49 protein-coding genes (2 of these 49 cut by a window edge) are annotated in these 57671 nt (G+C 73.6%); 14 read left to right on the forward strand and 35 right to left on the reverse strand.

Translation table 11 applies throughout. From position 1 onward, the window contains the following. Together FIC82_RS15120 and sigE are read right to left on the reverse strand one after the other, a co-directional pair. Nucleotides 1-26: the 5' end (the start) of a zf-HC2 domain-containing protein gene (locus tag FIC82_RS15120; protein ID WP_168731950.1), read on the reverse strand. Its footprint begins 931 nt before the window's first position; 26 of the gene's 957 nt are visible here — the first part of the coding sequence; it begins with the start codon at nt 24-26; its stop codon lies off the left edge, out of view. Continuing rightward, the gene (gene sigE, locus FIC82_RS15125; protein WP_154799055.1) at nt 23-649 is read right to left on the reverse strand and encodes an RNA polymerase sigma factor SigE; all 627 of its coding nucleotides are present in this window, start codon (nt 647-649) and stop codon (nt 23-25) included. Before sigE ends, FIC82_RS15120 begins: the two co-directional genes overlap by 4 nt. 196 nt (nt 650-845) lie before the next feature. Here sigE and FIC82_RS15130 point away from each other — a divergent pair, with 196 nt between their 5' ends. Then, on the forward strand, nt 846-1499 hold the full coding sequence (locus tag FIC82_RS15130; protein WP_168732310.1) for an O-methyltransferase: 654 nt from the start codon (nt 846-848) through the stop codon (nt 1497-1499). Between the two features lie 58 nt (nt 1500-1557). Here the strand turns inward: FIC82_RS15130 and FIC82_RS15135 are convergent, their stop codons facing one another. The 6 genes from FIC82_RS15135 to dapE all read right to left on the reverse strand — a co-directional run bounded on the left by FIC82_RS15135 (nt 1558) and on the right by dapE (nt 7657). Continuing rightward, complete coding sequence (locus FIC82_RS15135; protein ID WP_154799056.1) at nt 1558-3180, reverse strand: leucyl aminopeptidase family protein; 1623 nt, start codon at nt 3178-3180, stop codon at nt 1558-1560. Further along, a complete protein-coding gene (locus FIC82_RS15140) occupies nt 3181-3348 on the reverse strand; it encodes a DUF3117 domain-containing protein (protein ID WP_064506638.1) in 168 nt (55 codons plus the stop codon). A gap of 120 nt (nt 3349-3468) precedes the next feature. Continuing rightward, on the reverse strand, nt 3469-4686 hold the full coding sequence (locus tag FIC82_RS15145) for a hypothetical protein (protein ID WP_154799057.1): 1218 nt from the start codon (nt 4684-4686) through the stop codon (nt 3469-3471). Further along, a complete protein-coding gene (gene folP / locus FIC82_RS15150) occupies nt 4683-5669 on the reverse strand; it encodes a dihydropteroate synthase (protein WP_154799058.1) in 987 nt (328 codons plus the stop codon). The genes FIC82_RS15145 and folP overlap by 4 nt, the downstream gene beginning before the upstream one ends. Before the next feature lie 13 nt (nt 5670-5682). Continuing rightward, the gene (locus FIC82_RS15155) at nt 5683-6519 is read right to left on the reverse strand and encodes an LOG family protein (protein WP_154799059.1); all 837 of its coding nucleotides are present in this window, start codon (nt 6517-6519) and stop codon (nt 5683-5685) included. 10 nt (nt 6520-6529) lie between these two features. Then, on the reverse strand, nt 6530-7657 hold the full coding sequence (gene dapE / locus FIC82_RS15160; protein ID WP_253691210.1) for a succinyl-diaminopimelate desuccinylase: 1128 nt from the start codon (nt 7655-7657) through the stop codon (nt 6530-6532). Between the two features lie 36 nt (nt 7658-7693). On the opposite strand from dapE, the gene dapD reads away from it, so the two are divergent. Together dapD and FIC82_RS15170 are read left to right on the forward strand one after the other, a co-directional pair. Then, nucleotides 7694-8686: a 2,3,4,5-tetrahydropyridine-2,6-dicarboxylate N-succinyltransferase gene (gene dapD, locus FIC82_RS15165; protein ID WP_154799060.1), complete on the forward strand. Its 993-nt coding sequence runs from the start codon at nt 7694-7696 to the stop codon at nt 8684-8686. A 29-nt stretch (nt 8687-8715) separates the two neighbouring features. Beyond that, nucleotides 8716-9693 (forward strand): hypothetical protein, encoded by a 978-nt coding sequence (locus tag FIC82_RS15170; RefSeq protein ID WP_216609913.1) that lies wholly within the window; start codon nt 8716-8718, stop codon nt 9691-9693. Between the two features lie 401 nt (nt 9694-10094). On the opposite strand, the gene FIC82_RS15175 is transcribed toward FIC82_RS15170, so the two are convergent. From FIC82_RS15175 to fdxA, 3 genes are all read right to left on the reverse strand, one after another. Continuing rightward, entirely contained in the window at nt 10095-11393 is a 1299-nt protein-coding gene (locus tag FIC82_RS15175) for a citrate synthase (RefSeq protein WP_154799061.1), read from the reverse strand. 127 nt (nt 11394-11520) lie between these two features. Continuing rightward, entirely contained in the window at nt 11521-12657 is a 1137-nt protein-coding gene (gene dapC / locus FIC82_RS15180) for a succinyldiaminopimelate transaminase (RefSeq protein WP_168731951.1), read from the reverse strand. A 16-nt stretch (nt 12658-12673) separates the two neighbouring features. Further along, nucleotides 12674-12991, reverse strand: coding sequence for a ferredoxin (gene fdxA / locus FIC82_RS15185; protein ID WP_024841122.1), 318 nt, complete (start codon nt 12989-12991; stop codon nt 12674-12676). Nucleotides 12992-13146: 155 nt separating this feature from the next. On the opposite strand from fdxA, the gene FIC82_RS15190 reads away from it, so the two are divergent. Continuing rightward, nucleotides 13147-13440, forward strand: a complete 294-nt coding sequence (locus FIC82_RS15190) for a putative acetyltransferase (RefSeq protein WP_168731952.1) — start codon at nt 13147-13149, stop codon at nt 13438-13440. A gap of 22 nt (nt 13441-13462) precedes the next feature. Here the strand turns inward: FIC82_RS15190 and FIC82_RS15195 are convergent, their stop codons facing one another. The 9 genes from FIC82_RS15195 to FIC82_RS15235 all read right to left on the reverse strand — a co-directional run bounded on the left by FIC82_RS15195 (nt 13463) and on the right by FIC82_RS15235 (nt 27008). Further along, complete coding sequence (locus FIC82_RS15195) at nt 13463-14458, reverse strand: prephenate dehydrogenase (RefSeq protein ID WP_253691211.1); 996 nt, start codon at nt 14456-14458, stop codon at nt 13463-13465. Beyond that, nucleotides 14455-15414, reverse strand: a complete 960-nt coding sequence (locus FIC82_RS15200; protein WP_253691212.1) for a prephenate dehydratase — start codon at nt 15412-15414, stop codon at nt 14455-14457. Before FIC82_RS15200 ends, FIC82_RS15195 begins: the two co-directional genes overlap by 4 nt. Beyond that, entirely contained in the window at nt 15411-16328 is a 918-nt protein-coding gene (locus FIC82_RS15205; RefSeq protein ID WP_154799062.1) for a hypothetical protein, read from the reverse strand. The genes FIC82_RS15200 and FIC82_RS15205 overlap by 4 nt, the downstream gene beginning before the upstream one ends. Nucleotides 16329-16361: 33 nt before the next feature. After that, nucleotides 16362-19418 (reverse strand): VanW family protein, encoded by a 3057-nt coding sequence (locus FIC82_RS15210; RefSeq protein ID WP_253691213.1) that lies wholly within the window; start codon nt 19416-19418, stop codon nt 16362-16364. A 76-nt stretch (nt 19419-19494) separates the two neighbouring features. After that, nucleotides 19495-19944, reverse strand: coding sequence for a hypothetical protein (locus FIC82_RS15215; RefSeq protein ID WP_216609914.1), 450 nt, complete (start codon nt 19942-19944; stop codon nt 19495-19497). A gap of 10 nt (nt 19945-19954) precedes the next feature. Continuing rightward, entirely contained in the window at nt 19955-20989 is a 1035-nt protein-coding gene (locus FIC82_RS15220; protein WP_253691214.1) for a PIG-L family deacetylase, read from the reverse strand. Between the two features lie 13 nt (nt 20990-21002). Then, nucleotides 21003-22913, reverse strand: a complete 1911-nt coding sequence (gene typA, locus FIC82_RS15225; RefSeq protein ID WP_154799063.1) for a translational GTPase TypA — start codon at nt 22911-22913, stop codon at nt 21003-21005. A 275-nt stretch (nt 22914-23188) separates the two neighbouring features. Continuing rightward, nucleotides 23189-25060: a BCCT family transporter gene (locus tag FIC82_RS15230; protein ID WP_154799064.1), complete on the reverse strand. Its 1872-nt coding sequence runs from the start codon at nt 25058-25060 to the stop codon at nt 23189-23191. 115 nt (nt 25061-25175) lie between these two features. Continuing rightward, a complete protein-coding gene (locus FIC82_RS15235; protein WP_168731953.1) occupies nt 25176-27008 on the reverse strand; it encodes an ABC transporter ATP-binding protein in 1833 nt (610 codons plus the stop codon). Between the two features lie 65 nt (nt 27009-27073). Here FIC82_RS15235 and FIC82_RS15240 point away from each other — a divergent pair, with 65 nt between their 5' ends. Next, nucleotides 27074-27652: a PH domain-containing protein gene (locus FIC82_RS15240; RefSeq protein WP_154799066.1), complete on the forward strand. Its 579-nt coding sequence runs from the start codon at nt 27074-27076 to the stop codon at nt 27650-27652. Between the two features lie 71 nt (nt 27653-27723). On the opposite strand, the gene FIC82_RS15245 is transcribed toward FIC82_RS15240, so the two are convergent. The 6 genes from FIC82_RS15245 to FIC82_RS15270 all read right to left on the reverse strand — a co-directional run bounded on the left by FIC82_RS15245 (nt 27724) and on the right by FIC82_RS15270 (nt 36289). Further along, nucleotides 27724-28764, reverse strand: coding sequence for an ABC transporter permease (locus FIC82_RS15245; RefSeq protein WP_154799067.1), 1041 nt, complete (start codon nt 28762-28764; stop codon nt 27724-27726). Next, entirely contained in the window at nt 28761-30290 is a 1530-nt protein-coding gene (locus FIC82_RS15250) for an ABC transporter permease (protein ID WP_154799068.1), read from the reverse strand. The genes FIC82_RS15245 and FIC82_RS15250 overlap by 4 nt, the downstream gene beginning before the upstream one ends. A 245-nt stretch (nt 30291-30535) precedes the next feature. After that, complete coding sequence (locus FIC82_RS15255) at nt 30536-32389, reverse strand: ABC transporter family substrate-binding protein (protein ID WP_154799069.1); 1854 nt, start codon at nt 32387-32389, stop codon at nt 30536-30538. Nucleotides 32390-32714: 325 nt separating this feature from the next. After that, nucleotides 32715-33800, reverse strand: coding sequence for a redox-regulated ATPase YchF (ychF, locus tag FIC82_RS15260; protein WP_168731954.1), 1086 nt, complete (start codon nt 33798-33800; stop codon nt 32715-32717). Nucleotides 33801-33851: 51 nt separating this feature from the next. Next, nucleotides 33852-35402, reverse strand: coding sequence for a hypothetical protein (locus FIC82_RS15265; RefSeq protein ID WP_154800379.1), 1551 nt, complete (start codon nt 35400-35402; stop codon nt 33852-33854). Nucleotides 35403-35419: 17 nt separating this feature from the next. Beyond that, complete coding sequence (locus FIC82_RS15270) at nt 35420-36289, reverse strand: ABC transporter ATP-binding protein (RefSeq protein WP_154799070.1); 870 nt, start codon at nt 36287-36289, stop codon at nt 35420-35422. 131 nt (nt 36290-36420) lie between these two features. Here FIC82_RS15270 and FIC82_RS15275 point away from each other — a divergent pair, with 131 nt between their 5' ends. Further along, nucleotides 36421-37932 carry a DNA recombination protein RmuC gene (locus FIC82_RS15275; protein ID WP_154799071.1) on the forward strand — a complete coding sequence of 504 codons (1512 nt, stop codon included), beginning with the start codon at nt 36421-36423 and terminating at the stop codon, nt 37930-37932. 57 nt (nt 37933-37989) lie between these two features. Here FIC82_RS15275 and FIC82_RS15280 read toward each other — a convergent pair whose 3' ends face one another. Then, complete coding sequence (locus FIC82_RS15280) at nt 37990-39021, reverse strand: 4-hydroxy-3-methylbut-2-enyl diphosphate reductase (RefSeq protein WP_168732313.1); 1032 nt, start codon at nt 39019-39021, stop codon at nt 37990-37992. A 297-nt stretch (nt 39022-39318) separates the two neighbouring features. Here FIC82_RS15280 and FIC82_RS15285 point away from each other — a divergent pair, with 297 nt between their 5' ends. The 4 genes from FIC82_RS15285 to FIC82_RS15300 all read left to right on the forward strand — a co-directional run bounded on the left by FIC82_RS15285 (nt 39319) and on the right by FIC82_RS15300 (nt 43543). Next, on the forward strand, nt 39319-40812 hold the full coding sequence (locus tag FIC82_RS15285; RefSeq protein ID WP_154799072.1) for a polysaccharide deacetylase family protein: 1494 nt from the start codon (nt 39319-39321) through the stop codon (nt 40810-40812). 58 nt (nt 40813-40870) lie between these two features. Continuing rightward, the gene (gene xseA, locus FIC82_RS15290) at nt 40871-42214 is read left to right on the forward strand and encodes an exodeoxyribonuclease VII large subunit (protein WP_168731956.1); all 1344 of its coding nucleotides are present in this window, start codon (nt 40871-40873) and stop codon (nt 42212-42214) included. 64 nt (nt 42215-42278) lie between these two features. Continuing rightward, nucleotides 42279-42581 (forward strand): exodeoxyribonuclease VII small subunit, encoded by a 303-nt coding sequence (locus FIC82_RS15295; RefSeq protein WP_154800382.1) that lies wholly within the window; start codon nt 42279-42281, stop codon nt 42579-42581. After that, on the forward strand, nt 42578-43543 hold the full coding sequence (locus FIC82_RS15300; protein WP_154799073.1) for a carbohydrate kinase family protein: 966 nt from the start codon (nt 42578-42580) through the stop codon (nt 43541-43543). Before FIC82_RS15295 ends, FIC82_RS15300 begins: the two co-directional genes overlap by 4 nt. Before the next feature lie 59 nt (nt 43544-43602). Here the strand turns inward: FIC82_RS15300 and FIC82_RS15305 are convergent, their stop codons facing one another. The 4 genes from FIC82_RS15305 to FIC82_RS15320 form a co-directional block, all read right to left on the reverse strand. Further along, complete coding sequence (locus FIC82_RS15305) at nt 43603-44856, reverse strand: ABC transporter ATP-binding protein (RefSeq protein WP_154799074.1); 1254 nt, start codon at nt 44854-44856, stop codon at nt 43603-43605. Nucleotides 44857-44974: 118 nt separating this feature from the next. Then, nucleotides 44975-45826 (reverse strand): carbohydrate ABC transporter permease, encoded by an 852-nt coding sequence (locus FIC82_RS15310; RefSeq protein ID WP_154799075.1) that lies wholly within the window; start codon nt 45824-45826, stop codon nt 44975-44977. Next, on the reverse strand, nt 45826-46893 hold the full coding sequence (locus tag FIC82_RS15315; protein WP_168731957.1) for a carbohydrate ABC transporter permease: 1068 nt from the start codon (nt 46891-46893) through the stop codon (nt 45826-45828). Before FIC82_RS15315 ends, FIC82_RS15310 begins: the two co-directional genes overlap by 1 nt. Beyond that, entirely contained in the window at nt 46890-48182 is a 1293-nt protein-coding gene (locus FIC82_RS15320; RefSeq protein WP_253691215.1) for a sugar ABC transporter substrate-binding protein, read from the reverse strand. The genes FIC82_RS15315 and FIC82_RS15320 overlap by 4 nt, the downstream gene beginning before the upstream one ends. A gap of 128 nt (nt 48183-48310) precedes the next feature. Here FIC82_RS15320 and FIC82_RS15325 point away from each other — a divergent pair, with 128 nt between their 5' ends. Further along, nucleotides 48311-48988 carry a carbonic anhydrase gene (locus tag FIC82_RS15325; RefSeq protein ID WP_154799077.1) on the forward strand — a complete coding sequence of 226 codons (678 nt, stop codon included), beginning with the start codon at nt 48311-48313 and terminating at the stop codon, nt 48986-48988. Between the two features lie 99 nt (nt 48989-49087). Further along, entirely contained in the window at nt 49088-50533 is a 1446-nt protein-coding gene (locus FIC82_RS15330) for a class II fumarate hydratase (RefSeq protein WP_154799078.1), read from the forward strand. A gap of 170 nt (nt 50534-50703) precedes the next feature. Here FIC82_RS15330 and FIC82_RS15335 read toward each other — a convergent pair whose 3' ends face one another. The 3 genes from FIC82_RS15335 to FIC82_RS15345 form a co-directional block, all read right to left on the reverse strand. Continuing rightward, complete coding sequence (locus tag FIC82_RS15335) at nt 50704-52080, reverse strand: PhoH family protein (RefSeq protein ID WP_171445711.1); 1377 nt, start codon at nt 52078-52080, stop codon at nt 50704-50706. Between the two features lie 267 nt (nt 52081-52347). Then, nucleotides 52348-53994, reverse strand: a complete 1647-nt coding sequence (locus FIC82_RS15340; protein ID WP_168731959.1) for an MDR family MFS transporter — start codon at nt 53992-53994, stop codon at nt 52348-52350. Continuing rightward, a complete protein-coding gene (locus tag FIC82_RS15345; RefSeq protein ID WP_168731960.1) occupies nt 53991-54632 on the reverse strand; it encodes a PadR family transcriptional regulator in 642 nt (213 codons plus the stop codon). The genes FIC82_RS15340 and FIC82_RS15345 overlap by 4 nt, the downstream gene beginning before the upstream one ends. Before the next feature lie 190 nt (nt 54633-54822). On the opposite strand from FIC82_RS15345, the gene FIC82_RS15350 reads away from it, so the two are divergent. Both FIC82_RS15350 and FIC82_RS15355 read left to right on the forward strand, forming a co-directional pair. Further along, a complete protein-coding gene (locus FIC82_RS15350) occupies nt 54823-56292 on the forward strand; it encodes an amidase (protein WP_154799081.1) in 1470 nt (489 codons plus the stop codon). Then, complete coding sequence (locus FIC82_RS15355; RefSeq protein WP_154799082.1) at nt 56289-56843, forward strand: DUF1697 domain-containing protein; 555 nt, start codon at nt 56289-56291, stop codon at nt 56841-56843. The genes FIC82_RS15350 and FIC82_RS15355 overlap by 4 nt, the downstream gene beginning before the upstream one ends. Before the next feature lie 434 nt (nt 56844-57277). Here the strand turns inward: FIC82_RS15355 and FIC82_RS15360 are convergent, their stop codons facing one another. Beyond that, nucleotides 57278-57671 carry the 3' portion of a YqeB family protein gene (locus FIC82_RS15360; protein WP_154799083.1) on the reverse strand. It continues 359 nt past the right edge of the window, so 394 of the gene's 753 nt are visible here — the last part of the coding sequence; its start codon lies beyond the right edge, outside the window; the stop codon is at nt 57278-57280.

Below are 57671 nucleotides of genomic sequence, written 5' to 3' on the forward strand. Positions count from 1 at the left end.
GAGAGGCGGGAACCGAGATGCGTCACGCCGCCCCCCGGGCGCCCACGGGGGTCGGCGTGTCGTCCGAGGCCGGGCGGTCAGCGGGGTCGCGGTGCGGGAGGGCGGCGCGCAGCTGCGACCGCGCGCGGTGGATCCGGGAGCGGACCGTGCCGAGCTTGATGCCCAGGGTCACGGCGATCTCCTCGTACGAGAGCCCCTCGATGTCGCACAGGACGACGGCGGCCCGGTACTCGGGCGAGAGGGCGTCGAGGGCGCGCTGCACGTCGTGGTCGAGGTTCGCGTGCTCGAACCCTCGCTCGGGCTGGGCGTCGGCACGGGCGGGGTACTGCCCGTCGTCGTCGCCCATCGCCTCCATGCGGATGCGCTGCTTGCGTCGGACCTGGTCGAGGAAGAGGTTCGTCGTGATCCGGTGCAGCCACCCCTCGAACGTCCCGGGCGTGTAGCTCGACAGGGAGCGGAACACGCGGACGAACGTCTCCTGGGTGAGGTCCTCGGCGTCCTGCCTGTTGCCCGTGAGGCGGTAGGCGAGCCGGTACACGCGGGCCGAGTGCTCGCGGACGATCGCGTCCCACGACGGCGGCACCCACGCCGCACCCTCCTGCGTCCCGTGCGTGCTGGTCCCTCGTCCTGCGTCGTCCACGTCGTCCATCGTCCCAGAAGAACGCCCGGCCCCCGCCCGGTGTTCCCCTGCCCGCGCGGGACGTCCGCGCGACGTCCACGCCCCGTGCACACACGCCGAGCGCGGGAACGAGCCGGTGCGGGAGGGTGCGGGTACGATCCGAGACAGCGCGCGCCGGGGACCGTACCCCGAGCGCCGTCGGACGAGAGACCACACGGAGGTACTCATCACCAGCGACGTCGGCACCCAGCGCAGCGCGAAGGCAGCGAGCTGGGTGTACAGCGAGGAGTTCGTCCCGGAGGACGAGGTCCTCCTGCGTGCGCGGGACCGCGCCGCCGAGCTCGGCTGCCCGACGGTGCTCCCCGGGGTGGGGGCAGTCCTGCAGGTGCTCGCGGCGTCCCTCTCCGCCCGGGCGGTCGTCGAGATCGGGACCGGCACGGGCGTCGCCTCGCTCTGGCTCCTGCGCGGCATGCCGTCCGACGGCGTGCTGACGACCATCGACGTCGAGGTCGAGCACCAGCGCGCGGCGAAGGAGGCGTTCACCGAGGCGGGCGTCGCCGCGGCCAGGACGCGCACGATCCCGGGCCGGGCGAGCGAGGTGCTCCCCCGGCTCACCGACGGCGCGTACGACCTCGTGCTGGTGGGCGCGGACAAGCACAGCTATCCCGAGTACGTCGAGCAGGGGCTCCGGCTGCTGCGCCCGGGCGGCGTGCTCGCCGTCGACGGCGCGCTGTCGCACGACCGGGTCGCCGACCCGGCGCGACGGGACGAGGTCACGACGATCGTCCGGGAGGTGGGCCGCTCGCTGCGGTCCGACGAGCGCGTGCTGCCCGCGCTGGTCCCGAGCGGGGACGGGCTCCTCCTCGCGGTGCGTCGCTGACGTCCTGCCCTCGCGCCGACGGTCCGGACGTCGCCGTTCCCGGCCCGCGAGAGACGGGTCAGAGCCGGTCGAGCGCCTCGATCAGGAGCCGTGCGCCGTAGCCGGTCGCCCCGGCGACGACCTCGTGCCGGTCGGCCGTCGCTCGCGCCGGGCCTGCCACGTCCAGGTGCGCCCAGGGCACGTCGCCGACGAACTCCCGCAGGAACAGCGCGGCCGTGATCGACCCGCCGCCCGGGTTCTCGACGGGGACGTGGCGGAGGTCGGCGACGTCGGAGCGCAGCGCGCCCACGTAGTCCTCGACGAGCGGCATGCGCCACACCCGCTCGCCGGTGGCCAGCGCGGCGTCCTCCAGGACCCTGGCGACGGCCTCGTCGGTGGCGAACAGCGCCGCGTGCCCGCGGCCCAGCCCGACGCTCGCGGCCCCGGTCAGCGTCGCGACGTCGACGAGCACGTCGGGTGCGAGCTCGGCCACCGCGTAGGCGATCGCGTCCGCGAGGACGAGCCGACCCTCGGCGTCCGTGTTGGCGACCTCCACCGTCCGGCCGGACCAGGTCCGCAGCACGTCTCCGGGGCGGTACGACGCGGCGCCGACGTGGTTCTCGGCGAGCGGGAGCACCGCGGTGACCCGGCGGGCAGAGCGCGACGCGGCCGCGCCGAGGACCGCCGCGAGGGCGACCGCGGCGCCCGCCATGTCGGTCTTCATCGGCACCATGGCCTCGCGCGGCTTGATGGAGAGACCGCCCGTGTCGTACGTGATGCCCTTGCCCACGACGACGACGTGCCTCGCGTCGGTACCCTCGGGCGGGACCACGCCGTGCTCGGCCGGGTCGTACGTGATGGTCACGAGGCGGGGCGGTCGTGCCGAGCCCGTGCCGACCGCCAGGAGTGCGCCGAATCCCTCGGCGGCGAGCTCCGCAGGGCCGCGCACCGTGCTGTCCAGCCCGGCCGCGTCGGCGAGGTCGACCGCGCGGTCGGCGAACCACGCGGGGTCCTTGACGTCGGACGGCGTGTTCGCGAGGTCGCGGACCAGCCAGGTCGCGCCCGCGGCGCGCTGCGCCGCCGCGATCGGCGCCGCCACGTCGGGCCGGCCCTCCGGTGCGAGCAGGACCAGCTGCTCGGCGACGGTGTCGCCGGACCGTTCACGGTCCCCCCGCCGGGACTGGTCGTACGCGGCGAGAAGGTAGCCCTCGACGAACGCGCGGACCTCCTCGGGGCCGCCGTCGGCCGTCGCGGCGCTGACGACGCGCTCGAGGCCGCGTGCCCCGCGGGCGAGCGCGGCACCGGCACGCCGCAGGTCCGACACGGTCCCCGCACCGACCCCGAGGAGCAGCAGCCGCGGGGGCAGGCCTGACCACGGGAGCCGCGCCTCGGACCCGGCGTGCGTGCGGGGCAGGTCGACGCGCACGAGCTCCCCGGCTGCGCCCCGGAAGGTCCGCCCGCCCGCCCGCTCGGCGAGCTCCGCGAGGTCGACTCCGTACCGCACCGTCGCGTCGACGGTCCCGGCGCGGGGCTGCAGCCCGTCCTCCGCCTCACGCGGTGGCGCGACGGCGACCACGACCGCGTCGACCTGCGCGTCGTCGACGAGCGGGGAGTCGCTCAGGCGACCCCGCGCACCGACCACCTCGGGCAGCGCACGGGGAACGCTCGGGACGCCGACGGGACGGCGCTCACGTGCCGGCAATCAGCCCACCACGGCCTGGAGCGCCTCACCCAGCTCGCTGGCCTCGGTCGCGTTGAGCTCGACCACCAGACGTCCGCCACCCTCGAGCGGGACCCGCATGACGATGCCTCGCCCTTCCTTGGTGACCTCCAGCGGTCCGTCACCCGTCCGCGGCTTCATCGCAGCCATCGATGGCACTCCATTTCCGTTGTCCCGAGTCCACCTCGCACGCGCGAGGAGGGGCGTCCGACCTCGGACGACGCCCGAGGACAGTCTAGTTCACGCCTGCCGACATCCCGGGCGTCCCGGTCACGGCGGCCAGCCCGAGGGCGGGACGAGCCGCCAGAGCTCCCACACCCACCACGCCTGGCCCGCGACGCACACGACCGTGACCGCGGCGAGCCACAGCCGCGAACGCGTCCAGCCGACGGTCACCGCGGCGAGCGGGAACGCGAGCAGCAGGAAGCGCACGAGGGACGTCCCCGGCTGGATCGTCGCGACGAGGTAGGCGAGGTAGGCACCGGACCACGCGTGCATCTCGGGGCCAAGACGCGCCGCGACCGGGTTGAGCACGAGCGCGGCCGCCCCGAGCAGGACGACCGCGAGCACCCAGGGGCCCGCGTCGCCCGTCAGCCAGCGCGAGACGTCGACCCACGGGACGAACGGCACGACCTCGGCGCCGCCGCGCCACGCCTCCTGGGTCCGGAAGTACCCCTGGTGGACACCCGTGACGAGGCTGCACACCCACGGCCACACCAGCCCGCTCGCCACCGCTACCGCGGCCGACGCGCCCAGCCGGACGGCGTCGGCCACGGGCAGGTCGCCACGGCGCCATCGCGCGATCCCGTGCCAGACGACGACGACGGCCATCGGCAGCGCCACCGCACGCGTGAACCCGAGGAGCACGATCACGAGCGCGGTCCACCCGTAGCGGCGCCGGAAGAGCAGCAGGAGGGCCGACGCCACGAGGAGCAGCGCGAGCGACTCGGTGTACGCGACCTGGAGGACGGGGCTGGACGGGAAGACGCTCACGAGCAGCACGGTCGCGAGCGGCAGCCCGGGCCGCCGCTCCACCGCGGCAGCTCCGGCCGTCGCGACGAGCCGGTGGACGACGAGCACCGCACCCGCGCCGCACGCGAGCGCGACCGTGGGTGCGAGGACGTCCCACCCGAGACCCGTCACGGCGTCCAGCGCGCGGACGAGCGCCGGGAAGAGCGGGAAGAACGCCCAGACGTTCTGCTGCACCACGCCGTCGGGGCCCACGGGGAGCGTGTCGGGGTAGCCGGACGCGGAGATCTGCTCGTACCAGCTCGCGTCCCACATGCGCGCCACGTACGGCAGGTACGACGGCGCGGCCTCGGTCCAGGGGTTCTCCTCCTGGGACCGGGCGACGACGAGGAGGATCGCGGCGCTCGTCGCGCGGGCGAGCCCGTACACCACGAGCACCTGGACCCACCACCGCCAGGTCGCGGGCCGCAGCAGCCGCGCGCGCGCCACGGTGACGGGCGTCGCACGCGGCGTGGTCACGCGAGGCCCCGCAGGGCTGCTGCCGGGCCCGTCTCGTCGCGGACGGCCGCCACCAGGTCCAGGACGCGCCGGGTCGCGGCCACGTCGTGCGCACGGAAGACGCGCGCGCCGAGCCACGCGGCGACGGCCGTCGCCGCGAGCGTGCCCTCGAGCCGCTCGTCGGCGGGGAGGTCGAGCGTCTCGCCCACGAAGTCCTTGCGGGACAGTGCCATGAGGAGCGGGAACCCGAGCCCCGCGAGGACCTCCGTCCGGCGCAGGAGGTGCAGGGAGTGCCACGTGTTCTTGCCGAAGTCGTGCGTCGGGTCGACGAGCACGGACGCGCGCGGGACGCCGCACGCCACCGCACGCTCCGCCGCGGCGCGGAGGGTCGCCACGACGTCCTGGACGACGCCGTCGCGCGGGTCGGTCGCCCCCGGCCGCGCCGGGTAGTCGACGCGGAACGGGTCGGTCCGGGGTTCCGCCCCGCCCGTGTGGGAGCACACGACCCCCACGCCGTGCTCGCCCGCGACCTCGACCAGTCGCGGGTCGTGGCCCGCCCACGTGTCGTTGATGAGGTCGGCGCCCGCGAGCGCCGCCTCGTGCGCGACCTCGGCCCGCCACGTGTCGACGCTCACGAGCAGGTCGGGGAACTCGGCGCGCACCCGAGCGACGAAGGGCACCACGCGACGGACCTCCTCGGCGGGCGTCACGACCGGGCCGACGCCCGCCCGTACGCCTCCCACGTCGAGGATCTCCGCGCCCTGGACGACGGCACGCTCGACCGCGGCGAGCGCGTCCCGGTCGTCGAGCTGGCGCGCGCCCGCGTAGAACGAGTCGTCGGTGCGGTTGACGATCGCCATCACGGCGGGCCGCTCGAGGACCCGCCCGCGCAGCACGAGCGACGTGCCGCGCGGCGGGATCCCCAGCGGCGAGAGAGGTACCGCTTCGTCGCCGGGGAGCCGTTCGGGGGACCCCGCGGGCGCGCCCGGCCCGGGTGCGGTCATCGCGCCGGGTCCGTCAGCTCGCGTCGCCGGCCTGCGACCGGGCGAGCTCCTCGGTCGCCTCGAGCTCCTCGGCGCGCAGCTCGGCGCCGCGGTCGCACACGTACTCGACGGCCTCGGCCGGGTCGTCGCACAGGTGGACGAGGTCGAGGTCGTGGGGGCTGATCATGCCGCGCCCCGCGACCGCCGTGCGTGCCCACTCGAGCAGCCCGCTCCAGTAGTCCGTGCCGACGAGCGCCACCGGGAACTCGGTGATCTTGTGGGTCTGGACGAGCGTGAGCGCCTCGAACAGCTCGTCGAACGTCCCGAAACCGCCCGGAAGGACGACGAAGCCCTGGGCGTACTTCACGAACATCGTCTTGCGGGCGAAGAAGTAGCGGAAGTTCACGCCGAGGTTGACGTACCGGTTCATGCCCTGCTCGAACGGCAGCTCGATGCCGAGCCCGACCGAGAGGCCCCCCGCCTCCGAGGCGCCCTTGTTCGCGGCCTCCATGATGCCGGGCCCGCCGCCCGTGATGACCGCGAAGCCCTCGTCGACGAGGCGACGGCCGACGTCCTCGGCGAGCGCGTAGTCCGGGTGGTCCGGCTTGGTGCGGGCGGACCCGAACACCGACACGGCCGGGCCGACCTCCGCGAGAGCGCCGAAGCCCTCGACGAACTCGCTCTGGATGCGCATCACGCGCCACGGGTCCGAGTGGACCCAGTCCGCGCTGCCCCCCGTGTCGAGGAGTCGCTGGTCCGTCGTCTGACGCGGGATCTGGTCCCCGCGCAGCAGCACCGGCCCCTTGCGGTACCCCGTCCCCGCCTGGGGCACGCCGTCGTCAGAACCCTGGTCACGCACCGTGTCGCTCATGGTCACGAGCCTATGCCGCAGGTGTGGCCAGGAGCCACGCACGCAGCGCGTCGCGGCACAGCGCGAACTGGCCGACCGGGCAGCGCTCGTCGTCCTTGTGCGCGAGGAGCGGATCTCCCGGACCGAAGTTCACCGCCGGGATGCCCAGCTCGGCGAAGCGCGCGACGTCGGTCCAGCCGTACTTCGGCGCCGGCGCGCCGCCCGTGACGCCCAGCACTGCCGCCGCGAAGTCGGCGGCGAGCGGGTCGTCCAGCCCGGGGCGCGCGCCCGGCGCGGCGTCGGTGAGCACGACCTCGAAGCCCGCGAACAGCTCGCGCACGTGCTGCTCGGCCTCGGCCACCGTGCGCGACGGCGCGAACCGGAAGTTCACCGTGACCACGCACTCGTCCGGGACGACGTTCCCCGCGATCCCGCCGCGGATCCCCACGGCGTTCATCCCCTCGCGGTACACCAGGCCGTCGACGTCGGCCTCCTGCGGCACGTACGCCGCCAGCCGGTCGAGCACCTCGTGCGCCGCGTGGATCGCGTTGGCCCCCGTCCAGGCGCGCGCGGAGTGCGCGGCCACCCCGGGGACGCGGACCTCGACCCGCAGCGTGCCGTTGCACCCGCCCTCGAGCCCCGCCGACGTCGGCTCGCCCAGGACCGCGAAGTCGGCCGCGAGCAGGTCGGGACGGTTGCGCGCGAGGCGCCCGAGCCCGTTGAGGTCGGACGCGACCTCCTCGTTGTCGTAGAACACCCACGTGACGTCCTGCGACGGCGCGTCGAGCTCCGCGGCGAGCGCGAGCGCGACCGCGACACCGCCCTTCATGTCGACGGTCCCCCGCCCCCACACCTCGGCGTGGGCGCCCTCCCCGACGACGCGGGTGGGGAGGTTCGGCGGGTCCGTGAGGGGCACGGTGTCCAGGTGACCGGCGATCACCACGCGCCGCTCCCGGCCGAGCGACGTGCGCGCGACGACCGTGTCGCCGTCGCGCACGACCTCCAGGTGCGGGTACGCACGCAGCGCCGTCTCGACCGCGTCCGCGAGCGCGCGCTCGTCGCCGCTGACCGACGGTGTGTCGCACACCGCCCGGAACAGCGCGACGAGGTCGCCGGTGAGGTCGAGCGCGGGCAGGCCGGAGGGGGTGGGAGAGGTCACGCCAGCACCCTACCGGCGGCGGATAGGGTGGGGCGCATGACTTCTGCGACCCCCGCGACCGCCCCCTCGGTGGCCGCGTCCGAGCCGCGTACGGCGTGGGGCTACGGCCTGGCGACCGTCACCGACGACGGCACGACCCTCGACGTCTGGTACCCCGCCCCGGCGCTCGGCGCCGCGCCGGCGGACACGACCGTCCCCGCCTCCCTCGACGCGCTCGCCGAGCGCGACGAGGTGCGCGGCGTCGACGTCGTCGTGGTGCGGACCGAGATCGACCTCGACGCCGCCCCGGCCGACACCGCCGACGCGTACCTGCGCCTCCACCTGCTCTCCCACCGCCTCGTCGCCCCGCACGGGCAGAACCTCGACGGTCTCTTCGGCGTGCTGACGAACGTCGTCTGGACCAACCACGGCGCGTGCGCGGTCGAGGGCTTCGAGGAGACCCGGCTGCGCCTGCGCGCGACCGGGCAGACCGTGACCGTGTACGGCGTCGACAAGTTCCCGCGCATGGTCGACTACGTCGTCCCCTCGGGCGTCCGCGTCGCCGACGCCGACCGCGTGCGCCTCGGCGCGCACCTCGCCCCGGGCACCACCGTCATGCACGAGGGCTTCGTCAACTTCAACGCCGGGACGCTCGGCACGTCGATGGTCGAGGGCCGGATCTCCGCGGGCGTCGTCGTCGGCGACGGATCCGACGTCGGGGGCGGCGCGTCGATCATGGGCACCCTCTCCGGCGGCGGCCGCGAGGTCATCTCCCTCGGGCAGCGCTCGCTCCTCGGCGCCAACGCGGGCCTCGGCATCCCCCTGGGCGACGACTGCGTCGTCGAGTCCGGTCTCTACGTCACCGCGGGCACCAAGGTGACGGTCGTCGGGCAGACCGACGCCTCGGGCGCTCCGCTCGTCGTCAAAGCGCGCGAGCTCTCGGGCCGGTCCGGCATCCTGTTCCGCCGCAACTCGCTCACCGGCGGCGTCGAGGCCGTGTCCCGCACGGGCGCCGGCGTCGAGCTCAACGCCGCGCTCCACGCGAACTGACCCACCCGGCGAGAACGACGGCGTCCCGCATGACCACGACCCGAGCCCCCCGTCCCCGGGACCTGCCGGACGTCGGTCGCGCACGACGCCGACGCCGTCCGCTCCGCACCGCGGTCACCCTCCTCACGGTCGCCGCGGTCGGGGTGGGCGGCGTCGTCGTCGCCCTCAACCGGCTCGACGCCGACACACCCGTCGCCGAGCGGTGCGCCGCGACCGCCGACGGCCGCACCTGGTACCTGTCCGTCACCCAGGCGGACAACGCGGCGCTGATCGCCGTCGCCGCCGAGCGCCGCGGCCTCCCTGCCCGGGCCGCGACCATCGGGCTCGCGACGGCGCTCCAGGAGTCCCGGCTCGTCAACATCGACTATGGCGACCGCGACTCCGTCGGCCTGTTCCAGCAGCGCCCGTCCCAGGGCTGGGGCAGCGTCGAGCAGATCATGGACCCCGTCTACTCGACCGGCGCGTTCTACGACGTGCTCGAGACGGTCGAGGGGTTCGAGGCGATGGAGGTCACCGTCGCCGCGCAGACCGTCCAACGCTCCGCCTTCCCCGACGCCTACGCCCAGCACGAGCCGCGGTCGCGCGCGTGGGCCTCCGCGCTCACCGGCTGGTCCCCTGCGTCGCTCACGTGCGACCTCGCCCCGGTGGCCGCGACCGAGGTCCCCGCCGAAGGCGACCCCACGCAGACGTTCCAGGACCGCCTCGTCCGCGACCTCGGCGACGGCGCCCGCGCCGTACCGTTCGACGGCGGCGACGGGAGCACGGTCCAGGTCGACGCCTCCGGTCTGCCGACCGCGGCCCAGGACGGTGGCCTCGACCGCGCGGCCTGGGCCGTCGCCCAGTGGGCCGTCGCCACCGCGGACGCGACGGACGTCGTCGCCGTCGAGGTCGGCGACCGCCGCTGGTCCCGCGACGACTCGACCTGGGCCTCGCTCGACCCGGACGAGCTCGCACCGATCGACCCGGGCCTCGTCCGCGTCCACGTCGCCGTCCCCGAAGAGCCCTGACTGCAGCCGGGTCGCTCGAGGAGCACGGTCGCCCCAGGCGAACGCCGGTGGTCGCGCTGGGTGTCGGGACGACGCCTCGCCTCCGCGGCGAGGTCCGTCGGCTCGAGAAGGCGCGACGACCGAGAGCGGCGGGTGCGGCGTCGGATGCGAAGGGGCGTCAGAGCCGCGCTCCAAGAACCCACGGCCGAGAGACCGAGGTGACGGGCGCGGCAGCCCCGAGCACCGACGCCGTACCCGCCGCGGACCCGACCACCGCCCGGTACCCGATCGAGCGCCAAGCCCGTGCCCGACGCGGACCCGACCACGTCCGGTGACCCAGTCATGAGCCGGAGCTACCGAGAGACGACGGACGCCGCGCGCTCACCGAGGGGTGAGCGGCGCGGCGTCCGGAGGAGCGGGTGTCAGCGGTCGGAGACCGGGACGTAGTCGCGCTCGGTCTCGCCGACGTAGACCTGGCGCGGGCGGCCGATCTTGGTCTGCGGGTCCTTCATCATCTCGCGCCACTGCGCGATCCAGCCGGGCATGCGGCCGAGCGCGAAGAGCGGCGTGAACATCGCGGGCGAGAAGCCCATCGCCTTGTAGATGAGGCCCGTGTAGAAGTCGACGTTCGGGTAGAGCTTGCGCTCGATGAAGTAGTCGTCGTTGAGCGCGATCTCCTCGAGGCCCATGGCGATGTCGAGGAGCTGGTCCTTCTTGCCGAGGGTCGAGAGCACGGCGTCGGCGGACTTCTTCACGATGGCGGCGCGCGGGTCGTAGTTCTTGTAGACGCGGTGCCCGAAGCCCATGAGGCGGACGCCGTCCTCCTTGTTCTTCACCTTCTTCATGAAGGTGTCGACGTCGTACTCGGCGCCCGCGATCTTGTCGAGCATCGTCAGGACGGACTCGTTCGCGCCGCCGTGCAGCGGGCCGGAGAGCGCGTTGACGCCCGCCGCGACGGACGCGTAGAGGTTCGCGTGCGACGAGCCGACGACGCGCACCGTGGACGTCGAGCAGTTCTGCTCGTGGTCGGCGTGCAGGATGAGCAGCTTGTCGAGCGCGTCGACGACGACCGGGTCGGCGTCGTACTGCTGGTACGGCGTCGCGAAGGTCATGCGCAGGAAGTCGTCGACGTAACCGCGCGAGTAGTCGGGGTACAGCAGCGGCTCGCCGACGCGGCGGCGGTGCAGGTAGGACGTGATGGTGCGGGTCTTCGCGAGGAGCAGGACCGTCGCGAGCTCGACCGTCTCGTCGTCGAACGGGTCGAGCGACTCCGGGTAGAACGTCGACAGGGCGTTGATCGCGGACGAGAGCACGGCCATCGGGTGGGCGTTGCGCGGGAACGTCCCCATGAAGGTGCGGAAGTCCTCGTGCACCAGGGTGTGGCGGTTCACGCGCTCGACGAACGCCTCGAGCGTCGGGGTGTCGGGGAGCTCTCCGTGGATGAGGAGGTACGCGACCTCGAGGAAGCTCGACTGCTCGGCGAGCTGCTCGATGGGGTACCCGCGGTACCGCAGGATGCCGGCGTCGCCGTCGATGTACGTGATGCTCGACTCGCACGACGCCGTGTTCATGAAGCCCGGGTCGACGGTCACGAGGCCGGTCGACTTGAGCAAGGAGGACACGACGATGCCGTCGTTGCCGTCGGTCGCCGCGACCACGGGCAGGTCCTGCGCCTGGTCGTCGACGAGGAGGCGGACCTTCGCCTGCTGAGTGGTGGTCATGGTTCCCTTCCATGCTGCTGCTCGCGCCGTTGCCGCGCGGTCGACCGTACCCCGCTTCACCCGCACGTGACCAATCCGGAACCGTCACGAGAACACCACACCTCTGTGAGGCAGGTCACGTCAGAGTTCAGGCTCCGGAGAGTCGAGCGGCGGCCTCGTGGACGCGCTCGTCCGTCGCGGTGAGCGCGACGCGGACGTGCCCCGCACCCTCCGGTCCGTAGAACGCCCCCGGCCCGACGAGTATGCCCAGGTCGGCGAACCTCGACACGGTTCGCCAGCAGTCCACGGCCTCGGCCTCGGCCTCGGTCGGCCTCGACCACAGGTACAGCCCCGCCTCGGAGTGGTCGACCGTCAGCCCGGAGGAGCCGAGCGCCGCGACGAGCACCTCGCGGCGCCGCGCGTAGACCTCGCGCTGCGCGGCGACGTGCGCGTCGTCGGACAGCGCGGCCACCATCGCGGCCTGCACCGGCGCGGGGACGATCATCCCGAGGTGCTTGCGCGTCGCGAGCAGGTCGGCGACGAGGGCGGGGTCACCCGCGACGAACGCGGCCCGGTAGCCCGCCATGCTCGACTGCTTCGAGAGCGAGTAGGTGACGAGGAGGCTCTCGTGCGACCCGCCCGAGACCGCCGGGTCGAGCAGGCTGGGCACGCCGCGCGTCGCGTACGGCTCGGCCCACGCGAGCTCCGCGTAGCACTCGTCGCTCGCGACGACTGCCCCGATCCCGCGGGCGGCCGCGACCACGCGCGCGAGGTGGGCGGCGTCGAGCACACGCCCTGTCGGGTTGCTCGGGGAGTTCACCCAGACGAGGCGCACGTCGGTGCGCCCGGCCCACTCGTCGACGTCGTCGGTCGCGAGCGGCGTCGCGCCGGCGAGGCGTGCTCCGACGTCGTACGTGGGGTAGGCGGTGCGCGGGTGCACGACGACGTCGCCCGGCCCGAGACGCAGGAGCGCGGGCAGGAGACCGACGAGCTCCTTGCTGCCGACGGTGGGCAGCACTGCGTCCGGGTCCAGGCCGGGCACGCCACGCCGGCGCGCGAACCAGGCGGACACGGCCTCGCGCAGGGCCGCCGTGCCGTGCGTCGTCGGGTACCCGTGCGCGTCCGACGCCGCGGCGAGCGCGTCGCGCACGACGGCGGGGGTCGGGTCGACGGGCGTCCCGATCGACAGGTCGACGACGCCCCGCGGGTGCGCGCGGGCGCGCTCCGCGTACGGGGTCAGCGTGTCCCAGGGATAGGCGAGACCGGAGAGGTCGGCGAGACCCACGGGCGGTGCCGGGGGCTCAGGCCTGCGGCGGCAGGGCGGCGATCATCGGGTCGTCCTTCTCGATGAGACCCATCTTCGCGGCGCCGCCGGGCGAGCCGAGGTCGTCGAAGAACTCGACGTTCGCGCGGTAGTAGTCGCTCCACTCCGTCGGGACGTCGTCCTCGTAGTAGATGGCCTCGACGGGGCAGACCGGCTCGCAGGCACCGCAGTCCACGCACTCGTCGGGGTGGATGTACAGCGACCGCTTGCCCTCGTAGATGCAGTCGACCGGACACTCCTCGATGCACGCCTTGTCCTTGACGTCCACGCACGGCTGGGCGATCACGTAAGTCACGACCGGGTACCTTTCTGGATTCGTCCGGACCCCGGCCCGGCGAGGGGCGAGGTCACGACAGGGAGACGCAGGACTAGTATCGCTCAGGTCGGGCGGTGCCCGACCCTCCCTGACCAGCCCGTGGACGAACGTCACAGACCCGAGGAGCTCCTGCCGTGCCCGACGCGCCCTGGACCGCGTGGGCCCCTGGCACCCGGGTCGTCGTCCGCCGTCGCCTCACCGACGACGAGGCGGCCGCCGCGGGCAAGCCCCTCACCGACGTCATCGGGGTGGTCGTGCGGACGACCGCCACGGAGCTCGTGCTGCGGGAGGACGCGGGCGGGAGCGCCGCCCCGCCGCACCGCGGTCACGGCGTCCACGACGAGCCCCCTCCCCTCGTCACGGTGCCGCTCGACGCGATCGTGGCCGGCAAGCCGGTGCCGCCGCGCCCTCCGCGACGCCCCTCCTGACGCCGGACGTCGAGACGTCGTCTCAGGCGACGACGACCGCGCCGTCCTCCACGTCCACGACGACGGCGCCGCGCGCACCCGCACCGGCGAGCGCCGTCCGCCAGTCCCCCGCGTCGTCGAGGTCGACGCGCAGCCGCTCCCCGCTCCCGGCCACCGGCGCCGGTCCGCGCACCGGGTCGGGCCGGTCGAAGAACTCCCCCACGGGCGCGTTCGACTCGAGCGCCCGGACGAGCTGCTCCAGGTCGCGCACGACGACGCGCAGCGCCGAGGCCACCCACGCCGCGTTGTCCGTGACCATCGCCTCGGTGCGCCGCGCGTCGGTGCGACCCACGCGCGTCGCGTCACGGAAGCTGCCCGCGGCGAGCCCGAGCGCGACGTCCCGCACGGGCGCGTCCGCGACGACGCCCAGGAGCTCGGTGGCGAGGACGTGCGGGACGTGGCTGACGAGCGCCGTCGACTCGTCGTGGACCTCGTCCGTGAGGACGTGGACGGTCCCGCCGAGGGGCCCGGTCACGAGCCGCAGCACCGTCACGAACCCCCCTCGCGGCGTCGTCCCGTCGACCGTGACGGCCCAGCGCGCGCCGTCGAGCATCGCGGGGTCGGACGCCTCGAAGCCGGAGTGCTCGGTGCCCGCCATGGGGTGCGCCCCGACGTAGCGGGACTCGAGGCCCGCGGACCGGACGGCGTCGCGCACCGCGCCCTTCACGCTCCCGACGTCCGTGACGACGGTCGCGCCGCGCACGTGCCGCCCGACCTCGGCCGCGACCGACCGCATGGCCCGGAGCGGCACCGCGAGCACGAGCACGTCGGGCTCCTGCGCGCACACGTCCGCCAGGTCGCCGACGACCCGCAGTCCCGCGGCGCGCGCCGCGGCGCGCGTCGCGGCGGTCGCGTCGTGCGCGGTCACGTCGACGCCCTGCGCGTGCAGGAGCCGCGCGACCGACCCGCCGACCAGCCCGAGCCCGACGACCCCCACCCGCAGCCCGACCCCGCTCGTCCGGCCCACGTCGGCGGTCACCACAGCAGTCCCGCCGCGAGCCCGGTCGGCTCCGTCGACGCGTCGACGCTGCCGACGGGGACGTGCGCGACGTCGACGTCGGCGTGCACCGACTCGTCGAGCTCGCCCCGCGCCGGCACGACCCCGAGCGTCTTGAGCGCGTCGCCCGCGCGCACGAGGTCGTCGAGCACGGCGCGCACCGGCGCGTCCCAGGGGGCGCCGTCGACCGTCAGGACGAAGACGTACGTGCCGGCGACCGCCTTGAGCGGGCGGGTGATGAGGCTCGACAGGTTGACGCCGCGCTCCCCGAACGAGCGCGTGATGCGGGCGAGCACACCCGGCCCGGTGACGACCGGCGTCACGGCCAGCATGGTGCGCCACGGGCCGTCGCGGCGGTCGCGCGCGCGGCCGAGCGCGGCGGTCGCCTCGGCGCGCGGCGCGAGCACGAGGAACCGGGTCCGCGCCCCCGCGAAGTCCTCCACGGCGCGCTCGAAGGTCTCCAGGCCGTAGAGCTCACCGCAGATGGTCGGGCCGAGAGCGACCTGGTGCGGTCCGGCGTCACGGCACGCGGCCGCGTTCGACGACGCGGCGAGCGGGACGAGACCGGTCCTGCGGACGAATTCCTGGCACTGCGCGAGGCCGTGCGGGTGGGCGGTGACCTCGGTCAGCTCGCCGTGGCCGGGCCGGACGAACGCGTCGAACGAGATGTCGAGCACGACCTCGTCGACCGCGACCACGGTCGCGCTCCCGACGATCGCGTCGAGCGAGGGCACCACGTACCCCTCGACCGTGTTCTCGATCGCGACGACCCCGCGCTCGAGCTCGCCCGCGGCGACGCCCGCGAACACGTCCGCGACCGTCGCGCGCGCGGCGAGGCGGTCCGGCCGACCGGAGTCGTCCGCGCGTCCTGCGGACCAGCCGGCCGCGGCCTGGTGCGTGAACGACCCCTCGGGGCCGAGGTAGCCGAGGACGCTCACGCGGGCACGGGTTCCGGGGCCGAGGCCCAGCGGGGTTCGAGCGCGTCCGGGCCGGGCACGAACTCCTGGCCCGGCAGGACCGCCAGCACCCGGTGCGCGACGCCCCGCTCGGCGAAGCCGCCCACGAGGCCGTCGAGGGTCTCGGCGTCGGGGCACGAGAACGCGCAGAAGAAGATGTGCGGCCCCGCCTGCGATCGGTGGCTCCGCAGGTGCTGGAGGTCGATGCCGGCCCGCGCGACGAGGGAGAGGGTCTCCTGCAACGAGCCGCGGTGGTCGTCACGGGGCCCGAACGCCAGCCAGACCTGGGCGACGCCCTCGACCCGGGGCGCCTTCTCGCGGCTCTCCAGCAGGCCGTACCAGACCGGCGCCCCCTCCCCGAGGAGCTCGCTCCCGGAGAGCTCCGCGTACCCGAGCGCGGCGAGCGTGCCCTCGGCGACGGAGCGCTCCACGACGAGGCTCCCGTCCGGCCCCGCGAGGGCGACCCTGTCCTCCAGGGACGTACGGGTCGGGACGAGCGACGGGCTCACGCCCATCGTCCGCAGCACGTGCCGGCGGTCCCGCATGCCCGCCTCGTCGACGACGACGTGCCCCGTCAGCTCGCGCGCGGACGCCGAGCGGCCGACCCAGACCCACTGCGCCGGCACGGCCGTCGCACCCGTGAGCACGAGCGACGGCGGCCCGGCCAGGAGAGCCCTCTCGAGCTCGTGCGAAGGCTGGGCAGGGTGGCCGAGGTGCACGACCGCCGCCAGCCCGTCGATGCTCGCGACCGTCGAGAGGGTCGCGGTGGTCGACCCCAGGTCGAGCAGCGCCTGCACGTCGGGACCCGCCTCGGCGGGTTCGCCCGCCGACCACCCGGCCGACGTCGCCGCGAGCAGCGCCTGCGCCCCCGACTCCCGTTCGCTGCGTCCGAGCATGGGACCTCCGTGTGTGTGCGTGGACCGCGTCGCCTACTCGCAGACGACCGCGTTGTCCGGCTTGTACGTCCACCGGTAGGACTCGTCCTTGACGAGCTCGCCCTCGCGGTAGACCTTGCGGTAGTTCGTGATGGAGAAGCCCGGGCTGCCCGCGGGCGTCGGGGCGCAGTCCGCCCCGGAGTGCGTCACCGTGGAGGGCTGGACCACGTTCGACTTGCCGCTCGACGACGTCTCCACGTCGTAGTACTTGGTGCTCCAGATCGCGACGTGCAGCTGACCGCCCCCGACCCAGGACTGCATGAGCAGGCCGTACGGGGTGTCGTTCTTGAACCTCATGTCGATCGAGCCGACGAAGATCGTCGCCTCGCGCCCCGCGGGGTACCGCTCGAACCAGTAGCTGTGCGGCCGGTGCTCGACGTCCTCGAGGCCCGCGAAGAACCCCGCGTTGTACGTCGTCGTGGCCATCTGCGACAGTCCGCCGCCGACGCCCTCGGTGTGCCGGCCGCTCTCGACGATGCCTGCGGCGTAGTAGCCGCCCTCGAGCGTGATCGGTGACAGCGTGTCGACGAGAGAGAAGGTCTCGCCAGGCTTGATCAGGGTCCCCGTCACCTTCTCCGCGCCGCGACGCAGGTTCGCGGTCCGGACCGGGACGTTCGGCACCGGCGTCGAGAACTCCGAGACCTTCTCCTTGATCCCGAGCGCCTCGAGCGCGGCGACCGACTGCGCCGGGTCCGACTCGACGAGCTCGACCGTCGCGGTCCGCTCGTCGCCCGAGGCCGCGGTCGTGACCGCGGCCGAGAGCGCCGCCGGGTCGATCGTCGTGCCCGGCTCGCCGCCCTCGATCACCGGTGCGCCGTCCACGAAGACGAAGTGGGCGTCGTCTGCCGCGGTGAGCAGGTCGTTCGTCCGGTCGACGACGGCGTCCACGAGCAGGGCGCCGTCGAAGGTCAGGGTGAGCACGCCGTCCGTCGCCGCGAACGAGGCGGCGCCCGCGAGCGCCTCGGGGGGCAGCTCGGGGTTCTGCCCGCCCACGGACACGACGACGGGTGCGGACACCACCTTCTGCGCCTGGGCGAGCGCCGCGCCCGTCTCCTCCTGCGTGATGGCGGGCTCCACGGGCTCCGTCGGGAGCTCGACCGGCCCCTCCGTGACGAGCCAGCTCGACGTGACGACGGCCGGGACCTCGTCCGCGACGAGCGCCGTGCCGTCGACGGCCGCGGTGCTCGTCGGCGCGCCGTCGACGAACTGCACGGTGCCGTCGACGGGCTCGATCTCGAGGGCGCCACGCAGGGTCTCGACCTGGGCGTCGAGAGCGTCGTCGTCGACCGTGAGGACGGGGAGCTGGTCCTTGCCGCCGAAGAGGTGCTGCCAGAGCCGGGCCGGGCTCATCGAGAACGCGGTGAGCTCCTCGGCCGTGGCCTCGGCATCGAACGCGAGGCCCGCGGACGCCGGGTCGAGCGTCGTGCTCGCCTCGCCCGCGGTGAGCGTGATCGGCTCGGCCGCGCGCGGCCCCAGCTCGGACTCGAGCGTGTCCTGCGCCGCCGTACGGGTGAGGCCACCGACGTCGACGCCCGCGACGCTCGTGCCGCTCGGGACCTTGTCGGAGAAGAACCACTGCGCGCCCGTGTACAGGCCGCCCAGGACGAGGACGCCGACACCGGTCCAGAGCAGGCCGCGCACCCACCCGCGACGCGGCGCCTCCTCCTCGAACCCCTCGAACGGCGAGGTCTCGCGGGAGTCGTCCGGGGGCACGGGGGCGAACGCGCCGCCGAGGCCGGCGGCCAGGGGCACGGTGCCCGCTGCGGGTGCGGGCTCGGCGGACGGGGCCGACGGCGCCGACGGCGCGGAGGGAGCCGACCGGACCGAGGTACGGACGACGGGCTCGGGCCGGGACCACGGGTCGACGGGCGGGATCACCTGGGTCGCGTCCGCCGCGGGCGCGGAGGACGGCGGCTCCTCGACGGGGGCGGTCGAGGGCGTCGCGGGCGACGGCACGACCGGGACGACCGCGGTCACCTCGGCCGCGGGCTCGTCGTCCTTCGCGGCGGACCCGGCGTCGACGCGCTCGGCGTCGGGTGCGTCCTCGGTCCCCGGCGCGGGGACGAGGACGGCAGGGACGTTCGGGTCGAACGCGAAGACGCGCGGCACGTAGGGCTCGTCCTCGCCCTCGTCGTCGCCCTGGTCGGCGGCCGGGTCGTCGCCCTGACCGTGGCCCGTGGAGGCGACCGGCGACGGAGCCTCGACCGGCCCGTCGGTCGGTGCGACCGTGGTCTCGTCGACCGCCGGGGTCGACGGCTCCCCGGCCACCGCGCCGTCGGTGGCGGGCTCCCCGGGCGTCTGGGGCCCGGCGGGCTCTTCGGACCCGGCGAGAACGGGCGCCGCAGGTTCCGCACCCGCAGGCTCCTGGGTCACGGGGGCCGACACGGAAACCGCCGACGGCACGTCGTCGGTCATCGGGGCGACCGGCTCGGTGGCGGCAGGCTCCGTCACGGGGTCGACGGCGGGTTCCGCCGAGGACTGCGAGCCCGCCTCCGGGACGGGCTCGGTGGCCGGCTCCGCCGGGGCCTCGGCGGACGTCGCGGCGGCGGGCTCGACGACCCGGTCCGGGGCGTCGTCGCCGGAGGGTGTGGCCGCCTCGCTCTCGTGCGCAGGCGCCGAGCCGGTGGACGGGTCGCCCGCCGCCTCGCGAACGGGATCGGTCGTCGTCTCGGTCGTCGCCTCGGCCTCGTCCACGACGACGCCCTCCTGCGCCGCGGGGGCGGGCGCCGCGATCTCGTCGACCGGGCCGTCCGTCGCGCCGGCTCCGTCCTGCCGCGACGCGTCGGGGGCCGTGTCGGGGGCGGCGTCGACGGTCGCCGTACCCGCCTCCGCGCCGGTCTCGTCCTCGCCCGCCGGCGTCGCGTCCTCGGCAGTGGCCGCCCCGGGCGCCGTCTCCTCGGGCTCCGGCACGGGAGTCGTCGTCCCGGTGGCGCCGGGCGTGCCCGGCTCGTCGGCCGCGAGCGGCGTCGCCTCGGGGGCGGGCCCTGCAGGCTCCGGCGATCCGTCCTGGGGGGAGTCGAGATCGGCGTCTCGGTCGGTCGGCTGACCCATCCACTGTCTCCGTGACGAAGGGCGCGCGGGTGCCCGCGCGACGACGAGGGGTGTGCGGGGACCCGCACGCCGAATTCTAGCGGGACGCGAGGGGGTCCTCGGGCCCGTCGTCCCTGGTGGGACGCCCGTGGAGAGGCCCGCGGACGGGCCGGTCGCTGAACCACGAGCGCGGCAGGAAGGCGACCGCCGCGACGACGAGCAGTCCGCCGTAGATCCACACGTACCCGACCGGCTCGCTGGGGACGAGCACGTCACCGCCGGGGCCCTCCAGCGAGAGGAGCTGGACGACGACGACCCATCCGATCCCGTACCCGAGCAGACCCGCGAGGCCGCCCCACGCGCGCGCGAGGACGCCCGCGGCGAGCACGGCCAGCAGCGCGAGCACGATGCCCGCCCCGGCGCCCCCGGGGAGGTCGATCCCGAGCAGGTGCGCCCGGTGCGCGACGGTGCCGACGAGCCCGACGAGCACGCCGACGAGCGCGCACGTCACCCCGCGGCCCACGAGCCGCCCCATACCGGTCTCCACGGGCCCCAGGTTAGCGCGCGGCACCCGGCGGAACCGGGCCGTCCGGGAGAGCGCGGCCGGAGGGAGCGTAGAACTCGTGTGAAGGGACGGGCGCGAGCACGTCGTTGCTCAGGGCGAACCATCCGAGCAGGTGGCGCTCCCCCGGGCCGCCGACGCTCTCGGTGTCGGCGTCCCCCGCGACCTGCTGGACCTGCGTCGCGTGCGCGCGCATCGCGGCGAGGACCTCGTCGAGGACCGGCGCGACGGGCACGGTCACGAGCCGCGGCAGCGACCCGTCGGGGCGAGCGACGGGCGGGAGGTCCTCGTCGGGGTCGGGCAGGGTGAGCTCCGGGCGCGCGGCGAGCACCGCGCGGACCGCGGGGTGCGTGGCGAGGTCGCGACGGGCCGCGCGCACCGCGCTCTCGGGTGCGACGGCGAGCCAGAGCGCGGGCAACGGATCGCCCGCCGCGTCGAGCAGCTCCAGCGCGCGGACGGTGACGTCGTGCGCGCGCACGTGGTCGGGGTGGCCGTAGCCGCCGCCGAGCTCGTACGTCGCGACGACGGCGGGTCGACGGTCGCGCACGACGGCGGCCAGGCGGGCGCCCGCCTCGTCGAGCGGGACGCCGACGAACGCGCGGGGCGGGAGGCCGGTGGCGACCGCGCTCGCGACGCCCGGTGCGACCCACGCCATCCCGGAGTCCTCGTAGCGCGGGTCAGCACCGCCGTCGGGCACCTCGCCCGCCCCGGGGAGCGCGACCGTGTCGAGAAAGACGTGGTCCGCGACGCCGAGGGCGGCGAGCGCGCGGGCGAGCTCCCCCTCGCGGTGCGCGGCAAGGGCGGGCCCGTCGCCCTCGAGGTGCCCGACGCCCGTCGGGTGCGCCGGGGTGTCGATCACCTCGCCCCGCTCGCCGCGCGTGCACGTCACCACGGTGACGCGCTGCCCGGCGCGGGCCCAGGTCGCGAGGAGCGCGCCCGTGGCGAGCGTCTCGTCGTCGGGGTGGGCGTGGACGGCCAGCAGGCCGCCGTCGGGCACGACGGCGGCCTGCTGGGACGACGGGACGGTCACCCGTGAGGCGATGTCAGGCGCGCTTGGCGCGCGAGACCGCGCGGGCGCGCTCGGTCTGGTCGAGGAGCACCTTGCGGATGCGGACGACCTCGGGCGTGACCTCGACGCACTCGTCCTCGCGCGCGAACTCGAGCGACTCCTCGAGCGTGAGGTGGCGCGGCGGGACGAGGTTCTCGAAGTTGTCGGCCGTCGACGACCGCATGTTCGTGAGCTTCTTCTCCTTGGTGATGTTCACGTCCATGTCCTCGTTGCGCGAGTTCTCGCCGACGATCATGCCCTCGTAGACCTCCTGCGTGGGGTCGACGAAGAACGAGCCGCGCTCCTGGAGGTTGATCATGGCGAACGGCGTCACCTTGCCGGCGCGGTCGGCCACGAGCGAACCGGTCGTGCGCGTCTCGATGTGCCCGGCCCACGGCTCGTAGCCCTCGGAGATCGAGGCCGCGATGCCCGTGCCGCGCGTCTCCGTGAGGAAGCGCGTGCGGAAGCCGATGAGCCCGCGCGCCGGGACCATGAACTCCATCCGGATCCAGCCCGTGCCGTGGTTGGACATGGTCTCCATGCGGCCCTTGCGCTGCGCGAGGAGCTGCGTGACGTTGCCGAGGTACTCCTCGGGGACGTCGATCGTCATGCGCTCCATCGGCTCGTGCGTCTTGCCGTCGATCGTGCGCGTGACGACCTGCGGCTTGCCGACCGTGAGCTCGAAGCCCTCGCGGCGCATCTGCTCGACGAGGATCGCGAGCGCGAGCTCGCCGCGGCCCTGGACCTCCCACGCGTCGGGGCGCTCGGTCGGCAGGACGCGCAGCGACACGTTGCCGACGAGCTCCGAGTCGAGGCGGTCCTTCACCTGGCGCGCCGTGACCTTGTGGCCCTTGCCGCCCTTGCCCGCGAGCGGCGACGTGTTGATCCCGATGGTCATCGAGATCGCCGGGTCGTCGACCGTGATGAGCGGCAGCGGGCGCGGGTCCTCGGGGTCGGTGAGGGTCTCGCCGATCGTGATGTCCGCGATGCCCGCGACGGCGACGATGTCGCCCGGCGCGGCCGACTCGGTCGGGACGCGGTCGAGCGCCTTGGTCTCGAGGAGCTCGGTGATCTTCACGTTCTGGAGCGTGCCGTCGTGACGGGCCCAGGCGACGACCTGGCCCTTGCGGAGCTCGCCGTTGAAGATGCGCAGCAGCGCGAGACGGCCGAGGAACGGCGACGCGTCGAGGTTCGTGACGTGCGCCTGGAGCGGGGCGCCCTCGTCGTACGTCGGCGCGGGGATCTTCTCGAGGATCGTCGTGAAGAGCGGCTCGAGGTCCTCGTTCGAGGGGAGCTGCCCGTCCAGCGGCTGGTCGAGCGACGCGCGCCCGGCCTTGGCCGACGCGTACACGACGGGGACGTCGAGGATCGCGTCGAGGTCGAGGTCCGGCACCTCGTCCGCGAGGTCGGACGCGAGGCCCAGGAGCAGGTCCGTCGCCTCGGCGACGACCTCGGTGATGCGCGAGTCCGGGCGGTCCACCTTGTTGACGACGATGATGACCGGGAGCTTCGCCGCGAGCGCCTTGCGGAGCACGAAGCGGGTCTGCGGGAGCGGGCCCTCGCTCGCGTCGACGAGCAGGACGACGCCGTCGACCATCGAGAGGCCGCGCTCGACCTCGCCACCGAAGTCGGCGTGACCCGGGGTGTCGATGACGTTGATCGTGATGCCGTCGGGCTCCCCCACCGCCGCGGCGGCCGGGCCGGCGTAGCGGACCGCGGTGTTCTTCGCGAGGATGGTGATGCCCTTCTCGCGCTCGAGGTCACCGGAGTCCATGACGCGGTCGTCCACGTGCTGGTGCGCGGAGAAGGCGCCGGACTGGCGCAGCATCGCGTCGACGAGCGTGGTCTTGCCGTGGTCGACGTGGGCGACGATCGCCACGTTGCGCAGGTCGGAGCGCACAGACATCTACGGTTCTCATTTCGTGGGGTTCGAGGGGCGACGACGGCCGGCCACCTCTGCGCGCACGGCGCGGGAGCAGCCCGCCGCGGCATCACGGAGCACGGGCCGTCACCCGGGCACGGCTATCCTACCGGGTCGCGGTGCCCGCCACCATGACCAGCGTCACTCCCCTCCGCGGGCCGCCTCCCCACGCGGCGCCGGACGACGGGCCGCCCCCTCGGAGCGGAGCGGGCGGGGCCGGTCGCGCAGGCGTCGGTGCGGCGGCGTCGGTGCGGGGGGCGTCAGTGCGGCGGCGTCCCCTTGCGCGCGCGCCGGGTCAGCGGCCGCCACCGGTCCGGCCTGTCGGGATAGAGCTCCTCCCACTGCTCCGAGATGCTCTCCGAGACGTGCGTGGTCACGTGCTCCGTCAGCGCCGCGCGCGCGGCCCGGCGCTCCGCCCGCAGGATCGCGGCGTGCTCCGCGCGCAGTGCGCGGACGGTCGAGACCGCCATCCCGATCATGACGACGGAGAAGGGCAGCGCGATGAGGATCGCCGCGGTCTGGAGCGCCTGGAGCCCGCCTGCGAGCAGGAGCGCGATCGCCAGGAGCCCCGAGACGCCGGCCCAGAAGATGCGGCTCCACGTCGGCGGGTTCGGGTTTCCCCCGCTCGCGAGCATGTCCACGACGAGCGAGCCCGAGTCCGACGATGTCACGAAGAACACGACGATGAGCAGGATCCCGACGACCGAGAGGAGGCTGCCGAGGGGCAGCCCGTCGAAGAGCTGGAACAACGTCGTGTCCGTGTCGACCTCGCCGTCGACGAGCATGCTCCCCGGTTCCGTCAGCTCGCGGTAGAGGGCCGACCCGCCGAAGACCGAGAACCACAGCGTCGTGACGACCGTCGGGACGAGCAGCGTGCCGAGGACGAACTCCCGCACGGTGCGCCCGCGCGAGATCCGGGCGATGAAGACGCCCACGAACGGCGCCCACGAGATCCACCAGCCCCAGTAGAAGATCGTCCACGACGACTGCCACTCGAGCCCGGCCTCGCCCTGGAAGGCCGTCGTGTCGAACGAGAGCCGCACGATGTTCTGGACGTAGTAGCCGAGCGACTGCACCCACTCCCGCAGGAGGAAGAGGGTCGGCCCGAGGGCGAGCACGAGCACGAGGACGACGCCGGCCAGGATCATGTTGCCGTTCGAGAGCCACTTGATCCCCTTCCCCAGTCCCGACACGACCGAGATCGTCGCGAGCGCGGTGATCGCCGCGATGAGGCCGATCTCCAGCGCCGTGCTCGGCTCGACCACGTCGAGGTAGCCGAGCCCGGCCGCGATCTGCAGCACGCCGAACCCGAGGGAGGTCGCGACGCCGAAGACCGTGCCGATGATCGCGACGACGTCGATCACGTCACCGAGCCGTCCCTTGACCCGGTCCCCGAACAGCGGCTCGAGCGCCCAGCGGATCGACACCGGCCGCCCCTTGCGGTGGATCGCGTAGGCGAGCGCGAGCCCCGCGACGACGTAGATCGCCCAGGCGTGGATCCCCCAGTGCAGGTAGCTCTGACCCATCGCTGCCTGGGCGAGCGCCGGGTCGCTCCCCTCGACGCCGGGCTTCGGGCTCACGTAGTGCGAGAGCGGCTCCGCCACGCCCCAGTACACGAGCCCGATGCCCATGCCCGTCGCGAACAGCATCGCGAACCAGACGGGGAGCCGGAAGAGCGGCTCGTCCTCGTCCTTCCCGAGCACGATGTCGCCGAACCGGCTCAGCCCCATCCAGAGGGAGAACACGACGAACCCGGCGACGACGATCACGTAGTACCAGCCGAAGACCCCGATCACGTCGCGCTGGAGCGTCTCCATGAGCGCGGTCACGGAGTCGGTGAAGAGGATCGTGGCGAGCACGAAGAGCAGGATGATGCCCGCGGCGGGGTAGAACACGCGCGGGTCGGGGCGACCCGTGCGGGGGGCTTCCGGGTCGTGCGACGCCGCGACCGCGACCGGCGCGGAGCCGGCCTCCTTGGCGGCGCCGGGGTCCGTGGCGGGGCTCGCTGAGTCCGACGACGGGTCACCGCCGCTCGCGGCCCGGGGCAACGGTGCGCCGCTCTCGTCGTGTCCCTGGTCCCGTGCCTGGTCCCGACCCGGGTCGCCCGGTGTCCCGTCCTCCGTCGTGCTCATGGACCCAGGCTTGCCGCGCGGGCGGTGCGCGGCAACCGGAACGCCTCGGGGGCGACCGCGTGCGCGGTCGCCCCCGAGGCGTCGACAGGACCGGTGGACGAGCCGGTCGGGTCCGTCAGAACCCGGCGCCCGCCGTGGGCGGAGCGCTGCGCTCGTGGTCCACGTCGTCCCGGTGCTCCGCGAGCGCACGCTCCTCGCCCGCGAGGGAAGATGCCTCGTCGTTCGCGATGTCGCGGGCCGCCGCCTCCAGAAGCGCGTCCCGCGCGGCCCGGCGCTCGCGCTGCGCCGCCGGGTCCGGCACCGGCACGGCCGCCAGGAGCCGCTGCGTGTACGGGTGCTTCGGGGCGTGCACGATCTGCGACGTGTCGCCCACCTCGACGAGCTTGCCCTTGTGCATGACCGCGATGCGGTCCGACAGGAGCTCGACGACCGCGAGGTCGTGCGAGATGAACAGGCACGCGAAGCCGTGCTCGCGCTGCAGGTCCGTGAACAGGTCCAGCACCTTCGCCTGCACCGACACGTCGAGCGCCGACGTCGGCTCGTCCGCGACGAGCAGCTTGGGCTCGAGCGACAGCGCGCGGGCGATGCCGACGCGCTGGCGCTGACCGCCCGAGAGCTCGTGCGGGTAGCGGTTGCGCATCGCCCGCGGGAGCTCGACCTGGTCGAGCAGGCGCTCGACCTCGCGGCTGAGCTGCTTGCCCTTGACGCCCTTGTGCAGCATGAGCGGCTCGCCGATCGACTCGCCGATCGGCAGACGCGGGTTGAGCGACGAGCCCGGGTCCTGGAACACGATGCCCACCTCGGTGCGCAGCGGCCGCAGGTCCTTGGGCTTCGCGCCGACCATGTCCCTGCCGACGATCTTCAGCGACCCGCCGGTCACCGGCAGGAGGCCGACGGCCGCGCGACCGATCGTCGTCTTGCCCGAGCCGGACTCCCCGACCAGGCCCACGACCTCGCCCTGGTGGATCTGCAGCGACACCTCGTCGACGGCCCGGAACGCGGGCTGACGACGGCGGCCCGGGTACTCGATGACCATGTCCTGCGCGTCGAGGACCAGCGTGCGGTCCTGCGTCGCCGCACCGGCGGGCACCCGGTCCGTGACCGTGGTCGCGTCGCGCGTGGAGCCCAGGTGCGGGACCGCCTCGAGGAGACGGATCGTGTACGGGTGCTGGGGGTTCCCGAAGATCTCGGTCGACGTGCCGCGCTCGACGACCTGCCCGTCCTTCATGACCATGATCGAGTCGGCCATGTCGGCGACCACGCCCATGTCGTGGGTGATGAGGATGATCGCCGCGTCGACGCGGTAGCGCAGGTCGCGCAGGAGCTTGAGGATCTCGGCCTGGACCGTGACGTCGAGCGCCGTGGTCGGCTCGTCCGCGACGAGGAGCTTCGGGTCGCACGCGAGGGCCTGGGCGATCATCGCGCGCTGCCGCTGACCGCCGGAGAGCTGGTGCGGGTACGCGTCGAAGCGACGCTCGGGCTCCGGGATCTCGACGAGCCGCAGGAGCTCGATCGCGCGCTTCTTCGCGTCGGCGGGACCGACGTTGAAGTGCGTGCGGATGGTCTCGACGATCTGGAAGCCCACCGTGTAGACGGGGTTCAGTGCCGTCATCGGCTCCTGGAAGATCATCGAGATCTCCTTGCCGCGGACGTGCCGGAGCGCGCCGTGCGACATGCCGATGAGCTCGCGGTCGCCGAGCTTCGCCGAGCCGCTCGCGCGGCCGTTCGGCGGGAGCAGGCCGAGGAGCGCGAGCGACGACTGCGACTTGCCGGAGCCCGACTCGCCGACGATCGCGAGAACCTCACCGGAGTGCAGGTCGTAGCTCACGCCCGTGGCCGCGGGGTACCAGGCCTTGTCGACGTAGAAGTCCACGCCGAGGTTGCGCACGGTCAGCACGGGGCTGCCCTGGCGCGCGGCCGGGGCCGCGGGAGACGTCTCGATGGCCACGCTGATCAGTGTCCTTCCTGCTGGAGCCGGCGCTCGTGGCGCGGCGGCTCTGCGAGCATGGGCGCATGGGTCCCACGCTGGTCTTCCGTTCGACGTACGGCCGTGTCCTCACGCTGGCGACGGGTGCCGTCGCCGTGGCGCTCGGTGTGAGCACGGCCCTGACGGGCGACGTCGGCGCGCTGGTGGGCGCCCTGGTGCCCGCCGCGCTCGTGACGTACCTCGTCTGGATGCTGTTCTGGCGACCCGCCGTCGAGGTGTCCGACGGCGGCGTCGAGGTCCGCAACGTGACCCGCACGGTCCACGTGCCGTGGACGGCGTACGAGGGCGTCGAGGCACGGTACTCGCTCGAGGTGCGCCACACGGGCGGCACGGTCACCGCCTGGGCGGCGCCCCGGTCGAGCGGCTCGGCACGCTGGCTGCGCCGCTCGCGTCGTCGACCCGTCGACCGCGAGCGCGTGGTCACCGGCGCCAACGCCGAGACCGTGGCCGAGGCCGTCGCGCAGCGGCACGGGCTGCTCGCCGCCGCCGGTCACCTCGACCGCGCGGTGCCGGGGGCTCCCGGCGCGCGGACCACCTGGCACGTCGTGCAGCTCGCGGTGCTGGGCGCGCTCGCCGTCGGGACGGTCGTGGTGCTCACCGCCTGACCACGGCCGCGGCGCGCCGCGCCGCCCGGGAGATCGACGACCTCCCGGGCGGGCGGCGACGGGCGCGGTCATCAGCTCGCCCCGGCCTCACCGGTCGTGCCCGGCGTGGGGGCGGTCGCCTTCGGACGCGCGACGCGCTGCGCGCGCGCCATCTTGCGCTCCGACGGGATCCGCTTCTGCCGCGGGTCGAACGCGTCGCGCAGGCCGTCGCCGATGAAGTTGACGCACAGCGCGATCGCGACGATGAACAGACCCGGCCACCAGAACAGCCACGGACGCGTCGCGAACGCCTCCTGGTAGTCGCTGATGAGCTTGCCGAGCGACGTCGCGGGCGCCTGGATGCCGACACCGAGGTAGCTGAGCGCCGTCTCGAGCAGGATCGCCGAGCTCATGAGCAGGGTCACGTTGACGATGATCACGCCCACCGCGTTCGGCAGCATGTGCTTGAAGATGATCCGCCGGTCGCTCGCTCCGGCGACGCGCGCGGCGTCGACGAACTCCCGCTCGCGCAGCGAGAGGAACTCACCGCGCACGAGGCGCGCGAGCGGGGGCCACAGCACGAGCCCGAGGAACGCCCCCAGGATGAGGGCGTTGCTGCCCCCGGACAGCAGGGCGAGCACGGCGCCGATGACGATGACCGGCATCGTGATGATGAGGTCGGTGAAGCGCATGAGCCACGAGTCGGTCGGGCCGCGGTAGTAGCCCGAGAGCGCTCCGACGAGCACGCCGGCGAGCGTCGCGATGACGCCGACGGCGAGCACGACGAGGAGCGAGGTCTGGGTGCCCTGCATGACGCGGGCGAAGACGTCGCGACCCGCCTCGTCCTGGCCGAAGATGTGCTCGGCTGACGGTCGGCCGCCGTTGACGAGCGGGTACGTGGAGCCCTGGCCGGAGGCCTTGTACTCGTACCACCCGTGCCAGCCGCCGATGCCGATCGACGTGATGGCGAGCAGCACGATGCCGATGAGGACGACGAGCGCGACGACCGCGCCCTTGTGGTGGAAGAAGCGCCGGCGGACGATCTGGCCCTGCGACAGCCCCTCGACCTCGAGCAGCTCGATCTGGTTCTCGAGCGCGCCGTCCTGCGGCGCGTCGTTCGGTGTGTTGCTCATGCGTTCACCCGGATCCGCGGGTCGAGGGCTGCGTAGATGAGGTCAGCCACGATGTTGGCGATGATGGCGAGGGCCGCGACGATGACGAGGTACGCCATGACGGGGTCGATCTCGCCGCCCGTGAGGGAGTTCAGGAAGAGCAGGCCCATACCGGGTCTGGCGAAGACCTTCTCCGTGATGATCGCGCCGCCCAGGAGGGTGATGACGTCGATCGGGACGATCGTCGCGAGCGGGATGAGCGTGTTGCGGAAGCCGTGCCGCATGACGACCGTCCGCTCCGGCAGGCCCTTGGCCCGGGCCGTGCGGATGTAGTCCTGGCTCATGACCTCGAGCATGCTCGCGCGCGAGTAGCGCGTGTACCCGGCGAACTGGATGAGCACGAGCGCGATCGTCGGCAGGAGCAGGTGGGTGTACTGGTCGAGGACCTGGACCCAGAAGTTGCCGCCGAGGTTGGGCGTGCTGTTGCCGATCGTCGGGATGGGCCGGTTGTTGATCGCCGGCGCCGCGAGGTAGGCGGGCCAGAACTGCATCACGCGGTCGACGAAGATCATCGAGCCGACGAGGAACGCGGTGATCGCGGCCGCGCGTGCGGACACGCCCTTGTCGGGGCCGCCCCACGCGTACCCGATCCCGATGCCGACGGCGACGGTGACGACGGCGAGGACGAGCACGAGCAGCCAGTTGTCGACCTGGCGGAGCACGGACTGGATCGGGAAGTAGACGACGACGCCGACGACGACGGTCGTCAGGGACGCGTAGAGCGCGCGGCGGTTCTTCAGGCCGGAGACGAGCGCGGTGATCGCGAAGGCGAGCGCGGCACCCGTGACGGCGATGATGACCGGGCCGAGGTTCGGCTCCTCCCACCAGCCGGAGAGCTGCAGGTAGAGCAGCGCGACGGCGGTCGCGGCGAAGCCCAGGCCGAAGACGGCGAGCCGGCGGCGCAGGGTGCCTCCGAAGGCGAGCGACCACAGCAGGCCGATCGCCACGCCGGCGACCGCGATCGCGAGGATCGACAGGTTCGGGTCGCGCAGGAAGTCGTTGAAGCCGATCGCGCCCCACTGCTTGAGCAGGACGGCGACCCAGAAGGCCGGGAGGGAGTAGAGCACGAACGAGACGAAGATCGTCAGGTAGTCGAACGTGCTGTACTGCCGCAGCGCGCTGACGATGCCGACCATGACGCCGAAGATCACGGCGAGGACGGTTGCGGCGGCGACGAGCTGGATGGTCGAGATCACGGCGCCCTGGAGCAGGTTCGAGACCGACTGGCCACTGCGCCAGGCCGTCCCGAGGTCGCCGGTCACGAAGTCGCCGAGCCACTTGAAGTAGCGGATCACGACGTTCGTGTCCAGGTCGAGGTCGAGCGTGCGCTGATCGATGAGCTGCTGCTTGTTGGGACTCGTGCTCGCCTCGAGGTCCATGAAGATGTACGGCCGGATCGCGGCGCTGACGAGCAGGAACATCGCGAACGTGGACACGAGGAGGGTCGCCAACCCTGCCAGCACACGCCGCGAGATGAAGGAGAACATCGGAGGTCTTACCTCGCTGGTCGGTAGGGACCCCGGGTCGGGGCCGGTCGATTCTACGCGTGGGTCTCGCGTGATCGTGAACCGACGGCACGGGACGCCGCGGTGGAGAGGTCGAGAGAGCCGGAGCACGCGAGAACCGGGGGCCTCGACGGACGGGCCGCCGAGACCCCCGGTCCCGCGAGTCCGGACGCGGCCCGTCGCCGTCCGGTGGGACGGCGACGGGCCAGGTCAGACGGTCAGGCCTCTCAGCCCTCGAACGTCCAGTTCCAGAACCCGTGGAAGATCGTCGGGCTGATCGTGATCGACTCGACGCCCTTCAGGCTCTCGTTCCAGCCCTGGATGGCGGGGAACTGGAAGATCGTCACGCCGAAGCCGTCAGCCCAGAGGTTCTTCTCGACCTCGAGCTGGAGCTGGAACTGCTCCTCGGGGTCGGTCGAGACCTGGAGCTTGTCGAGCGCGGCGTCCACGGCGGGGTTGTTGTACAGGCCGTAGTTGTTGACACCACGGTTCGGCGCCCAGCGGAAGTTCGCGTCCGACTCGGTGACGGCCGTCGAGGTCGACTGCCAGCCGAACAGCGACGCGTCGTACTCGGTCTGACCGGTCGCGAGCAGGGTGCCCCACTCGGCCGCGGGGCGGCCCGTGTCGACGATCGTGAAGCCGGCCTGCGCGGCGGTGTCCGTGATGAGCGCGAGCTCGTTCACGCGGCGCGTGTTCTCGTTGTTGTACGCGAAGCGCACGTTGATCGGCGCCGCGACGCCCGCGTCGGCGAGGATCTGCTTCGCCTTCTCGATGTCACCGGCCGGCGGGTAGAAGTCCGAGCCGTTCTCCGCGACCATCTGGTCGTAGTTCGGCGAGCCCGGGATGAGGATGTTCGAGTTGCGCACCTCGGCGTCCGGGTTGAGCGGCTTGATGAGGTTGTCGACGATCGTCTGGCGCGGGATCGTCAGGAGGAACGCCTGGCGCACGGCCTTGGCCTTCTCCACGTCACCACCGTAGGTCACCGGGTCGAACGGACCACCGTTCTGGAAGACCAGGTCGACGTGCTCGTACGTGCCCTCGATGCCCGAGTGGGTCTCGACACCGTCGAGCGCCTCGAGCGCGGTGCGGACGTCCGCGGACGCCTGCGGGCCGATGAGGTCGACCTCACCGTTCTCGAGCGCCTGGACCTGGGCCATCGGGTCGTCGATGTAGCGGACCGTGATGGTGTCGACCGAGCCCTTGTTCGTGCCCTGGAAGTCCGGGTTCGCCTTGAGCGTGAGGTACTGGTTCTCCTCGTACTCCTCGAGCGTGTACGCGCCGTTGGAGACGTAGAGCGCCGGGTCCTCGGGGAGGGTCGTGAACTCGAACCCGGAGTTCCAGAACTTCGAGATCTCCGACAGCGCGGCGGAGTCGTTGTTCGCGATCGCGTCGCGGACGGCGGCCTTCGCCTCCTCCGGGTCCTCGATCCCGAGCGCCTTCTGGCCCACGACGTGCGCCGGGACGAACTCGTTCGTCCAGCTGAGCTCCCAGTCACCGAACGGCTTGTCGTAGACGACCGTGATGGACTTGTTGTCGTCCGAGATCTCCGGCGTCTGCGAGATGAGCGCGATGCCCGGGTCCGAACCGTCGAAGTAGACGCCCGCGTCCAGGGCGTCCTGGTTCGTGACGTTGCCCTCCTCGTCGGTCTCGGCCTCGACGTTGTTGAACTTGCCCGACTGGCCGGCCCAGTCCAGCAGGATCTCCGTCGCGTCGACCGGGGTGCCGTCCGACCACTTGGTGTCGTCGCCGAACGTGTACTTCACCGTCAGCGGGTCGTCCGAGAGCTTCTCGTACGTGCCGAACGACTCGTCCTTGACGATGTTCAGGTCGGCGTCGTAGTAGCTGAAGCCCGAGTTGAGCATGTAGTTGATGACGGCGTTCTGGGTCGCGTTGCCGTTCGACGAGCTGAGGTTCAGCTCGTTCAGCGGGGCCTCCCACGCGACGGTGACCGCGGACTCGGTGTTGATGCCCGCGTCCTCGCCGTCGGTCTCGCCGTCACCCGACGTGCCGCTGCACGCCGAGAACAGCAGTGCTCCGGTGACCGTCACCGCGAGGGCGGCACTCGTGCGCCTGATCTTCAATGTTCCTCCTCCAAGGGATGGTGGGCGCGGTCGGACGGGCGTCGTTCGCCCCCCGGCCGCCCCGTCACCCGCGCGTCCGGTTGGTGTCGGCGCGCGTGGACGGGCATGCCCACCACGGTTTGGGGCAACGCTACCCAGCAAGTTGCGAGGGATCTCCCCCTTGCCCGGTTGCTGCGGTCGATCGTTACCGAGTTGATACTGGCCGGTACGGGTGCGTTTCCAGCCCGCGACGGCAGGGAAACACCCGCGAAACGTCGCCGCCCGGACACGACGATGCCCGCCGCGTCTCACGATGCGGCGGGCGTGCAGGCCTGTGACCTGCGTCTCAGACGTTGAAGCGGAACTCCACGACGTCACCGTCGGCCATGACGTAGTCCTTGCCCTCGACGCGGGCCTTGCCCGCGGCACGAGCGGCCGCGACGGAGCCGGTCTCGACGAGGTCCTCGAACGAGACGACCTCGGCCTTGATGAAGCCGCGCTCGAAGTCGGTGTGGATGACCCCGGCCGCCTGCGGGGCGGTCCACCCCTTGCGGATGGTCCATGCGCGAGCCTCCTTGGGGCCGGCGGTGAGGTAGGTCTGGAGCCCGAGGGTGTCGAAGCCGACGCGCGCGAGCTGGTCCAGCCCGGCCTCGTCCTGCCCCGACTCGGCGAGCATCTCCTTCGCCTCGTCGGGCTCGAGCTCGACGAGCTCGGACTCGAACTTCGCGTCGAGGAAGATCGCCTGGGCCGGCGCGACGAGCGCGCGCAGGCGGTCCTGCAGGTCGTCGTCCACGAGGCCGGCGTCGTCGGTGTTGAACACGTAGATGAACGGCTTGGCCGTGAGGAGCTGGAGGCTCGCGACGTCGGCGAGGTCGAGCCCGGCGGCGGCCGCGCCCTGGAAGAGCGTCGTGCCGGCCTCGAGGATCGCCTGCGCCTTCTGGGCGGCGTCGAGGAGGGCGGCGTCGCCCTTCTTGATCTTCACCTCCTTCTCGAGGCGAGGAACCGTCTTCTCGAGAGTCTGGAGGTCGGCGAGGATCAGCTCGGTGCTGATGGTCTCGATGTCGCCCTCGGCGTCCGTCGAACCCTCGACGCGGACGACGTCCGGGTCGGCGAACGCGCGGGTCACCTGGCAGATCGCGTCGGCCTCGCGGATGTTCGCGAGGAACTTGTTGCCGAGCCCCTCCCCCTCGCTGGCGCCCTTGACGATCCCGGCGATGTCGACGAACGACACGGTCGCGGGCAGGATGCGCTGGCTGCCGAAGATCTCGGCGAGCTTGTCGAGCCGCGGGTCGGGGAGCGAGACGACGCCGACGTTCGGGTCGATCGTCGCGAACGGGTAGTTCGCCGCGAGGACCTGGTTGCGCGTCAGGGCGTTGAACAGGGTGGACTTGCCGACGTTGGGCAGGCCGACGATGCCGATAGTGAGTGCCACGGCGGACGAGTCTACGGGCCGGGGCCGCGACGTGCGGCCCCGGCCCGTCGGTCAGGCCGCCGCCATCACCTTCTGCAGCAGCTCGGGCGCGCGTCGGTCGTACACCCGCGCGCCCCAGCGGACGCCGAGCAGCAGCACCGTCACCCCGACGGCCGCACCCACGGCGAGCGTCACCCACCCCAGCGCGGGCAGGTCGGCGAAGATCGCGACGAGCCCCGGGACGAGGAACGGGACCGAGAGGGCGAGGACGAGGAGCATCGCGACGGACTGCGCGACGAGCGTCGCCATCGCGGCACCCTGCGGCTGCTTGAACGGGCTCTCGCCCGGCTTCGGCACCGGGTACAGCAGCCGGGCGGACGTCGCGCTCGAGACGCCGGTCGCGACGAGCAGCGTGCCGGCCGTCAGGCCGAGCATCGTCGGCAGCAGCTCCCAGCGCCCCACGACCGCCACCGACACGACCGCGAACACGAGCGACACCGCACCTCCGGCCACGAGGACCGGGATCGCCCGGCCCCACCGGTCGGCCTTGCCGGCCACGCCCGTCGAGACGTGCAGCGCGAACGCCGAGCTGTCGTAGGCGATGTCCGCCGAGATGGAGAACCCGAGGATCCACGCCGTGAACGGGGCGAGGGCGAGGAAGATCTCCGACCCCGCGCCGCCACCCACGACGAGGAGCACCACGGGGATGAGCGGCACGACCGCGATCGAGCCCGAGTAGCGCGGGTCGCGCAGCCAGTACGTCGCGGTCCGCGCCACGACCGCACCGGTCGGCGTCGCCGGGAACCGGGAGAAGAAGCCGAGGCCCTTGGCCCGGCCCCCGCCACCCGCGGCGGGCGGCGTGACGAGCGCCCGCGCGAGCGCCTTGTCCCACACGACCCACGCCACCGCGAGGGTGACCAGCGCGACGACGAGCCGCGCGAGCGCGAGCCCCCACGCGTCGTCGTGCACCGCGGCGCCCAGTCCCCACGGGGCGCCGAACGGCGTCCAGGCCGCGACGTCCGCGAGCCGGGAGACCATGCCTCGCACGGCGTCGCCGTCGACCGGTCCCTCCCCGAGCTGCGAGCCGACCCAGGCGAACGCCGGGCCGACGAGGACGAGCGGCACGAACGCGGCGATCGTCACGACCTCGCGGTAGCGGCGCGACTCGAGCAGCGGGGCGAGCGCCGTCGTCGTGGCACGCGAGCCGACGACGCACAGCGCCACGGCGAGGACCGCGCCGACGAGCGCGGCGAGCACCGCGAGGGGCGTGCGCCACCAGGCGAACGAGACGCCGAGCGCGGCGAGGGCCGTGACGATCCCCGGGATCGACACGACGCCCGCGACGGCAAGCCCGGCGAGCAGGCGGCGCGGCGGGATGCCGAACAGCACGAAGCGCTGCGGGTCGAGCGTGGCGTCGACGCCGAAGGCGAAGAGCGGGATCACCCACCACCCGAGGACCGCGAGCGTCCCGACGAGGATCACGACCGACCCGGCGAGCGCCGGGTCCTGCGTCCCGAGGACGACCATCCCCACGACGAGCATCCCCACGACGAACAGCCCGTAGAGCGCCCCCACGACGAACCCGATCGTCTGCCACACGCTCCGCCGGAACGTGTTGCCCATGAGGGTGAGCTTGAGCCTTACGAACTGCGCAACCACGCCAGGCCCTCCGTGCTCTGCCGCCCGCCGACGAGGTCGACGAACCGGTCCTCGAGGCTCTGGTCGCCGCGCACGGCGTCGACGGTCCCCGCAGCGAGGACGTGCCCGCCCGCGACCACGGCGACGTGGTCGCACATGCGCTGCACGAGGTCCATGACGTGCGACGACACGACGACCGTCCCGCCGCTCGCCACGTAGCCCGCGAGGATGTCGCGGATGTTGGCGGCCGAGACCGGGTCCACCGCCTCGAACGGCTCGTCGAGGACGAGCGTGCGGGGCGCGTGGATGAGGGCGGTCGCCAGGGCGATCTTCTTGGTCATGCCCGCCGAGTAGTCGACGACGAACGTGGTGGCGTCCTTCGCGAGGTCGAGGGCCGCGAGCAGCTCGGTCGTGCGCTCGGCCACGGTGTCGCGGTCCATGCCGCGCAGGAGCCCGGCGTACGTGACGAGCTGGGCGCCCGTGAGCCGGTCGAAGAGGCGCACGCCGTCGGGCAGGACCCCGAGCTGCCGCTTGCCCGCCGCCGGGTCCGCCCACAGGTCGGTGCCGTGCACGTGCGCGGAGCCGGCGTCGGGCCGCAGGAGACCGGTGGCCATGGAGAGCGTGGTCGTCTTGCCCGCGCCGTTCGGGCCGACGAGCCCGTAGAACGAGCCCGCGGGGACGTCGAGGTCGATGCCGGCGACGGCGATCTTCTCGCCGAACCGCTTCCAGAGCCCGCGCAGGGAGAGCGCGGCGGTGGGGTCCGGGGGGGCGGGCGGGGCGGCGGGGTGCGGCGCGGCCTGCGCGCCGGGCACCGGTGCGTGCGCCGGTGCGCCGGGCTGCGCGAGCGGCGGCACGGGAGTGGGATCGACCATGGCGCCAACGTAGCCGAGGGCACCGACCGGTGACGGTGCGTTTTGTCACGACGTGCCCCGGATCCCGGCCTGGCCGTGCCACGCCCGTGTCGCGCCGCGGTGGTGTCGGTCCCTCGTGGGAAGGTGCCGCCATGGACACCTCGGGATGGTTGCTCTTCGCGGTCGGCCTCGTGCTGGGGCTCGTGGGCGGCGCCGCGCTGGTGCTCGGCGTGCGGCGCGCCTCGCCCGACGCCGCGGCGGCCGAGGTGCGCCGCCTCACCCAGCTCCTGGGGCAGGCCCAGCAGGAGGCAGCGCGCGGCGCGGGACTCGCCGAGCGGCTGGAGGCCGAGCGCGAGGGCTTCGCGCGCCAGCTCGCCGCCGCCCAGCGCAGCGCGGACGAGCGTCTCGACCTCGCGCGCGCGGCGTCCGAGCAGCAGCTCGCCGACCTCCAGGAGGCCGCCGCACGACGCGTCGCCGAGGTGCAGGGCGACCACCGCCGGCTCGAGAGCCAGTTCGAGGCGCTCTCGCGCAAGGTCCTCGCCGCCGGGACGGAGCAGTTCCTCGTGCAGGCGGAGGAGCGGCTGCGGCGCAGCCACGAGCACGGTGCGGCCGAGCTCGCGAAGCGCGAGGACGCGGTGCGGCACCTCGTCGAGCCGCTCGCGGGCGCGCTCGAGAAGGTGCGGGCGGAGGTCGCCGCGGCGGAGCGCGCTCGGCTGGAGGCCCACGGGAGTCTCGCGGAGCAGGTCCGGGGCGTGCGCGACGCGTCCGACCTGCTGCGCGCCGAGACGTCGCAGCTCGTCACCGCGCTGCGGTCCTCGCAGGTGCGGGGCGCGTGGGGCGAGCTCCAGCTCAAGCGCGTCGTCGAGGCGGCCGGGATGCTCGCGCACGTCGACTTCGTCGAGCAGGACCAGGTCGCGACGGACGACGGCGCCCTGCGCCCGGACATGGTCGTGCGCCTCGCGGGCGGCAAGCAGGTCGTCGTCGACGCGAAGGTCGCGTTCCTCGGGTACCTCGACGCCCAGGCGGCGACCGACCCGCGCGTGCGGGCCGACCGGCTCGCCGCGCACGCCCGGCACATGCGCAAGCACGTCGACGACCTCGGCGCCAAGCGCTACTGGGACCAGTTCGGCCCCGCGCCCGAGTTCGTCGTCATGTTCGTGCCCGCGGAGTCGTTCCTGTCGGCCGCCGTCGAGCAGGACCCGTCGCTCCTCGAGCACGCCGTGGCGAAGAACGTCGTCATCGCGACGCCCATGACGATGGTCGCGATGCTGCGGACGATCGCGTACGCGTGGCGCCAGGACGCCCTCGCCACGAACGCGCAGCAGGTGCTCACGCTCGGCAAGGAGCTGCACGGCCGCCTCGCGGTCATGGGGTCGCACCTCGCGAAGCTCGGGAGGCAGCTCCAGAACGCCTCCGACGCCTACAACCGCACCGTGGGTTCGCTCGAGACGCGCGTGCTCGTCAGCGCACGCCGGTTCGCGGACCTGCACGTCGTGGACGACGCGCTCACGACCCCGCCGACGGTCAACCCGCAGCTCAGCGCGATCAGCGCACCCGAGCTCCTCGCGTCGGTCAACGAGTCCGTGGTGGCGATCGACGAGCGACCCGACGACCGGGACGTCTCCCGACCCGTGGGCACGAGCCACGGCGAGGCGAGCGCCTGACCGCGAGGGCCGACGGCCGCGACCCGGGCACCGGCCCGGGACGCCACCGCGCGGAGGTCAGACGGGCTGCACCGAGAGCGAGGTCCGCCCGCCGCGGGCCGGACGTCCGCCGCCGGTCCCGGACGCCTTGAGGTCCGCCCGCAGCTCGCGCGGCAGCGAGAACATGAGGTCCTCCGTCGCGGTGCGGACCTCCTCCACCTCGCCGAAGCCGCGCTCCGCGAGGTACGCCAGGACGTCGTCGACGAGGATCTCCGGCACCGAGGCGCCCGAGGTCACCCCGACGGTCGTCGCGCCGTCGAGCCACGACGGGTCGATCTCCTTCGCGCGGTCGACGCGGTACGACGTCCCGGCCCCCGCCTGGAGCGCGACCTCGACGAGGCGCACCGAGTTCGAGGAGTTCGCCGAGCCGACGACGATGACGACGTCCGCGTCGGGAGCGAGCTTCTTCACCGCGACCTGACGGTTCTGCGTCGCGTAGCAGATGTCGTCGCTCGGCGGGTCCTGGAGCGTCGGGAACTTCTCGCGCAGCCGGCGGACCGTCTCCATGGTCTCGTCGACGGAGAGCGTGGTCTGCGAGATCCACACGACCTTGTCGGGGTCGCGGACCACGACGTCGTCGACGTGGTCGGGCGAGTCGACGACCTGGACGTGGTCGGGCGCCTCGCCCGCCGTGCCCTCGACCTCCTCGTGCCCCGTGTGGCCGATGAGGAGGATGTCGTAGTCGTCCTTGGCGAAGCGCACGGCCTCCTTGTGCACCTTGGTGACGAGGGGGCACGTGGCGTCGATCGTGTCGAGGTTGCGCGCCGCCGCGGCGGCCTTGACCGCGGGCGAGACGCCGTGCGCCGAGAACACGACGCGCGCGCCCTCGGGCACCTCGTCGGTCTCGTCCACGAAGATCGCGCCGCGCTCGCTCAGCGTCTCGACGACGAACTTGTTGTGCACGATCTCCTTGCGCACGTACACGGGCGCGCCGTAGTGCTCGAGCGCCTTCTCGACCGCGACGACGGCTCGGTCCACGCCCGCGCAGTAGCCGCGCGGCGCCGCGAGCAGGACGCGCTTGCGGGGCGCGGCGCCCTGCGGGGCTGCCACGGGCGGGACGGCGGGGCGGTCGGACGGGTGCGCGGACGAGCCGGCGGGGAGGTCGCTCACGCCCCGAGTCTAGGCGAGCGCCCGCGGACCGACCCCGGTGAGGCCTGTCGACCGCCGCCCCTCCCGCGCTCCGCCCGCCCTCCTCACAGCAAGGACGCCGGTGCTCCACCACACCTCCGCACCGCGGCCGCACGAGAGAGCTCGGGAGACGCCGGGCGGGGCCGGGGAGACGGATCTCACCCGAGCGGTGGCGGCCCCCGGGTCGCCGGACCTCCGGGTGCCCCGGAGGATCGAAGGATGGCCGACGACCTCGACCCGACCGACCCCGACCCCTCCCCCGACGCGGCCGACCCGAGCCCGGCGGCGGAGCCCGCCCATCCCGCCGACCCGGGCGACCCGGGCGACCCGGGCGACCCGGGCAAACCTGCCGGGCGGGGTCGGCGGCGTCTGTGGTGGTGGCTCGTGCCCGGCGTCGCCGTCGTGGTGGCGGGGGCCGTCGTCCTCGCCGCGACCGTGGAGCACGACCGATGGGTCGCGTCCGTCGAGGACTACCACGTCGACGTCGCACGGACGCAGCGGGACGCCGAGGCCGCCCGCGCCGAGGCGGTGGCGGCGTACGTGCCGCGCCTCGCGACGCTCGTCGTCGCCGAGGTCGTGGGCGACGCCGTGCTGACGGGGAGCGAGGGCCAGGTGGAGGACCCAGCCGTGCGCGACCCGCTGGCGGCAGCGCTGCCGGACGCGGCGACGCTCGTCGGGACGCCCGTCGAGTACCCGGTCGAGGTCCGCACGGTCGAGTCGCTCACGCGCCCGAACCCGTTCTACCCGCGGTCGCTTCCCGAGCGCCGGTTCGAGGTCGTCACGGGTTCCGTGCCGTCGCCCGAGGCTCTCGACGACGCGGCCGGGGCGCTCGCCGCGGCGACGCAGGACGTCGCGACGGCGTGGCAGCAGTGGGCGTACGACGGGCTCGAGGACGCCGTCACGGAAGGACGCCCGGTGCTCACCGAGTCTGCGGGGCTCGTCTCGGACGAGGCGCACCGCGCGGCGCTCGACGCGGCCCTCGCCGCCGCCACGCCGACGCTCGACGCCGGCGTGGGCGGCGCCCCGGTCGCCGACGCCGTGGCGCAGCGGGACGCCGTGCTCGTCGCCACCGAGGCGGTGTGGGCGGACCGTCTGGCACTCACGCAGCAGCAGCGGCGGGAGGTGGGGCGCGCGCAGGGCGTGGACTGCACGGTCGCCCGGTGCGTGGCCCTGACGTTCGACGACGGGCCCGGCACGGACACGGAGCGGCTCCTGCAGATCCTCGCGGAGAAGCACGTCTCGGCGACGTTCTTCCTCGTCGGGTCGAACGTCGAGAAGCGACCGGAGGTCGTCCGAGACACGGCCGCGGCCGGACACCTGCTCGCGAACCACACGTGGGACCACCCGCAGCTCACGACGCTGGCCGACGACGAGGTGCGCTCGGAGCTCGAGCGGACCCAGGACGCGATCACGGCGGCGTCCGGCACGACGCCGACGCTCCTGCGCCCCCCGTACGGCGACGTCGACGACCGCGTCGGCTCGATCGCGACGCGCACCGGGCTGCAGGTCGTGCTCTGGAACCTCGACACGCTCGACTGGAAGACGAAGGACGCCGCCGAGACGCGACGTCGCGCCGTCGAGGGCGCACGGTCGGGCAGCAACGTCCTCATGCACGACATCCACGCCTCGACCGTCGACGCCGTGCCCGGCATCATCGACGACCTCCGGGCGCAGGGGTACCTGCTCGTCACCGTCGACCTGCTCGCCCCGTGACCCGCCCTCGGAGCGGGCAGCACGGGTGGGCGTGGGTAGGGTGCGGCAGGCTGGACCCGTGACCGCCCCGCTCCCCCTGCCCGACGACGCGCCGCGGCCGGGCACGCGGTCCCCCCGGCCCGGGGACCGCGGCCCGCTGCCGGCGCGCGCGCTCGAGACGAGCGCGGACCACCCGTGGCCGGTGCGGCTCCTCTCGCGCAAGATCGAGCAGTACGTGGACCGGATGGCACCCGTCTGGGTCGAGGGGCAGGTCGTGCAGCTCAACCGCCGCCCGGGAACGTCGACCGCGTTCCTCACGCTGCGCGACACCGACCTGGACATGTCGCTGCCCGTCTCCGCGGCCACCCGCGTGCTCGACGGGACGCCTCTCGAGGAGGGGGCGCACGTCGTCGTGCACGCCAAGCCGGTCTTCTGGACGCGGCGCGGCACGCTCCAGCTCCAGGCGCGCGAGATCCGGCCGGTGGGCGTGGGCGACCTGCTCGCGCGCATCGAGCACCTCAAGCGCGTGCTCGCCGCCGAGGGCCTGTTCGACACCGACCGCAAGCGCCCGCTGCCGTTCCTGCCGCAGGTCGTCGGTCTGGTGTGCGGGCGCGAGTCCAAGGCGGAGCACGACGTCGTGGTGAACGCGCGCGCCCGCTGGCCCCAGGTCCGCTTCGAGATCCGCGAGGTCGCCGTCCAGGGCGCGCACGCCGTCCAGCAGGTGGGTGACGCGATCCGGGCGCTCGACGCCGACCCGGACGTCGAGGTGATCGTCGTGGCACGCGGCGGCGGAGCCGTGGAGGACCTCTTGCCGTTCTCGAACGAGGCGCTCGTCCGGGTGGCGGCGGCGTGCCGCACCCCGCTCGTGAGCGCGATCGGGCACGAGACGGACAGCCCGCTCCTCGACCTCGTGGCCGACTACCGCGCCTCGACCCCGACGGCCGCAGCGAAGCGCGTCGTCCCGGACGTCGCGGAGGAGCGGGCGCGGGTGACGCAGGGCCGCCACCGCCTGCGGGCCGCGATCGCGGGGCGGGTGGCGCGCGAGCAGGCCGGGCTCGACGGTCTCCGCTCGCGTCCGGTGCTCGCCGCGCCGGGCACGATGCTCACCGACCGGGCCGAGCGCGTGGCCGCGCTGCGGGACCGTGCGCGACGCGCTCTCGACACGCGCCTCGTGCGCGCCTCCGGCGAGGTGGGGCGGCTGGAGGCGCAGGTCCGGGCGCTCTCGCCGGCGTCGACGCTCGACCGGGGGTACGCGGTCGTGCAGCGCGCGGACGGGCACGTCGTCCGCTCCCCCGACGACGTCGCGGCGGACGACCTCCTGCTCGTGCGGCTCGCACGCGGCACGCTCGACGCGCGTGCGACCGGGTCGCACGCCGAGGGGCGCGCCGAGAACCGGCCCGACACCGCCGAGGGCGCCTCGTGAGGCGGCAGCCCGGTGACCGTCCGGCGTCCGCTCCGCGGACGACGTGTCCGACCATGACGCACAGATGGGGTTGAATACTGCCGTGACTTCCTTTGACAACGCTGTCACGCCCGACGTCGCGACGCTGTCCTACGAGCAGGCGCGCGACGAGCTCGTGCAGGTCGTCGCCCGGCTCGAGGCCGGCGGCGAGCCGCTCGAGGCGTCGCTCGCGCTCTGGGAACGCGGCGAGGCGCTGGCCGCCCGCTGCCAGGAGTGGCTCGACGGCGCCCGCGCCCGGCTCGACGCCGCCCGCGCCCAGGACGCTCCGAGCGCGCCCGGCGGAGATCCCGACGACAACCCCGACGACCCCACCGGAGACGACCGATGAGCACCAGCCCCGCCGCGCCCGCGACCGACGGCACCCCCGAGACCGAGGAGCACGTGCTCGTCGTCGGCGAAGCGTTGATCGACGTCGTGCACCGCGCCGACGGCAGCGTCGACGAGCACCCCGGCGGCAGCCTCGCGAACGTCGCCCTCACGCTCGGGCGCCTCGGGCGCGACGCGCGCCTGGCCACCTGGCTCGGCGAGGACGCGCGCGGTGAGGTCGTCCGGGCCTGGCTCGACGACTCCGCGGTGACCCTCACCCCGGGCAGCACCGAAGCGGGCTCCACGAGCGTCGCCACGGCCCACCTCGACGCCCACGGCGCCGCGACCTACGAGTTCGACCTCGAGTGGCGCGTCCCCGCCGGCACCGCCGCCGGCCACGGCACGCTCGCCGTGCACACCGGCTCGATCGCCGCCGTCCTGGAGCCCGGCGCCTCCGGCGTGCGCGCGCTCGTCGCCGCCGCCCGCGCCACGGCCACCATCACCTACGACCCCAACGCGCGACCCGCCCTCATGGGCGACCCCGCCGACGCCCGCACCCGGATCGAGACGCTCGTCGCGCTCGCCGACGTCGTCAAGGTCAGCGACGAGGACCTCACCTGGCTCGCCCCCGGCACCGACCCGGCCGACGTCGCGCGCACCTGGCTCACGCTCGGCCCCGCACTCGTCGTCGTCACCTACGGCGGCGAGGGCGCCCTCGCGATCACCGCCACCGGCGAGCAGCGCGTCACCGCCCCCCGCGTGGAGGTCGTCGACACCGTCGGCGCGGGCGACTCCTTCATGGGCGCGCTCCTCGACGGGCTCTGGGACGCGGGCCTCCTCGGCGCCGACCGCCGTGACACCCTGCGCGCGATCGACCCGGACACGCTCACCACCCTGCTCGAACGCTGCGCCGCCGTCGCCGCCGTCACCGTCTCGCGCGCCGGCGCCAACCCGCCCCGCCGCGCGGAGCTCGCGTCCGCCTGAGCCGGTGTCCGGGCACGCCTCGGCCGCCCGGGTGTGCACCCGGGCGGCCGGCGCCTCCGTCAGACCTGCGCGTCCTGCTTCTGCGCGCGCTCGAGAGACCGCTTGCGGTCCTCGGCGTTCTCCTCCTCGATCCGGTCGGCCTCGGCGTCGTCGCGCGTGAGGTTCTCGCTCGTCTCCGGGTCGAAGATCATCATCTTCGTCGGGTCGAACCACAGCTCCGTCGTGTCGCCGTCACGGACCCGTGACGCGGAGTCGAGGGCGACGACGAACTGGGTGCGCAGGCCCTCGCCGTCGAGCTCGCGGTCCAGCTCCTCGAGCTGGCCCTTGACCGACTCGTGCATGTCGAACGGCACGTACGCGTAGAGCTCGGCTCCGAGCCACTCGGTGACGTCGATCTGGATCTCGAAGGTGTGCCCGCGGTCCTTCTTGGACGGGTCGACGAGCCGCGCGTCCTCGAAGTGCTCGGGCCGCAGGCCCACGATGACCAGGCCGCGGTCGCCCACGACCGACGCGACGTTCTCCGGCATGTCGAACTCCCCGAACGGGAGCGTGATCCGCCCGCCCGACACCTCGCCCGGCAGGAAGTTCATGGGCGGCGTGCCGATGAACCCCGCGACGAACAGGTTGACGGGCTGCTCGTAGAGCCCGCGCGGGCTCGCGACCTGCTGGAGCACGCCGCGGCGCAGCACGGCGACGCGGTCGCCGAGCGTCATGGCCTCGGTCTGGTCGTGGGTGACGTAGACGGTCGTCGTGCCGAGGCGACGCTGGAGGCGCGCGATCTCCGTGCGCGTCTGCCCGCGCAGCTTGGCGTCGAGGTTGGACAGCGGCTCGTCGAAGAGGAAGGCCTTCGCGTCGCGCACGATCGCGCGCCCCATCGCGACGCGCTGGCGCTGCCCGCCCGACAGGTTCGCGGGCTTGCGGTCCAGGTGCTCGCGCAGGTCGAGCATGTCGGCTGCCCGCTCGACCTTCTCGCGGATCTCGGCCTCGCTGTGCTTGCCCTTCGCGAGGCGCAGCGGGAACGCGATGTTCTCCGCGACCGTGAGGTGCGGGTAGAGCGCGTAGTTCTGGAACACCATCGCGAGGTCGCGCTCGCGCGGCGCCTTCTCGTTGACGCGCGTGCCGTCGATGTCGAGCTCGCCCGAGGTGATGTCCTCGAGCCCGACGATCATGCGCAGGACCGTCGACTTCCCCGAGCCGGAGGGGCCGACGAGGATGACGAACTCGCCGTCGGCGATGTCGAGGTTCACGCGGTCCACCGCGAGGAACCCGTCGCCGTAGCGCTTGACGATGTCCTTCAGGGTGATCGACGCCATCAGCTCTCTCCTCGGGTTCGGCGTGCGGCACGGTGCCCGACGGCGCGGGCGGGGCGCGGCGGTGCCGCGGCGGGCTGCGGGATCGGCTGCCGGGTGGTCGCCCGGCGATCGGTCGTGCTCATCCCTTCACCGCCCCCTGGGTCAGGCCGGAGACGATCTGACGCTGGAAGAGCACGACCAGCACCACGACCGGGATCGTCACGACGACGGCCGCCGCGGAGATCGCGCCGGTCGGCTCCTCGAAGTACGACGCGCCGGTGAAGAACGCCAGCGCGGCCGGGACCGGGCGGGCCGCGCTCGTCGACGTGAGCGAGATGCCGTAGACGAAGTCGTTCCAGGCGATGAAGAACGCGATGAGCGCCGTCGTGAAGACGCCGGGCGCCGCGAGCGGGACGATCGCCTTGCGGAACGCCTGCCACGGCGTCGCGCCGTCGACCTGGGCGGCCTGCTCGAGCTCCCACGGGATCTGCCGGAAGAACGCGGCGAGCGTCCAGATGGAGATCGGGAGCGTGAGCGAGAGGTACGGGATGATGAGGCCGATCCACGTGTCGTACAGGCCGATGTTGCGCCACAGGTTGAACAGCGGCGTGACGATCGAGACGACCGGGAAGATCGAGACGCCGAGCGCCGTCGTGAGGATGAGGCGCTTGCCCGGGAAGTTCAGGCGCGCGATCGCGTACGCGCACAGCGTCGCGAGCACGACGGCGATGACCGTCGCGATGAGCGAGATGCCGATGGAGTTGCGCAGCGCGGAGAGGAACAGCTCTTGCGCCGAGCCGCCCGTGGCGAGGATCTGCTCGTAGTTGTCGGTGCTCCACCGCGGCGGGAGGAACGTGCCGGAGTTGATGTCGCTGGGACCCTTGAAGCTCGTCATGAAGATCGACACCACGGGGAACAGCGACCCGACGAGGACGACGACCGTGATGACGGCCCACCAGATCTTGGCCCGGGTGCTGAGGACGCTGCCCATCACTTCTCCCCCCTCGCGCCGGCGAGATCCACCTTGAAGAGCTTGATCGCGACGAAGCAGATGAGCACGACGCACAGGAACAGCAGCACGGAGATCGCCGAGCCCATGCCGATCTGGAGCTGGCCGATCGAGGTCCGGTACGCGAGCAGCGAGAGCACCTCGGTCCCGTTGGCGCCGTTCGTCATGATGAAGACGTTGTCGAAGATGCGGAACGCGTCGAGGGCACGGAACAGGACGGCGACCATGATCGCGGCCTTCATGTTCGGGACGATGACGCGCGTGAAGCGCTGCCAGGCCGTCGCGCCGTCGACCTTCGCGGCCTCCTCGAGGTCGCCGGGCACCTGCGCGAGGCCGGCGAGGAGCAGGAGCGAGATGAACGGGGTCGTCTTCCAGACCTCGGACGCGATGATGACGAACAGGCTCGTGCCCTGCTGGGCGAACCAGTTGAGGTCGGGGCCGATGCCGGGGACCCAGTCGAACCAGTGGTTGACATACCCGGACGTGATGTCGAACGCGTAGAACCACGCGAACGCCGAGACGACCGTGATGATCCCGTACGGCACGAGGATCGCCGTACGCAGGAGCCCGCGCAGGCGCTTGATCGCGCGGTGCATGACGAGCGCGAGCGCGAAGCCGAGGACGAGCTCGATGGCGACGGTGATGACGGTGATGAGCAGGGTGACCCACAGGGCCTTCCACCACACCGGGTCCGAGAGGATCACGAGGTAGTTGTTGAGCCCCACGAACGCCCGGTCGTCCGGGGCGGTGAGCTTGTAGTTGAAGAGCGAGTCGTAGACCGCCTGGAGGATCGGGTAGAGCGTCACGGCGAGCATGACGACGAACGCCGGCCCGGCGAGGTACCAGCCGAGGCGCGCCTCGGCGCGGGCGCGGTCGCTGCGCGCGGCCTTCGCGGCGGCGTCGGGCGCGCCGCGCGGGTCGGTGCCCGTCCCGGCGCGGGACTCGGCGCGGGTCGTGGCCCCGCGGCGGGTGGGCGCGTCCTCGGAGGCGGTCGGGGGCGCGGCGTGCCGGCCACGCGGCGCGGGCTCGGCGGGGGGTCCGGCGTTCACAGGAGTCGCTCCCCTCGCAGGACGGCGGTGATGAAGTCGGTGGACTGCTGCGGCGTCGTGTCGGGGTCGACGTCGGCGGGCGGGTACCAGGTCTGCTGGAGGCCGGTGGAGACCTCGTTGTAGAACGGGGTCTGCGGCCGCGGGGCCGCCTGGTCGAGCGAGTCGCGGATGACGTCGTACATCGGGAACGCCTCCTGGACGTCCGGGTCCTCGTACGCCTGGGTGCTCGCCGCCGGGTTCCCGTTGGTCACGAAGTACTCGGCCTGGTTCTCGGGGCTGACGATGCACTGCGCCGCCTCGTACGCGAGGTCGGTGTGCTTGCCGAACGCGCCGATGCCGAGCGAGATGCCGCCGTAGGGCGGGCGCGCGTCCTCGCCCTCGGTCGTCTGCGGGTAGAGCGCCCAGCCGATGTCGTCGAGCAAGGACTGGTCGAGCGACCCCGCGTCGACGGCGCCCTGGGTGGAGGACCAGACGAACGGCCAGTTGACCATGAACGAGCCGCGGTCGCCCTGGAACTTGGTGAGGGACGCGGGCTCGTCCTCGCTCGGGAGTCCCGGGCCGCCGACGCCGGACGTCCCGATCTCGCCGATGATGGTCGCGGCCGCCTTGCCCGCGTCGGTGTCGAGGCCGAGCTCCACCTCGTCCGCCGGCGCCTCCGGGTTCTCGAGGATGTGCCCGCCCGCGCCCTCGACGAGCGCGTTGATCCACACCGTGAGCGACTCGGCCTTGGCGCCCTGGACGGCGAGGAGCTTGTCCTGGTCCTGCGCGGCCTGCATGATCTGGTCCCACGTGACCGGCTGTGTCATGTCGAGCCCTGCGGCCTCGGCGACCGACTTGCGGTACCAGAGGAGCTGCGTGTTGGCCCAGAACGGGATGGCGACCAGCTCGTCCTTCCACGTCGACGCGTCGATCGCACCCTGCACGACGTCCTGCGTCGTCGCGTCGGCGACGTCGTCGGGCACCGGGGCGAGGAAGTCGGCCTCCGCGAACTCGGCGATGAACACCGGGTCGAGGCTCATGATGTCGATCGAGGAGTCCTTCGCCGCGAGGCGGCGGGCGAGCTGTTCGCGCTGCGACGCGGCGTCGCGCGGCAGGAGCTCGGTCTGGATCCGGTACGCGCCGTCCGCAGCCTCCGTGCACGACGCGGCGATGTCGGCCTGGCCCCCGTTGTCCGGGTTGATGTACCACGTGAGCTCCGGCGTCCCGTCGTCGCCGGGCCCGCACGCGGCGAGCGGCGCCACGAGCCCCACGGCGACCAGGACGGCGAGCGCTCGGGTGCGTCGGCGCACGTCGGCTCCCCTCGGTCGCGGCTCCCCGTCTCCGGGCGTGTCACCCTCCATGGCTACACCCCTCGGGCCCGGCCCGCCATGCGAACGGGCACGTCGCCGCCCTCTCGCGGTGCGCGATGATGGAGGACATGACCTCTTCCGCTCCCGCCTCTCCCTCCCGTACGCTCACCCCCGCCGAGGCGTGGGCGACGCTGCGCGAGGGCAACGACCGCTTCGTCGCCGACGCCCTCCTGCATCCGTCGCAGGGTGCCGACCGTCGCCGGGAGACGTCCGCCGCGCAGCACCCGCACACGGTCCTGTTCGGCTGCTCCGACTCGCGCGTCGCGGCCGAGATCATCTTCGACCAGGGTCTGGGCGACATGTTCGTCGTCCGGACCGCGGGGCACGTCGTGGACACCACGGTGATCGGCTCGATCGAGTACGGGGTGGACGTCCTGTCGGCCCCGCTCGTCGTCGTCCTCGGGCACGACTCGTGCGGCGCCGTGGGCGCCGCGGTGGAGACGCTGACGACCGGTGCCCAGGCGGACGGGTTCGTCCGGGCGGTCGTCGACCGGGTCATCCCGTCGATCGCGAAGATCACGGGGGCGGGGAACGGCTCGCTGGAGAACCTCGATCCCGCGGTGCTGCGTCGCGAGCACGTCCGCAACACCGTCGACATGCTGCGCTCGTACTCCGTCGGGCTGGCCACGGCCGTCGCCGAGGGGCGCTGCGCCATCGTCGGTGTCGAGTACGACTTCGCCGAGGGGCGGGCGCACCTGGTCGAGGTCGTGGGCGACGTCGGCGAGGCGCCCGTCGCCGACGCCTGAGGCGCGAGCGACGCACCCGGGCGGGACACCTTCTGCGCCCCGCGTGACCTGGGTCACGCGGGTTGCGGGAGGCCGTGCGCGGTGCGGCAGGATGGCCCCATGACTGCATCTCCCGAGGCTTCCGGCGCCGCCGCCGGCGAGGCCGCACCGACGACCGAGTACCGCATCGAGCACGACACCATGGGCGAGGTGCGCGTCCCCGCGCAGGCGCTCTACCGCGCGCAGACGCAGCGCGCGGTCGAGAACTTCCCGATCTCCGGCACCCCGCTCGAGCGCGGCCACATCGAGGCCCTCGCGCGCGTGAAGAAGGCCGCGGCCCGGGCGAACGCCGAGCTCGGCGTGCTCGACGAGGACGTCGCCACCGCGATCGTCGCCGCGGCCGACGAGGTCGCGTCGGGCGCGCACGACGCGCACTTCCCGGTGGACGTCTACCAGACGGGGTCCGGGACGTCGTCGAACATGAACACGAACGAGGTCCTCGCGACGCTCGCCACGCGCTCGCTCGGGCGCGACGTGCACCCGAACGACCACGTCAACGCCTCGCAGTCGTCCAACGACGTCTTCCCCACGTCGGTGCACGTCGCCGCGACCGCGGGCGTCGTCCGCGACCTCGTGCCCGCGCTCGGCCACCTCGCCGAGGCGCTCGAGGCGAAGTCGGCGGAGTTCGCCACGGTCGTGAAGTCGGGCCGCACCCACCTCATGGACGCCACCCCGGTGACGCTCGGCCAGGAGTTCGGTGGCTACGCCGCCGCGATCCGCTACGGCATCGAGCGGCTGGAGTCGGCGCTCCCCCGCGCCGCGGAGGTCCCGCTCGGCGGCACCGCCGTCGGCACCGGCATCAACACGCCGGCCGGGTTCCCGCAGCGCGTCATCGCGCTGCTCGTCGAGGACACGGGCCTGCCGCTCACCGAGGCCCGCGACCACTTCGAGGCCCAGTCCTCGCGCGACGGCCTCGTCGAGCTCTCCGGCGCGCTGCGCACCATCGCCGTGTCGCTCACCAAGATCTGCAACGACCTGCGCTGGATGGGCTCGGGCCCCAACACGGGCCTCGGCGAGATCTTCATCCCCGACCTGCAGCCGGGCAGCTCGATCATGCCGGGCAAGGTCAACCCCGTCGTCCCGGAGGCCGTGCTCATGGTCGCCGCGCGCGTGATCGGCAACGACGCGACCGTGGCGTGGGCCGGCGCGTCGGGCTCGTTCGAGCTCAACGTCCAGATCCCCGTCATCGCGCAGGGCGTCCTGGAGTCGATCCGCCTGCTCGCGAACGCGTCGCGCGTGCTCGCCGACAAGACGGTCACGGGCATCACCGCGAACGTCGAGCGGGCGCTCGCCCTCGCCGAGTCGTCGCCGTCGATCGTCACGCCGCTCAACCGCGTGATCGGCTACGAGGCCGCGGCGAAGGTCGCGAAGCACTCCGTCAAGGAGGGCCTCACCGTCCGCCAGGCCGTGGTCGACCTCGGCTTCGTCGAGCGCGGCGAGGTCACCGAGGCGCAGCTCGACGACGCGCTCGACGTGCTGTCGATGACGCGCCCGCCGCAGGCCTGACGTCGCGCCCGGCTCGGATCTGCCCTCCGACCTCGAGCCGACGAGAGAGAACCCCCGCTACCGCGAGGTAGAACCGTGGTACCGCGAAGTAGGACCCCGGTACCCCGAGATGGAACCGTGGTCGCCTGAGGGAGGGACCTGGTCATCGACCAGGTCCCTCCCTCGTCGGGTCAGACCTCGATCGACTCCAGCATCTCCGTGACGAGCGCGGCGACGGGCGAGCGCTCGGAGCGTGTGAGCGTCACGTGCGCGAAGAGCGGGTGGCCCTTGAGCGCCTCGATGACGGCAGCGACGCCGTCGTGCCGCCCGACGCGCAGGTTGTCGCGCTGCGCGACGTCGTGCGTGAGGACGACGCGCGACGACTGACCGATGCGCGAGAGGACCGTGAGCAGCACGTTGCGCTCGAGCGACTGGGCCTCGTCGACGATGACGAACGCGTCGTGCAGCGACCGCCCGCGGATGTGGGTGAGCGGCAGCACCTCGAGCATCTCGCGGTCGATCACCTCGTCGAGCACCTGCGGCGAGACGAGGGCGCCGAGCGTGTCGTAGACGGCCTGCGCCCACGGGTTCATCTTCTCGGCCTCGGACCCGGGGAGGTATCCGAGCTCCTGCCCGCCGACCGCGTAGAGCGGGCGGAACACCATGACCTTGCGGTGCTGCCGGCGCTCCATGACCGCCTCGAGCCCCGCGCACAGCGCGAGCGCCGACTTGCCCGTCCCCGCCCGGCCGCCGAGCGACACGATGCCGACGGACTCGTCGAGCAGCAGGTCGATCGCGATGCGCTGCTCGGCCGAGCGCCCGTGGAGCCCGAACAGCTCCCGGTCGCCGCGCACGAGCTGGACGTGCTTGTCCGCCGTGACGCGGCCGAGGGCCGAGCCGCGCGGCGAGTGCACGACGAGCCCTGTGTGGCAGTGCAGCGGCCCGGCGGCCTCGACGACCTCCGGGTCGAGGCTCGTGAGCTCGACCGACTCGTGCTCCCACAGCGACGCGGCCTCGGCGTCCGTGAACGAGATTTCGCCCATGCCCGTCCAACCCGAGTCCACGGCGAGCTCGTGCCGGTACTCCTCCGCACGCAGCCCGACGGCCGACGCCTTGACCCGCATCGGCAGGTCCTTGGACACGACGGTCACGTCGTGCCCCTCGGCCGCGAGGTTCGCGGCGACGGACAGGATGCGCGTGTCGTTGTCGCCGAGCCGGAAGCCGGCCGGCAGCACGTCCGGGTCGGTGTGGTTGAGCTCGACGCGCAGGGTCCCGCCGGCGTCGCCGACCGGGATCGGGGCGTCGAGGCGGCCGTGCTTGATGCGCAGGTCGTCGAGCATGCGCAGCGCGCTGCGGGCGAAGTACCCGAGCTCCGCGTGATGGCGCTTCGCCTCCAGCTCGGTGATGACGACGACCGGGAGGACGACGTCGTGCTCGGCGAACCGCCCGATCGCGCGGGGATCGCTCAGCAGGACCGAGGTGTCGACGACGAACGTGCGGCGCGCGTCGTCGTGCGCGTCGTCCTGCGGGGTGGGTGAGGTACCGGGGGTGGGTGAGGAATGGACCACGAGGGCTCCCCTCCGGCGCACGCGCGCCGTTCTCTCTCTGGGCGAGGCAGGCGACCGGCCGTCGGGCCGTGGGTGCCACGGCTCAGCAGCGCCGGTGCCGGCCCTCCTGAGCGGAGCGTGAACCCCATCGGCTGGCCTCCCGGAGGACGGCGGTGGTGCCGTCCGTCTCCTCGAAACTACGCCCGTGTGATTCGGATCACCAGCCCGGCACGCGCGCGCCGCCGAGGTTTAACCCGCCGTTCACGCGACGGCGCAGAGCACCTCCTCTCAGTGCTCGACGTGCTTCGGGGCCATGGCGATCGCGCACACGAAGCCGAGGACGAGCACGACGGCGGTCACGGCGAGCGTCTGCCCGACGGCGGTCGCGAACCCCTGGTGGAACGCGGTGGTGGCGGCGTCGGTCACCTGGCGCGCGACGTCGTCGGGCACCCCGGGCGGGAGCGGGAAGGACCCGCCCTGCGCACCCTGGAGCGACCCCGCGTTCGCGAACCCGTCGACGAACTGCTGACGGAACTGCTCGGGCAGCGACGCCGCGGCGTCCTGCGCCGCCGCGGGGAGCGTGACGGACAGGCGCGCGGTGAGCGTCGCGACGATCGCCGCGGAGCCGATCACGCCGCCCACCTGGCGCGTGGTGTTGAACGCGCCGGCCCCGGCGCCCGCGGTGCGGTGGTCGAGGCCGGAGGTCGCGAGGTTGGCGAGCGGCGAGAAGACGCACCCGGTGCCGATGCCGAACAGCGTCATGGGCAGCACGATCGTCGCGACCGACACCCCCGGCCCCACGACGGCGGCGAGCCAGCCGATCGCGACGGCGAGCACCCCGAACCCGGTCGCGACGACCCACTTGGCCGGAACGCGGTCGGACAGGCGCCCGGCGAGCGGCGCCACGATCCCCGAGACGAGGGACCCGGGCAGGTTGACGAGGGCGGCGTGCAGCGGCGACAGGCCGAGGATCGACTGCAGGAAGATCGTGAGCGGGAAGAAGATGCCGATCATCGCGAACGAGACGGACATCCCGGCGACGTTGGCGAGCGAGAAGTTCCGGGAGCGGAAGAGCTTCAGGGGCAGGAGTGCGCCGTCGCCGAGGTGACGCTGCCACAGGACGAAGCCCACGAGCACGAGCAGCCCGGCCCCGATGACGCCCCAGACCGTGATCGGCCCGGTGATGGTGCCCCAGTGGTACGTCTCGCCCTCCTGGAGCCCGAAGACGACGGCGAAGAGCCCGACGACCGAGAGCACCACGCCGAGGACGTCGAACGAGCGCTTGTTCGTGGCGAGGCGCGGCAGCCGGACGAGCGCGAGCCACAGCGCGACGACGCCGACGGGCACGTTGACGAAGAAGATCCACTCCCAGCCCCACGTCTCGACGAACACGCCGCCGAGCAGCGGCCCGGCGATCGTCGCGACGCCCGCCGTCGCGCCCCACAGGCCCATGGCGGCACCGCGCTGGCGCGGCGGGAAGACGCGCGTGATCATCGCCATGGTCTGGGGCGTCATGAGCGCCGCGCCGACGCCCTGGACCACGCGGGCCGCGATGAGCATCTCGATGGAGCCCGAGAGCCCGCACCACGCGGACGCGAGCGTGAAGACCGCGAGGCCGACGACGAACACGGGCTTGGGCCCGTAGCGGTCGCCGAGGCGCCCCGCGAGCAGGAGCAGCACCGCGTAGGAGAGCAGGTAGGCGCTGTTCACCCAGCCGACCGCGACGAGCGACGCGTCGAGCTCGGTCTGGAGCGTGGGGACGGCGATGTTCACGATCGTGGTGTCGACCATGATCATGAAGAAGCCGAGGATCAGCGGGGGCAGGATGCTCCAGGCGCTGCGGCCGTGGAGGTCGACGAGGGGCACGACGCGCGAGCCGGCGTCGGCGGGGGCCGGGGCCGTGCTCGGGCCGGTGCCCGGGGCGGGAGTGGTCACGAGGTCTCCTGAGGTGAGGTCGTGCGGGGGAAGCGGAAGGCGGGGGCGAACTCCTCGGTCCAGCTCAGCGCACCCGACTCGACGTCGGCGATCGTCGCGTCGAGCCAGGCGATCTCGGCAGCGGTCCGGTGGAGCTCGAAGTCCGCGTCGAGCAGCACGCGCCGCGGCAGGCCGCGCGCGACGACCGCCTCCAGGCGCTCGCGCGCGCCGTCCGTCGCAGCGGCGAGCGCGGCCCGGCGTTCGCGCAGGAGCGCGAGGGCGTCGTCGCGCGGGAGGTCGTGCACGAGCGCGAGCCCGACCGGGAAGGCCGGGTACTCGGGCGGGGTCTCGCGCACGAGGTCGCGCGTGCGGTCGTGGTGCGCGGCGACGCCGGCATCCGTGATGGCGTAGACCGTGCGCTCGGGCCGGTTGCCGTCCCGGTCGACGCCCGTGCGCTCGACGAGGCCGTCGCGCTCGAGCCGGTCGACGGCGTGGTAGACGGCGCCCGGGTTGAGGCGGACGAGCCGGTCATCACGCCGCTTGCGCAGGCGCACGAGCATCTCGTACGGGTGCATGGGCTGGTCGAGCAGCACGGCGAGCACGAGGGTCGCCGTGGGGCTGAGGCGCGGTGCGGGCACGGTCGTCTCCGGGACGGTCACAGAGGGGTGCTGCGGACGGTCCGGGGCCGGTGGTCCGGGCGAGGAGGTCCGCAAGGAATATTCCGGTTGGAATATACGCCACGGCCCGGATGCTGTCGACCCCGCGCCTGTCGCGTGAACCCCTGTGCGTCGCGACGGCGCGACGACCGGGTGGGGCGGCGCGGTCGTCGTCGGCGTACGGTCGACAGTCATGGGTTCCGATCTGCTCGACCTCGACGCGACCGCCCTCGCCCACGCGCTGCGCACGGGCGACACGTCCCCCACCGATGTGCTCGACGCGACGCTCGACGCAGCGGCCGACGTCGGCGCGCAGGTCGGGGCGTTCACGGTCCTCGCCCCCGACCTCGCCCGCACGCAGGCGCTCGCTGCCGAGTCGGCGCTCGTCGCGGCGCGCCGCGCGGGGGGCTCGGCGGCCGGGACGCCGTCCGGCCGACACGACGAGCTCCCGCCGTTCCTCGGCGTCCCCTGCCCGGTCAAGGACCTCTCGATGGTCGAGGGCGTGCCCGTCCGCGCCGGGTCCGCCGCGATCGAGCCGTTCCCCGCGCCGTACGACGACGGCGTCGTGACGCTCCTGCGCGCCGCCGGCACGGTGATGATCGGCAAGACGTCGACGCCCGAGCTCGGCCTGCCCTGCTACACCGAGCCCGACGTCGGGCCGACCGCCCGCACGCCGTGGGACCTCGCGCGCTCCGCGGGCGGGTCGAGCGGCGGGGCGGCGGCCGCGGTCGCGGCGCGCGTGGTCCCCGTCGCGCACGGGAGCGACGGCGGCGGCTCGCTGCGGATCCCGGCGAGCGCGTGCGGGCTCGTCGGGCTCAAGCCGTCGCGGGGGCTCGTGAGTCCCGGCCCGTACGGGGTCGACGGCGCGGGGCTCGCGACGCACGGCGTCCTCACCCGGTCGGTGCGCGACGCCGCGGCGTTCCTCGACGTCCTCGCACGCCCGTGGCCGGGCGACACGTTCACGGCGCGCCTCGCGGCCGCGCCGTCGGGGCGGCGGCTCCGCGTCGGGCTGCTGCTCGACCCCGTGATCGCCGCCGACGCACCCGTGCACCCGGCGTGCGCGGACGCCGCCCGCGCGACCGCGACGCTGCTCGCCGGGCTCGGGCACGACGTCGTCGAGATCCCCCCGCCGTTCGGCGCGGAACGCTGGGACGCGTTCGCCGCACTGTGGTCGGTCGGCGCGCTCCAAGCCCCTGTGCCTACGGACCGCGAGCACCTCCTCGTCCCGCTCACGCGGTGGCTCCGCGAGCGCGGGCGCGGCGTGAGCGGTCTCGCGTACGCGACGGCGCTCGCCGGCGTGCAGCAGCTCACGCGCGAGGTCGCCGCCGCCTGGGCGGACGTCGACGTCGTGCTCTCCCCCACGCTCGCGCAACCGCCCGCGCTCGTCGGGTCCCAGCGGATCGACGACGACCCCGCCGCCGACTTCGCCGCGCAGACCGCGTTCACGCCCTGGACCAGCGTGTGGAACCTCACCGGGCGTCCGGCGATCTCGTTGCCGCTCGGGGAGGCGCGGGTCGCCGATCCCGGCCACGCGCAGCGGACGGTCCCGGTGGGCGTCATGCTCGGGGCCGACCACGGCGACGACGCGCTGCTCCTCGACCTCGCCGCCCGCCTCGAGGAGGCCGCACCGTGGTCCGGCCGGCGACCGGGGACCGTGTCGTGACCGCCTACGTCGCGCTGCTGTTCGCCGTGAACGTGGGTGGCCGCAAGGTCCCGTCGACCGCGCTGCGCGAGCTCGCGGGAGAGCTCGGGTTCGCGCACGCCCGCACGGTCGTCAACAGCGGCAACCTCGTCGTCGCGCCCGGGACCTCGGGCGCGACGTCGCCCGACGACGTCGCACGACTCCTGCACGACGCCGTCGCCGACCGCTTCGGCGTGGACGCCGCGATCGCCGTGCTCACCACCGAGCGCCTCCGCAAGATCGTCCGTGGCAACCCCCTGCCCGACGACGCGGCGGACCGCCCCGCCGCGCTCCTCGTCCTCGTGGGCGAGGCCCCGGTCGACCCGGACGGCGCCGCCACGATCGAGGGCCGGGACGGGAAGGAGCGCGCGGCCGTCGCGAACGGCGCCCTCTACGTCGCCTACCCGGACGGCATCGGCCGCTCGAAGCTCACCACGGCGGTCCTCGCGAAGGCGGCCGGCACGCCCGTGACCGGCCGCAACTGGAACACGATCACCCGCCTCCTGACCCTCGCCGAGGACACCCCCGCCTGAGCCACCCCCGAGGAGAACCCGCGGCCTGCCGAAGCAGAACGGTGGTCCGCCGAAGCAGAACCGTGGTCGCGCGAGGTAGAACCGTGGTCCGCCGAAGTAGAACCGAGGTGGGTCGAGGAAGAAGCGTGGTCTGCCGAGGTAGAACCGTGCTCACCGAACCAGAACCGCGTCAGGCCTCAGGCCCGCGGCGCCGCCGCCCGGACGAGTGAAGACCAGGGCGAGACGACGCCGGTCGGGGTGGGTGGTGGTGCCGCGTCGTGGCGGGCCTGGCGGGAGCCGCGAGGAACGAGCGGCGGATGGTAGACGCGGCACCACCACCCACCCCGACCACCCCACGCAACCACGCGCCGTCGGGCACAAGCACCACGGTTCTACCTCGCGCAACCAGAGTTCTACCCCGCGCGACCACGGTTCTACCTCGCGCTACCAGGGTTCTACCCCGGCGGGGTGGTGGCGGGGCGCCAGTGCTGGACCTTGTCGACGTCGCGCACGACGACGTCGAGCCGGGCCAGCTCGCGACGCAGGGCGGCGACGTCGGCGGTCTTGCCGGCGTCGAGCATCGCCGCTCGGGCGCGGAGCACGGCGTCGGCGCTGGGCGGGAGGGCTGGGTCGCCGGCGACCCAGCGCCGGAACTCCCCGGCGGACGGGTCCGCGTCGCACCAGGGCCAGCCGTGCGCGCGGAACGCGGACTCGAGCCGTTCGGTCGCGAGCTCGGTCCGCAGGTGGGCGAGCTCGACGACCGGCGCGTCGTCGGCGTCGTCGGCGTCGTCGCGACGGCCGAGCACGACGAGGTCCTTGCGGTCCACGAGCACGGCGGCGACCCGGTCC

Origin of the sequence: Cellulosimicrobium protaetiae (assembly GCF_009708005.2) — a bacterium.
In the GTDB taxonomy this organism is placed as follows: Bacteria; Actinomycetota; Actinomycetes; order Actinomycetales; family Cellulomonadaceae; genus Cellulosimicrobium; species Cellulosimicrobium protaetiae.

Excerpts from the sequence above, each read along its gene's own strand:
- sigE (WP_154799055.1), bottom strand. The coding sequence starts at position 649 with ATGGACGACGTGGACGACGCAGGACGAGGGACCAGCACGCACGGGACG.
- FIC82_RS15140 (WP_064506638.1), bottom strand. The coding sequence starts at position 3,348 with ATGGCTGCGATGAAGCCGCGGACGGGTGACGGACCGCTGGAGGTCACC.
- folP (WP_154799058.1), bottom strand. The coding sequence starts at position 5,669 with ATGACCGCACCCGGGCCGGGCGCGCCCGCGGGGTCCCCCGAACGGCTC.
- FIC82_RS15155 (WP_154799059.1), bottom strand. The coding sequence starts at position 6,519 with ATGAGCGACACGGTGCGTGACCAGGGTTCTGACGACGGCGTGCCCCAG.
- dapD (WP_154799060.1), top strand. The coding sequence starts at position 7,694 with ATGACTTCTGCGACCCCCGCGACCGCCCCCTCGGTGGCCGCGTCCGAG.
- FIC82_RS15170 (WP_216609913.1), top strand. The coding sequence starts at position 8,716 with ATGACCACGACCCGAGCCCCCCGTCCCCGGGACCTGCCGGACGTCGGT.
- FIC82_RS15175 (WP_154799061.1), bottom strand. The coding sequence starts at position 11,393 with ATGACCACCACTCAGCAGGCGAAGGTCCGCCTCCTCGTCGACGACCAG.
- FIC82_RS15205 (WP_154799062.1), bottom strand. The coding sequence starts at position 16,328 with ATGCTCGGACGCAGCGAACGGGAGTCGGGGGCGCAGGCGCTGCTCGCG.
- FIC82_RS15210 (WP_253691213.1), bottom strand. The coding sequence starts at position 19,418 with ATGGGTCAGCCGACCGACCGAGACGCCGATCTCGACTCCCCCCAGGAC.
- typA (WP_154799063.1), bottom strand. The coding sequence starts at position 22,913 with ATGTCTGTGCGCTCCGACCTGCGCAACGTGGCGATCGTCGCCCACGTC.
- FIC82_RS15230 (WP_154799064.1), bottom strand. The coding sequence starts at position 25,060 with ATGAGCACGACGGAGGACGGGACACCGGGCGACCCGGGTCGGGACCAG.
- FIC82_RS15240 (WP_154799066.1), top strand. The coding sequence starts at position 27,074 with ATGGGTCCCACGCTGGTCTTCCGTTCGACGTACGGCCGTGTCCTCACG.
- FIC82_RS15245 (WP_154799067.1), bottom strand. The coding sequence starts at position 28,764 with ATGAGCAACACACCGAACGACGCGCCGCAGGACGGCGCGCTCGAGAAC.
- FIC82_RS15250 (WP_154799068.1), bottom strand. The coding sequence starts at position 30,290 with ATGTTCTCCTTCATCTCGCGGCGTGTGCTGGCAGGGTTGGCGACCCTC.
- FIC82_RS15265 (WP_154800379.1), bottom strand. The coding sequence starts at position 35,402 with ATGGGCAACACGTTCCGGCGGAGCGTGTGGCAGACGATCGGGTTCGTC.
- FIC82_RS15270 (WP_154799070.1), bottom strand. The coding sequence starts at position 36,289 with ATGGTCGATCCCACTCCCGTGCCGCCGCTCGCGCAGCCCGGCGCACCG.
- FIC82_RS15275 (WP_154799071.1), top strand. The coding sequence starts at position 36,421 with ATGGACACCTCGGGATGGTTGCTCTTCGCGGTCGGCCTCGTGCTGGGG.
- FIC82_RS15285 (WP_154799072.1), top strand. The coding sequence starts at position 39,319 with ATGGCCGACGACCTCGACCCGACCGACCCCGACCCCTCCCCCGACGCG.
- FIC82_RS15295 (WP_154800382.1), top strand. The coding sequence starts at position 42,279 with ATGGGGTTGAATACTGCCGTGACTTCCTTTGACAACGCTGTCACGCCC.
- FIC82_RS15300 (WP_154799073.1), top strand. The coding sequence starts at position 42,578 with ATGAGCACCAGCCCCGCCGCGCCCGCGACCGACGGCACCCCCGAGACC.
- FIC82_RS15305 (WP_154799074.1), bottom strand. The coding sequence starts at position 44,856 with ATGGCGTCGATCACCCTGAAGGACATCGTCAAGCGCTACGGCGACGGG.
- FIC82_RS15310 (WP_154799075.1), bottom strand. The coding sequence starts at position 45,826 with ATGGGCAGCGTCCTCAGCACCCGGGCCAAGATCTGGTGGGCCGTCATC.
- FIC82_RS15325 (WP_154799077.1), top strand. The coding sequence starts at position 48,311 with ATGACCTCTTCCGCTCCCGCCTCTCCCTCCCGTACGCTCACCCCCGCC.
- FIC82_RS15330 (WP_154799078.1), top strand. The coding sequence starts at position 49,088 with ATGACTGCATCTCCCGAGGCTTCCGGCGCCGCCGCCGGCGAGGCCGCA.
- FIC82_RS15350 (WP_154799081.1), top strand. The coding sequence starts at position 54,823 with ATGGGTTCCGATCTGCTCGACCTCGACGCGACCGCCCTCGCCCACGCG.